The following is a 55,104-nucleotide window of genomic DNA, read 5'->3' as shown; positions in this document are numbered from 1 at the left end:
GCTATAATGCAGAAATTCTGTAATTTTTGTGGATAGGACATGTTATTAATTCGCGGACTGCATAATGCAAGTCGGGTTTTACAAGGTTGTGCATTGACGATTGGCAACTTTGATGGCGTGCATTTGGGGCATCAGGCGGTATTAAGCCATCTTCGCCAAGAAGCGGACGAATTAAATTTACCCATGGCGGTATTATTGTTCGAGCCGCAACCCCGTGAATATTTTATGGGCGATAATGCGCCTGCACGTTTGATGCGTTTACGTGATAAGCTTCACTATTTACAGCAGGCCCGGGTCGATGTCGTTATCGTGGCAAAATTTAACAGAGCTTTGGCAGAACAATCGGCAGAACAATTCATCGAACAAACATTAGTGAATCGGCTCCGGGTAAAATTTTTAAGCATTGGCGATGATTTTCAATTCGGTGCAAACCGTCAAGGCAATTTTGCTATGTTAAAACAAGCGGGGGAGCGTTTCGGTTTTACGGTGGAAGATAATCATAGTTTTTGTTTGGACGAACAACGCATTAGCAGTACAACCGTTCGAGAAGCTCTGGCAAGAGACGATTTATCTCTTGCGGAAAGTTTGTTGGGCAAACCTTATCGTATTTTCGGTCGGGTGATTCACGGCAATAAATTGGGCAGAACATTGGATTTCCCCACGGCAAATATTCGTTTGCATCGCCAAGTGAATCCTATTAAAGGCGTGTATGCGGTAAAAGTGCGGTTAAAATCGGGCGAAATTTTTAACGGCGTCGCCAATATGGGGAAACGCCCAACGATTAATGGCGCGATTCAATTATTAGAAGTGCACTTATTTGATTTTGCAAAGACAATTTATGGTGAACTGGTTGAGGTTGAGTTTTGCCATAAAATAAGAGAGGAAATGAAATTTCCCTCTTTTGATGATTTAAAGGCACAAATTAAACGGGATGTTGAAACCGCAAAAGCATTTTTTAGCAAGAATTTTAAAAAGTAAAAATTGGAAAATAAAATGACAGTCGATTACAAAAACACGCTTAATTTACCGGAAACAGGTTTTCCAATGCGTGGTGATTTAGCCAAGCGCGAGCCTGTAATGTTGCAAAATTGGTATGAGAAAAATCTTTACCAAAAAATTCGTGAAGCTTCAAAAGGTAAAAAATCCTTTATTTTGCACGATGGTCCTCCTTATGCAAACGGTAGTATTCATATCGGCCATGCGGTAAATAAAATTTTGAAAGATATTATTGTTAAATCTAAGACGGCACTGGGTTTTGATTCCCCTTATATCCCGGGTTGGGATTGTCACGGTTTACCGATTGAGCTGAAAGTGGAAGGTTTGGTAGGAAAACCAAACGAGAAAATTTCAGCGGCGGAATTTCGTCAAAAATGTCGTGAATATGCGGCAGAGCAGGTGGAAGGGCAGAAAAAAGATTTTATCCGTTTAGGTGTGCTGGGCGATTGGGATAATCCGTATCTTACGATGAATTTTGAGACGGAGGCCAATATTATTCGTACCCTTGGAAAAGTGATTGCAAACGGGCATTTATACAAAGGATCGAAACCGGTTCATTGGTGCTTAGATTGTGCCTCTTCTTTGGCGGAAGCGGAAGTAGAATACGAAGATAAAGTTTCACCGTCTATCTATGTTCGTTTTGCGGCAGAAAGTGCGGATGAAATTGAAGCCAAATTTAATGCTCGAGGTAACGGCAGAGGCAAACTTTCTGCGGTAATTTGGACAACCACGCCTTGGACAATTCCGTCTAACCGTGCTATTGCGGTGAATGCGGAACTGGAATATCAACTGGTTCAGTTCGGTGATGAGAGGGTAATTTTAGCTGCTGATTTAGTAGAAGATGTAGCAAAAGCGGTAGGCGTGGAACAAGTGGAAATTTTGGGTTCGGTCAAAGGAAAAGAGCTTGAATTGTCGCGTTTTCACCATCCGTTCTATGATTTTACCGTACCAATGATTTTAGGCGATCACGTAACGACCGACGGTGGTACCGGTTTAGTACATACTGCCCCGGATCACGGTTTAGACGACTTTATTGTAGGACAAAAATATGATTTGCCAATGGCATGCCTTGTGGCAAATGACGGCAAATTTATTTCAACTACAGAATTTTTTGCCGGCAAAGGTGTATTTGAGGCAAATCCGCTTGTGGTGGAAAAATTGCAAGAAACGGATAATTTGCTGAAAGTAGAAAAAATTAAGCATAGTTATCCGCACTGCTGGCGTCATAAAACCCCGATTATCTTCCGTGCCACACCACAATGGTTTATTGGTATGGAAACCCAAGGGCTGCGTGCCAACGCCTTAGGTGAAATTAAGGGCGTGCGTTGGATTCCGGATTGGGGGCAGGCACGAATCGAAAAAATGGTGGAAAATCGTCCTGACTGGTGTATTTCCCGCCAACGTACTTGGGGCGTGCCGATGACGATGTTTGTACACAAAGAAACGGAAGAATTACATCCGCGTACCTTAGAATTATTGGAAGAAGTGGCAAAACGTGTCGAGCAATCAGGCATTCAAGCATGGTGGGATCTGGACGAAAAAGAATTGCTTGGCGCAGATGCAGAACATTATCGTAAAGTACCGGATACTTTAGACGTGTGGTTCGATTCCGGATCAACCTATTCCTCTGTGGTGGCGAATCGTCCCGAATTTAGCGGTCAAGGGATTGATATGTACTTGGAAGGTTCCGACCAACACCGCGGCTGGTTTATGTCGTCATTAATGCTTTCCACTGCAACGGATAATCAAGCGCCTTATAAACAAGTATTGACCCACGGATTTACCGTGGATGGTCAAGGGCGCAAAATGTCTAAATCTATCGGCAATATCGTAACTCCGCAAGAAGTTATGGATAAATTTGGCGGTGATATTTTACGTTTATGGGTCGCATCAACGGATTATACCGGTGAAATGACGGTGTCAGATGAAATCCTAAAACGTGCGGCGGATAGCTATCGTCGTATTCGCAACACGGCACGTTTCTTATTAGCGAATTTAAACGGTTTTGACCCGAAACGGGATGCGGTAAAACCGGAACAAATGATTAGCCTTGACCGTTGGGCGGTGGCTTGTGCACTTGAGGCACAAAACGAAATTAAAGAGGCTTACGATAATTATCAATTCCATGCCGTGGTGCAACGATTGATGCGTTTCTGTTCTGTGGAAATGGGATCTTTCTATTTGGACATCATCAAGGATCGCCAATACACCACCAAAGCGGATAGTCTTGCCCGCCGTAGCTGTCAAACGGCGTTATGGCACATTGCTGAAGCATTGGTTCGTTGGATGGCGCCGATTCTTTCCTTTACCGCTGATGAAATTTGGGGGTACTTGCCACAAGGTGAAAACCCACGTTCGGAGTTTATTTTCACCGAAGAATTTTACACCGGTTTATTCGGTTTAGGCGAAAACGAAAAATTAGACGATACCTACTGGCAACAGCTGATTAAAGTTCGTTCCGAGGTGAATCGTGTCTTGGAAATCGCCCGTAACGACAAAGTAATCGGTGGCGGTTTGGAAGCGGAAGTTATCCTTTATGCCAATGACGAATATCGCGCATTGCTTGAAAAATTGGGCGACGAGTTGCGTTTTGTATTAATTACCTCCAAAGTGGAAGTGAAACCGTTAGCGGAAAAACCAGTGGATGTTGCCGAAGGAGAATTGGAAGGCATTGCCGTGAGTGTTTTCCGTTCCAACGGTGAAAAATGTCCGCGTTGTTGGCACTATTCCGATAAAATCGGTATCAACCCGCAACATCCGGCATTGTGCCCTCGTTGTGTGGAAAACGTGATGGGTAATGGTGAAATTCGCCGTTTTGCATAGGTGATTTTCATATTCAAAGTGCGGTTGATTTTGACCGCACTTTTCATTTATTTAGGGATTTCTTATGGCTAAAACAAAATCCGGTCTCTCTTTTCTTTGGCTAAGTGCGATGGCTTTTGCCCTTGATTTATTCACGAAGTATTTTGTGGTACAACAATTTGATTTATATGAAAGTGTGAATGTTTTACCGGTATTTAATCTCACTTATGTGCGTAACTATGGTGCGGCGTTCAGTTTTTTAGCGGATCACGATGGCTGGCAAAAATACTTTTTCATCGTATTGGCTATTGGTATTTCTTTGATGTTGATGTATTTTTTGAAGAAAAATACGGCAGAGCAAAAATTACAAAATAGTGCCTATGCGCTGATTATTGGTGGCGCATTGGCAAATATGGTGGATCGTACCTATCACGGTTTTGTGGTCGATTTCCTAGATTTTTATTGGGATATTTATCATTATCCGGTATTTAATATGGCAGATGTGGCGATTTGTATTGGTGCCGGCTTGCTTATGCTAGACGCATTTAAAAGCGAAAAGAAAAAAGTACAAGATAAACAAACAGAAAAGAGCGGTCAAAAATGAAAATAATTTTAGCCAATCCGCGCGGATTTTGTGCCGGTGTTGATCGAGCCATCAGTATTGTAGAACTCGCCCTTGAAATTCACGGGGCGCCGATTTATGTGCGTCACGAAGTTGTGCATAACCGTTTTGTGGTGAACGGGTTACGTGAACGCGGCGCCATTTTTGTGGAGGAATTGAGCGAAGTGCCGGATGGTGCCATTGTGATTTTTTCTGCTCATGGTGTTTCTCAAGCAGTACGCCAAGAAGCCAAAGATCGCCAATTAAAAGTCTTTGATGCCACTTGCCCGCTAGTGACCAAAGTACATATGCAAGTGGCTCGCGCAAGTAGAAAAGGGACAAAAGCGATTCTTATTGGGCATAAAGGTCATCCGGAAGTAGAAGGTACGATGGGGCAATACAGCAATGGTGAAGGTGGGATTTATCTGATTGAAAGTGCGGAAGATATTGCCCGTTTACCTGTGCAAGAAAACGATGAATTGACATTTATGACTCAAACCACCCTTTCTTTAGATGATACCGCTGAAACTATTCATGCATTAAAAGAAAAATATCCGTCAATCCAAGGACCACACAAAAATGATATTTGCTATGCCACAACAAACCGACAAGCAGCCGTACGTGAGTTGGCGAAATTATCGGATTTAGTTTTGGTGGTGGGTTCCAAAAACTCCTCAAATTCTAACCGCTTAGCAGAATTAGCCTCCCGTATGGGAGTTAAATCACAGCTGCTTGATGATCCTGCGGATATTCAAGCAGCGTGGTTTGATAAAGTACAAACTATCGGGATTACCGCGGGAGCTTCTGCTCCGGAGGAATTAGTGCAATCCATTATTGCCCGCTTAAAAGAATTGGGAGCGAATAAATTAGAAGAGCTCCAAGGGCTAGAAGAAAATATGTTCTTTGAAGTGCCGAAAGAATTGCGAATTAAAGAAGTGAATTAAAGCAAAGGGGTATCGTCGTGCTTTGAATAGCAGTGGGTTTGCACAAAGTGTCTATATTATATAGTAATTGTGCAAAACTCATGCCTCAATAATCCATACAATGGTTTTGTTTATTTTTGTTGTAACATCAAACTCTTTTGTAAAGTCAGTTTGATTCCTTTGTTTGCCTTTCCTGAACATCTCGGTTATATTACTGAAAATTCTTCCTTCGGGGACGATTATGAGTATTTATCAACTCAAACCGACCTTTCAAAACTTATTGCGCCCATTGGTGAAACGTCTTGAGCAATGGGGAATAACTGCCAATCAAGTAACTTTGTTTGCCTGTGGTTTCTCGCTCTTTTGGGGAATGATTCTGACCCTTTTCTCTTCTATTTCCAGCCTATTTTACCTGTTACCGATTTGGCTTTTTTTACGAATGGCATTGAATGCGATTGACGGTATGTTGGCTCGGGAGTTTAACCAAAAATCTGATTTAGGCGGCTATTTGAATGAAATAACCGATGTTGTTGCCGATGCCGCACTCTATTTACCTTTTGCCTTTGTCACACCATTTTCGGCAGAATCTGTGATGGGCTTTATTTTCTTGGCAATAATCACTGAGTTTTGTGGCGTTTTAGGGCAAGTTCATGGTAATGGGCGGCGTTATGACGGACCTTTGGGTAAAAGCGATCGCGCTTTTTTGATTGGTGCGCTAGGTTTGGCATACGCTTATTTTGGCGAACTGTCTATTTATTTGAGCAGCTTGTTTTGGCTTGCAAATCTTGCCTTAATTTTAACTGCTTATAACCGAGTAAAACGAGGATTGGCGACTACTTCGTAAAAATGCTTGGATAAAGACTGCCTTGAGCCTTAAATAATATTTAGATCGACGGGCAAATCTGCCCGCTCTACAAGGAAAAAACAATGGAAGAACAAGAAAAATTTTTCAAAACAGCAGACAATACCGAATTGTTTTATCGTTATCGTCCCGCCAAAGATGGCAGCCAAGATAAAGCGATTGTGTTATTTCACCGAGGGCACGAACACTCGGGACGAATAATGTTTGTGGCTGATGAGTTGGGTTTTGATGATTTCGCCTATTTTGCTTGGGATGCACGTGGACACGGCAATAGTCCCGGTGAGCGTGGCGATAGTCCGAGTTTTGCTACCTCCGTGTCAGATATTCAAGCATTTATGCAGCATATCGAACGTGAATATCGGATTGCCCCTGAAAACATTTGTGTGATTGCACAAAGTGTGGGAGCTGTTTTAGTTTCCGCTTGGCTGCACGATTATGCGCCTAAAATTCGTTGTGCCGTGTTGGCATCGCCTGCATTTAAGGTAAAACTTTATGTTCCGTTTGCCCGTACCGGCTTGGCATTGTGGTCAAAATTACGTGGTAATTTCTTTGTAAATAGCTATGTGAAAGCCCATTATTTGACCCACAACAAAGCCCGCCAAAACAGTTTTAATCAAGATCCGCTCATTACCCGTGCCATTTCCACCCGTATTTTGCTTGGTTTGTATGAGGCGGCGGACAGAGTAGTGGCTGATGCACAAGCCATCACCACGCCAATTCAGCTTTTTATCTCCGGTGCGGATTGGGTGGTACATCACAAACCGCAGCACGATTTCTACAATCATTTAGGCAGCCGTATTAAAGAACGTTATGTAATGGACGGGTTTTATCACGACACTTTAGGCGAAGAAAACAATCATTTGGTTTTCACCCCAATGCGCCGTTTTATCCGAGCCCGTTTTGATGAGCCTGTGCAAAGGGTGGATTGCACTCAAGCCCACATTACCGGACCAAGCCGTGTGGAGGCTGATGTACTCGCCACACCGTTATCGCCTTATTCGACCCGTGGTTTATTTTGGACAGCCTATCGAGCATTAATGAGACTTGGTGCACGTTGGAGCGAAGGCTTACGTATAGGAAAAGAAACGGGCTATGATTCAGGTAGCACATTAGATTACGTTTATCAAAATCAGCCGCAAGGTTCTAATGCTTTCGGACGCTTGGTCGATAAAAATTATTTGAATGCGATTGGTTGGCGCGGTATTCGCCAACGTAAAGTGAATATTGCCAAAGCTATTAGTCTTGCAATGCAAAAATTGCGGGAAGCCGGTAAGCCTGTTCACGTGTTGGATATTGCTTCGGGGCATGGGCGTTACGTATTGGATGCATTAACCGCACAAAATCAGCCCGATTCTGTGCGTTTGCGTGATTACAGCCCAATTAATGTAGAGGCGGGACGCAAGTTGATCGCTGAACGGGGCTTGCAAGATATTGCAACGTTTAATGAGGTGAATGCCTTTGATCCTACAAATTATCAAGATCTCAGTCCTCGTCCAACCTTGGGTATCGTTTCAGGTTTACATGAACTTTTTGCCGATAACGATTTGATTATGCATTCGCTCAACGGTTTTGGTGAAGCAATTGAACAAGGCGGTTATTTGATTTATACGGGACAACCATGGCATCCGCAATTGGAATTAATCGCCCGTTGTTTAACCAGTCATAAGGACGGTAGCCCAAATTGGGTGATGCGTCGCCGTAGTCAGCAAGAAATGGATCAACTTGTGGAGCAAGCGGGTTTTCAAAAAATTCATCAATGGATTGATGAAGACGGCATTTTCACCGTGAGCCTTGCGATTAAAACTAAATGATCAATTTCAAAACCCGCCTGGGTTATCTGCTCGGCGTAGGTACAATTTTCTACGCCAGCTATGGTTTCACTAATTTTCTGACTGCACAGCGAGAAAATGTGCCTGAAATTGTGTTCGATTGGGAACATCGGATTCCTTTTCTTACGTGGACAATTGTGCCGTATTGGTCACTTAATCTACTTTATGCTTTAGTATTTTTTCTCTGTCAAGATCCGGCTCAATTGCGTCGTTATGCGGCACGTTTGCTACTTGCTCAAGGCATTGCTGTTCTCGGCTTTTTGTTTTTTCCACTCCAAATCAGTTGGCAAAAACCTGAAACGACGGGGATTGCCGGCTTTTTGTTTGAATCTCTGGCCGGTTTTGATCAACCGTATAACCAAGCTCCTTCTTTGCATATTATTCTAACTATTGTTGTCGGTGCATTTTATTGGCAGGCGTTCCCGAAATGGCGGTTATTACTATGCTTTTGGTTTGGGCTCATTGCAGTCTCAATTCTCACCACCTACCAACATCATTTTTTAGATTTGCCCACAGGCGGATTAGTCGGTTTTGCGGTATTGTGGTTGCTCCCCGAATGGGGAATCGCCCCAATTTTTGCACCATCCTCCCAAAACCTGACCGCTTACCATCGTCGTTTAATGAGTTATTATGGCTTAGGAGCAGTGGCTTGCTTACTATTGGCATGTTTGGGTGGTGCGTGGTTATGGATGATATGGGGAGCAGTTGCACTTTGTTTGGTGGTGCTTGCTTATGGACGAGGAGTACAAATTTTCCAAAAGCAGGAAAACGGTAAACTTTCCGTTGCAACTTGTGCATTGGGACTGCCTTATCTCCTCGGTGCGAGGCTTAATATTGTCTATTGGTTGTGGGGAAAACCGAAAAGTGCGGTCATTTTTGAGAATATTTCCGTCGGTTCGATCATTGTTAGTCGTAAATTTGAAGCGGTGCTTGATTGTTGTGCCGAACTACCTTGCCTGAGTCCGCCGGATGCTTACGAACAAATGTTAATGCTCGATTTAATATCTCCAAGTGCAGAAGATCTTTGCAAAGCCGTAGAAAAATTAGATTGCTTGCAACAAACTCATTCTTCAGTATTGGTTTGTTGTGCTTTGGGTTACGGACGCAGTGCCGCCGTGGTGCTAACCTGGCTACTTGCCACTCATAAAATGAAGGATCTGGATCAAGCTATTATGCTTGTAAAACAAGTCCGCCCACAAATAGTCGTATCTGATGCACTTCGTCAAACAATTTTGCAAGCCGATAAACTGTATCAAGAGAAAACCAAATGACAAATGAACTAGCAGACACTACTGCCAAAACTACCGCTCATTTTCTTATTACCGCCCGCTATTTGGCGATACTGAATGTTGTTTTATTGGCTATAAGTTTTGTAACGGCACATTATATCGGGCTGAATGCGATATTAGCGACGGGCTTACTCTATCTGCATATTCGCCTTGAATTTGATCGGCGCATTTTTATGCATATGACAAACTTTACCGATTTTGACCGCACTTTATTGATGTTAGGGTTAATGAAACAAACTACCGAACGAGATATTTTTCAGAGAGCAAAAGGGGCGATTCGTCTGTGGTATGCAGCGTTATTTGCTACCTTGGCACAACTGGCGTTATGGCTGATTTAGGAGACATTATGCAATTTTTTTCCCGTTTATTAGCTCGTGTTATTGATGGTTGTTTATGTTATTTCGTTTCTTTTGTTACAGGCATACGCCCGCAATCGGAAAAGCAATTAACCTTCAGCCCGAAGCAAAAAGTTTATTATGCCAATCACAGCAGTCACGGCGATTTTATGTTGGTGTGGGTATCGCTCCCTCAAACCTGGAGAATGGAAACCCGCCCCGTTGCCGCCGCTGAGTATTGGCAAAAAAACCGTTTGCGCCGTTTTATTATTCAACAGGTTTTTAATGGTGTATTAATTGCCCGACAAAGCGAAAGCCCCGAAACAGCCATCACATTGATGAGCGAAGCTTTACGGCATCATTCATTGATTATTTTTCCAGAAGGCACGAGAAATACCGATGAAAATCAACCGCTTTTGCCGTTTAAATCCGGTATTTATTACCTCGCCCAACAAAATCCCGATATAGAATTTGTACCAATTTGGATTGATAACATCAGTCATGTGCTGCCTAAAGGAAAATGGCTGCCTATTCCGCTTTTGTGTGATGTCTATATTGGCGAGCCGTTAAAGTTAGCTGACAATGAAGCAAAACAGGCCTTTCTAGATCGTACAACGAACGCTTTGTTAGCCTTAAATCTAAATCAAACAGAGGAGAAACCGTGATGTTGGCGCAAACAACTTTTATTTTTGCCGTAGTGTTTGGTTTACTGATTGTAGCGAGTACCGTCGGACGGCTGCTTACGAGTAAATATGGCGAAGAAAACAGTACTGTTGCTAATTTAGTCGCCCGTATTAATGCGTGGTGGGTAATGACCGGAGTGCTATTTATCGCTTTTCTGTTTGGACGCATTGGCGCAACAATTCTCTTTTTTCTGATTTCCTTCATCGCGCTGCGTGAATTTATGACAGTGATTTATCGTAAACGTTGCGATTATTACAGTATGGTGGCATGTTTCTATTTATTGTTACCGATACAATACTACCTTGTGTTAGTGCAATGGTACGGTATGTTTTCCATCTTCATTCCCGTTTATGGTTTTTTGTTGTTACCGATTATAGGTAGTCTTAGTGGAAATACCGAGCAATTCCTCGCCCGCACAGCGAAAACCCAATGGATGACAATGATCTGTATTTTCTGTATTTCTCATGTTCCCGCTTTGCTCTTTTTGAATTTGGATAATTTCAACAATGAAAACAATATATTGCTAGTGATTTTTATGATTGCCACTGTGCAGTCCAGCGATGTACTGCAGTATATTTGGGGGAAATTGCTTGGCGGTCCCAAAATTATGCCGAGCCTTTCACCCTCTAAAACTATTTCAGGCACTGTCGGTGGTATTATCTCCGCCACTGTAGTTGCAATGTTGATGGCACCAATTACGCCATTTACTTATTGGCAGGCAGGGCTGATTGGTTTTATTGTCTGCATAATGGGCTTTTTAGGCGGTTTGGTGATGTCTGCGATTAAACGCGACCACGGTGTAAAAGACTGGGGAAAAATGATAAACGGACACGGTGGAATGCTTGATAGAATGGACTCTGTCTGTTTCTCAGCCCCTATTTTCTTTCATATTATTCGGTATTTTTGGAATGGTTAAAAACAAGCGGACAGCGAGGTTATACGAGTTTTCGGTATTATGTAGCAGTTGTACAAAATTGTATATGTTAATGTGAGCGTAGGGCTGCGTTGTGGTCTAATATCAATAATTTCAATCGCTTATCGACTAGGACCGTACTACGTACGTCCCTACATTTTGTATCAATTTTTTATTTGTGCGTAAGCTACATAATACACTGTAAAGTGCGGTCGAAATTGACCGCACTTTTTGTTAGAACGACCCTTTTAAACCAACATAGATATTACGACCGTCTTGGCCGTAGCCAAGAATGTTTTCATATTTTTTGTCAAATAGGTTGTTTAGATTGGCATATACCGTTAAGTTTGGAATGACTTGATAATTTGCGCCTAAATTTACCAAAGTATAAGACGGTAATTTGGTGCGTAATGGGTAAGAGCCAATGCGGTTGCCTATATAAGAAACGTTAGTGTCTGCTCCTAATTTTTCGGTAATTTGATATGCTATGCCAGCATTTGCAGTATGTTTTGGTCGGTATGCGACTTCAATACCGTTGCTATTTTTAGCACGCATATAAGTGTAGTTGCCGTAAGCGGTCAATTTTTCAGTGAACTTGCCTTTATATGCCACTTCAACGCCTTTAATTTGCGTTGTACCTTCAGCATTTACGGAACGAGAAACAGAATTTGGCCATATACCGGTGGTTTCAGTTGTGATAAGTCGATCCACATTGCGCCCAAAATACGTTATATCAAGGCTATGAGCTTTGTCATTAGTTTCCATCAATAAACCTAAATCGCCACCTCGGCTGCGTTCAGGCTTTAAGTTTGGGTTGCCGATAAAGCTACCATTCCAGCCGTAGTATTCGGTAATGGTTGGATTTTGGATAGCAGTGCCTAAGCTTGCGTGAACATGGAAGTTTGGTGATACGCGATAAGCTCCCGAAATACGGCCTGTCCATGCATTTTCATATTGTGAGCTGTCGTTATAACGACCACTGATTGTTAAGCTGTGATCATCTTCAGTGAATAAACGGTATTCTGTTGCGACACTTTTTTCGGTTAGTTTTTTATTTTGGAATATTGCATAAGTAGATTGTGCATCATAATGGCTGTTTTGATATTCACCCAATACGCTCACGCCTTGTTTGATATAACCTTCATTATCGAAATTGATGTCTAATTGGTAGTTCGCATTCAGTTTTTTGCTATCGTAGCTGCTGTTTGAGCCACCAAATTCTGTTGTATCGCTATCAGTTTTAATATGGCTAACACTTGCTTTTTGTTTGAATAATTCCTGCTCGCTACCGATATAACCGCTTAATTTAAAAATAGTTTCACGAGTACGAGTGTAATTATCAAAATTGGGGTTTGTTTCCATTAAATGACCGTTTGCATAAGCTGAGGTATCGTAATGACCTGATTGTGATGAGTGTGAGGATAAGAGCTCAATACCTTTATCCCCAACATCATAGCCGACACGTAAAGAGGCATTATCACGATGGAAACGATCTTTTTCAACTGCACCACCAGTTTTGAAAGTTGTACCATTTTCAGCAGTGTAATGGAAAATATCTGAGCTAATTGCAGAAATACCGCGTGTGCGATGGCTATCGCCATGAAGCGAGTAATAAAATCCGTTATTGTAGCCTGAAACAGTAACCGAGCCGTCACGTGTACGGTGCGAGCCGGTACCTAAGTCAAAATCAATATTAAATGGTTTTTCTTTATAGAGGCCACTTTTGGTTGTGATATAAATCACCCCACCCATTGCATCACTGCCCCACAAAGCCGATTGTTCTCCGCGCAACACTTCAATGCGGTCAATATTGCTTAAAGCCAAACCGCCAAAATCATAGCCGTATCCTGTAACCGGATTGATTTTCACACCATCAATTACTACAGCAGTATGATTCGCATCAGCCCCACGGATCAAGAAATTAGTAAGCGAGCCTCGTCCGCCATAGCTCATCATTGAAACGCCCGGCACCGTTTTCAGCACATCACTTACATAAGTTGCATTACGTGCGGAGAAATCTTGTTCGGTCAATACTGTAACTGATGACGCAGTTTGATCTTGATTTACCGGTGTTGCATAAGCGGAATAAACGTTAATGGAAGGCAGTTCTGTGTGGGAAGATTCCGCATATACAAAGGCGGAGAAACCGAGCAAAAGTGCGGTTGTAATAAGATTTTTTTTCATAGATATGTTCCTTTAGGGTGAGTAAGAGAGCATTTTGACATAACTCTATTGGCTTTCATAGTTGAGATTTTTCATAGGGAATGCAAATTCTATTCATAAAAATTGCGGGGATTTTTAACCGCACTTTTTGCTTTTATCCGCCCTGCTGTTTCAAGTATAATGCCTGTATTTTTATCACATTTAGATTCAAGATTATGAGCAATCAATTCAATGTAAAAACCTTCCAAGGCATGATTCTCGCCCTACAAGATTACTGGGCAAAACAGGGGTGCACTATTGTTCAGCCGTTTGATATGGAAGTGGGGGCGGGAACGTCTCACCCGATGACAGCATTACGTGCGCTAGGCCCGGAGCCAATGGCATTCGCCTATGTACAGCCGTCCCGTCGCCCGACTGACGGTCGTTACGGCGAAAATCCAAACCGTTTGCAGCATTATTACCAATTCCAAGTGGTGATTAAACCGTCTCCGGACAATATTCAAGAGCTTTATCTCGATAGCCTGAAAATGCTTGGTTTCGATCCTACCCAAAACGATATTCGTTTTGTCGAAGATAACTGGGAAAATCCGACCCTTGGGGCGTGGGGCTTAGGCTGGGAAGTGTGGTTGAACGGAATGGAAGTGACCCAATTCACCTATTTCCAACAAGTCGGCGGTTTGGAATGTAAACCTGTGACGGGTGAAATTACCTACGGCTTAGAACGTTTGGCAATGTACATCCAAGGCGTGGACAGCGTGTACGATCTGGTTTGGTCGGACGGTCCGCTCGGCAAAACCACCTACGGTGATGTGTTCCATCAAAACGAAGTGGAACAATCCACCTATAATTTTGAATATGCCAACACGGATTTCTTATTCTACTGTTTCGATCAATATGAAAAAGAAGCCCAACAATTATTAGCGTTAGAAAAACCACTGCCGTTGCCGGCGTACGAACGCATTTTAAAAGCGGCACATAGTTTCAACTTGCTTGATGCCCGCAAAGCGATTTCCGTTACCGAACGCCAACGCTATATTTTGCGTATCCGAGCCTTAACCAAAGGCGTTGCCGAAGCCTACTACGCCAGCCGTGAAGCCCTCGGTTTCCCCGGTTGTAAAAAATAACCTGAAAATAACCGCACTTTAGAGATTGATGAAATAGGAGATAGGATGAGCGATTTTCAATATCCAAAAGATATTTATACAGAAGCCGAGCCGGATGTGAATACGCTGGCTAATCTTGGTCCATTAACCGGACTTGCGGGCATTTGGGAAGGTAAGCGTGGCTTAGATATTAACCCTAAAGCGGAAGGCGCGGAAAAAGATCCTTATATTGAACGGGTAGAGTTACAACCGATTGACGCACAAACGAACGGGCCTCAACTTTTCTATGGTTTGCGTTATCACACCCGTATTGTTCAGCCAAATGAAGTGGAAACCTTTCACGATCAAGTGGGTTATTGGTTATGGGAACCGGCAACGGGCAATATTCTCTTTACCTTAAGCATTCCGCGTGGACAAACGCTTATTGCAACCGGCAATGCACCGGCGGATGCAAAAGAATTTACCGTGAAAGCGGTGCGGGGTTCACTCACAAACGGTATTATTTCCAATCCGTTTATCGAGCAAAATTTCACCACTGAAAGTTATACGATCAAGGTTAAAATCAATGATGACGGTACTTGGTCTTACGAGCAAGATACGGTTATGCTAATCCCAAATTATGATGAACCTTTTCACCATACGGATCGCAACCGTTTAACCAAAATTGCAGAGCCAACGCCAAATCCGACCGCACTTGCGGCGCAAAAAGAAAGTGAATAATGAAACCGATTCTTTACTATGCGGAACAATGCCCGGATACCGCTCCTTTTGTGGCAGAGCTGAAACGTTTGGACGTGGATTATGAAGGAGTAGAAGTATTATCTTCTATTCCTAATTTAAAACAATGGCTGCGCTTACGAGATCGTCACTCCGCTTTTGATAATGTAAAAGCCCAAGGCTATGCGGACTTTCCTGCTTTGTTATTGGAGAATGATCGCGTTATTTTAGATGTGAATTTACTTGTGGAGAGATTTAAAAAATGATGAAAAAAATTCTAAGTGCGGTTGTTTTTGCCTGTGTTTTAACGGCTTGCAGCCAAACATCTCAAACACAAACAGCACAAATTGTTGGAAAACGAGATATGTATGGTTGTTTAGTTTCTGCCGGAGAAAGTTTCTCCTATATAAAACAACAGTGTGTATCACCAGTTAACAATGAAGAGTATCATAATCGAATGCGGGCAATTAGAACTAAAAACAGGACAATCCATAAATAATGTCTAAACAGAAAATCAGTTTTTGGCAATTTCTATTTAAAATTGGCGATGATTATTTAATGTTTCTGCGTAACCTTACTCCTGCGGTATTATTTTTATCGTTGGCTTTGTTTATGTTCAATACTGTGGAACATGCTCAATTTGATTTAGATATTAGCTTGCTGATTTTCTTTGGATTATCATCCGCATTTATCGCTTTTAGTGTAATGCTGATTAACATTGTTGGTTTCAGCAGAAAAATGCTAAAAGGGCTAAACGAATTACATAATAAAGACGACAACCGGCAAGAAACCGGCTGGGTAATGTTTAAAAACCTTTGGCAAGAAACCAACATCAAACAGCTTATTTTTTTCTTGATTGTCAATATTGTTGCAATGTTTATGGTATTCATCTTTGGTATTCGCTATGCGTTGAGTTTTTATAGCTCGATTGGAGCTTTAGCGAGCTAATAAATTATTCAGCCTTGCGAAAAATATTTAAAGGAAAGCGCTAAATTGCGAACTAATCAAACTGATATAAAGCCCAAAATTATGGCAACAAATAAATAATAATTTTAACCCACGGAATTTTTAGATAAGGGAAAAGACAATGACAACCCAAAATTTCCTCGTAGAGATCGGCACAGAAGAGCTGCCGCCAAAAGCTCTGAAAACATTAGCTACTGCTTTTTCGGATAACGTACAGGCAGAATTAAATCAAGCAGGTCTAGCATTTGATAAAATCGAATGGTTTGCGGCATCACGCCGCTTGGCCGTGAAAGTGTTAGCGCTTGCGACGCAACAATCGAGCAAAGAAATTGAAAAACGTGGGCCTGCAATATCCGCAGCGTTTGATGTCGGAGGCAACACAACCAAAGCGGCAGAAGGCTGGGCGCGTGGTTGTGGTATCACTGTGGATCAAGCGGAACGCCTTGTGACGGATAAAGGTGAATGGCTAGTTTATCGTGCGAAAATCGAAGGTCAGCCGACCAAAAATTTGCTTGGCGACATAGTGGCGAACGCTTTAGCAAAATTACCTATTCCAAAACCAATGCGTTGGGCTGACAAAACTGTGCAATTTATTCGCCCTGTTCATACTGTCACCATGTTACTTGGCGATGAACTCATTGAAGGTGAAATTTTAGGTGTGGCAAGCGGCCGTACTATTCGTGGTCACCGTTTTTTAGGGGAACGTGAGTTTGAAATTCAACACGCCGATCAATACCCGCAATTACTGAAAGAGAAAGGCTCGGTCATTGCCGATTTCAATGAACGTAAAGCAGAGATTTTGGCAAAATCGCAAGAAAACGCTGCCGCACTTGGCGGTGTGGCTGATATTGAAGAAGATTTGCTTGATGAAGTTACGTCGTTAGTGGAATATCCGAATGTATTGACGGCGAAATTTGAAGAGCGTTTTCTTGCCGTGCCGGCGGAGGCCTTAGTTTATACCATGAAAGGCGACCAAAAATATTTCCCGATTTATGACAAAGAGGGTAAATTATTACCGCACTTTATCTTCGTTTCCAATATTAATCCCGATGATCCTACAGCGATTATTGAGGGTAATGAAAAAGTTGTACGTCCACGTTTAACGGATGCAGAATTCTTCTTCAAAACCGACTTAAAACAAAAATTGGTGGATCGCTTACCATGTTTGGAAACAGTGTTGTTCCAACAACAACTCGGCACATTGCGGGATAAAACCGCTCGCATTGAGCAGTTGGCAGGTGAAATTGCAAAACAAATCGGGGCGGACGAAGCCAAAGCGAAAAGGGCTGGCTTACTCTCCAAATGTGATTTAATGACCAATATGGTGTTTGAGTTTACCGACACACAGGGGGTAATGGGGATGCATTACGCCCGTTACGACGGCGAAGATGAAGAAGTGGCAGTGGCGTTAAACGAACAATATATGCCACGTTTCTCTGGCGATGCATTGCCAAAATCTTTGGTGGCAAGTGCGGTTGCTTTGGCGGATAAATTTGACACTCTCACTGGGATTTTCGGTATCGGACAAGCTCCAAAAGGCAGTGCCGACCCGTTTGCCTTACGCCGTGCGGCATTGGGTGTATTACGCATTATCGTAGAGAAGAATTTACCTCTTGATCTTGAGGATTTAGTGCAAAAATCATCTGCATTTTTCGGTGATAAACTTACCAATGAAAATGTGGTTGCCGATGTAGTGGATTTTATGCTTGGTCGTTTCCGTGCGTGGTACCAAGACGAAGGCATTGCCGTTGATGTGATTCAAGCGGTGCTGGCCCGTCGTCCGACCAAACCGGCTGATTTTGATGCCCGTGTGCGTGCCGTATCTCATTTCCGCACCCTCGACAGTGCAGAAGCACTTGCTTCCGCCAATAAGCGTGTGAGTAATATTCTAGCGAAAGTGGAAGGTGAAATCTCATCACAAATTGACCGCACTTTATTGCTCGAAGAGGAAGAGAAAGTGCTTGCAGAGCAAGTGCTTGCATTGCAATCAGAACTTTCGCCGCTCTTTGAACAGGGTAAATATCAGGCAGCGTTAGATCGTTTGGCCGGCTTGCGCGAGGCGGTTGATAACTTTTTTGATAAAGTAATGGTCAATGCGGACGATCCAAAATTACGCCAAAATCGTTTAGCTATTTTAAATAATTTACGTAATTTGTTCTTACAAGTGGCGGATATTTCGTTACTTCAATAAGTACAAGTGCAAGGATGGTTATTTTTCAAGCGACCATCCTTTTGCTTATAGACTTAGCGTAATTATTTCTCTATAATCACCCGCGTTTCCCCCCTTAGCTCAGTTGGTTAGAGCAGGCGACTCATAATCGCTTGGTCACTGGTTCAAGTCCGGTAGGGGGGACCAAACGGACTTTTCTCTTCTTATTTCCTCTTACGTTTTCATAAACTAAACCCTTATAAATACTAGTCTTAACGCCATTTTACTTTATTTCTTCATACGTTTTCTTACGAGTTTATACGTTTACAGCAATGTTTTTTAGTAGTACATTTAGTAGTACGTTTTAGAAAGGCTAAATTTGCGTACTACTAAAACGCTCAAAACTCAATCAATACAAGGCTTGAAAACACTTTAAATCGTACTACTAAACCGATTTTTCATACTACTAAAACTCAAATAGGCGCACTGCTAAAACCAAAAAATATGGCAAGAATAACGAAACCTTTGACAAATATCGAAATAGAGCGAGCAAAGGTAAGTAAAAAAGACTATAAGCTGCTTGATGGTGGCGGTCTTTATTTAAGTGTAAAATCTACTGGCTCAAAACTATGGCGGTTTAATTATTACAAGCCTCATACCTACCCACCTAAGCGAACAGAAATTAGCTTGGGTAGATACCCCGATATTTCTTTATCACAAGCACGCAAGGTCAGAGATGAATTTTTATCATTGCTTGCACAAAATATCGATCCGCAACAATACCGGCAACAGCAAAGCGCAGAAGAGCAAGAACGGCTAATAAATACCTTGCTTGCAGTGGCAGAGAAGTGGAAAGAAAAGAAAGCGGATGAAGTTCAACCTAAAACACTTGAGAAGAATTGGGGACGACTTGAAAAACACCTATTCCCAAAGCTAGGCAGTATGCCCATATCTACTATCACACCTAAGTTAGTGATTGAGACATTAACTCCACTCAAGGAGCGTGACATAAATGACACTCTTCAACGGGTGATCCGTTTACTTAATGAAATTCTAAATTTTGCCGTAAATGGTGGCTTGATTGAGTTTAATAAGTGCGTAAATGTGGCATCAAGTTTTAGTGCGCCCACCAGCGAGAACAATCCCACTATCCGCCCTGAATTATTGCCTGAATTTCTTTCTGATTTACGAGATAGCAACAGCTCAATGCAAGTAAAGCTATTAATCAAATGGCAACTATTAACCATGGTGCGCCCTAAAGAAGCGGTGAGTGCTGAATGGGCGGAAATTGATTTTAATCAAAAGCTATGGGCTATTCCTGCCGAGAAGATGAAAGGCGGTAAGCGTGGCCATATCGTCCCGTTATCTACCCAAGCTATGCAACTGTTAGACAAGATGAAAAAGCTCACTGCTGGCGAGCAATATATCTTTCAAAGTGAGATGAAAGCCAACCAAGCAATGAACCCACAAACCGCAAATAGGGCGATTAAATTGATCGCTGGTGGCAAATATGCCGGCAAACTTGCCGCCCACGGTTTACGCAGTATTGCCAGCACTTATCTAAATGAACAACTGATTAATTATGACGTGGTGGAGGCTTGTTTATCTCATATCATCGCCGACCAAACCCGAAAAGCCTATAACCGTTCTGATTACCTAGAACAGCGTATAGAAGTTATGCAGCTATGGGGCGATTATGTAGAACGTTGTTCTTTGTCGCTGGTGGATATTTAGAAAAAGTGCGGCTGGCATTTACCTCTTTTATTTACTGTATAAAAACACATTGAAACGCATAAAAACGTATGAAATAATAAGAACCAGTAAAAACTAACAAGCCGAACAGGTGCGACTAGGCGGGGCGTAATTAACCACGCTGAAAGATAGTAACCCTTATTGCTATTTGTCGCACTTCCTCAAATAAGGGCAACGTTAAGGGGCGTTTTATGACTTCAAATAGTGAAGAACAGCAAGATGAATTTGTAAGTATTTTTGATTTGCTTAAATTTGTTAATTCCCAAAATATCATCAATGCGACTTATCAAATTATTTCTATCCTTGAGGAAACTGGAAAGAATGTATGTGTTTATGAAAGACACAATGGAATTAAACCAAGATTAACCATTCAAAAAGAATCGCTAAGAGATTATCTATTCTCAATAAATAAAAACCAAGGCTACAAAATAGATGAAGAAATTCCGTTCTAGGAATAGGGAGATGGCATGTTGATCGAAGAATGGCAAGCAAAAAGACTATATGTAAATAAATCTGAATTGGAAAACGCATTGGGCATTAAACTTGACGGAGTAAAAACGCAAAAATTCACTTTTAAAAGGGAGCTAATGGTTGAATTACGGCCTTATTGTTCTATGGCTTATTTTGGCGAAGTGGAATCAGTCGCACTATTGCTAGGTTTAAATCCAACTAAGTTTAATCGCCATAAACATGATAGCTATTACCCAATTTATCGAGCTTTAAAATCTGCTATAGAAACGGGGGAATTAAAAAATAGTGATGTTCTTTACCCTGAAAGTATAGATGAAAGTCTATCAATAGGTCATGTAGAATTAGAAAAGTGGGCGAAACACTACGGCTATAAATGGGAATTACCGCCTTATAATCCGATGATTTCAAGTATTGATGAAAATCACCCTAAATCCGATCAAGGAAAAGACCGCAACGTAGAAGAATTACAAGCCAAAATCACCGAGCTTGAAAACCAATTACAGGCTCAGCAAAGTGCGGCCAATTCCCAAGAAGTTTTACCAGTAAGCAATCTTGATGAAAACTACAATCCAACCGAGCGGGAAACGCATTTGTTAATGATTGACGCAATGGCGAAATTACTCACAAATCAAAACTTTAATGTGAATAAATATATCAGAGGTAAAAATATCAACAAAAAACAAATTAGCGAGGATGTAACAGAGCATATCACGGAAGTTTTGAACACACCGGAAACCAAATCAAGATCACTGGAAACTATTAGAAAACGACTTGATGAGGCTTTAAAACTTAATGAACAGGCGGATTAATTCCGCCTTTTTTCTTGCCTGTAAAAACTTACCAAATTTTTTATAACTTACCAAAATTCAGCTAAGCCAATCACCACAAGGCTTTATCCCACTTACCAAAATAACTTACCAACAAATTTTGGTAACTTACCACCTTTACAAATCTTTCAATAGTTTAATGACAGCGTTCAAAAACAAACTTCAATACAGGAGAACGCAAGAATGGAAACATTAAACAAAGACCAATCTATCACCCCTTCAACAAAACAGCTTTTAGATCTTGAAGATGTACGAGCTATCACTGGCTTTTCTGCCACCACCATTTACAAACACGTTAAAGATGGCATTTTTCCACAGCCGAAAAAGTGCGGTCGTTCTACCCGTTGGCGATTAGCCGACATTCAAGCCTATATCAATTCATAAGGCGGCATTATGGAAACCATCAACACCACCAGCACTTATGAACAGCAGATGTTTATTTTGCGGAGCTTAGAGGAACGACCACATAGCACCCACGAATTAAGAGCCAAAGGGATTTATTACCCACCGGCACGAATCAAGGAGCTACGGGATAAAGGTTACTTGATTGATACCTTTTATCGAGATGAAACCGATTCAAGCGGATTAACTCACCGTGTGGGCGTTTATGTATTACACCAAAATGAAGTGAGCCAAAATCCTTAATTTAACGAGCATAGAGCGATTTTCACAATGAACAATGCAATGACACCAACCCAAGAGAGAAAACAACACAGTGCAACGCTGGCGGGCATTGAGGATATGATTAGCCGTATTGAGGCATTTTCAAGTTCAGCCGTTACCGGCAAGGCATCAACTCTTAACCCTGACGGCACAAAAACACCGATGAAACCTAATGAGGTTTTTGACTTGATTAATGAGATGGCCAACCTTGCCTTAATGGATATTCAAGTACTACACCAAGAATTTGAACGATTGACTACCAGCGATAAAAAACGAGGTGAATTAGTTTATTTGCCGTTGGTGGACGTTAAGGGAGATTTAAGGCAATGACCGAACAAGCAAACACCACTCAAGAAAACGACAGCCAAGAAAAGCCAACACTGCAGCAAGCAAGGGAATATTTAGAACGGATTATTTCCATTGCCGGCAAGATGGCAAAGGGAACACCGCTAAAAGACAACATCACAGACAAGGAAATATGGGCAACTATCCACCGGCACTTAGGCAATGTAGATCGCTTGATTGAAATAGCACAAGAGCAGTTAAGGGAGGTTTAGGGCAATGAGTTACGGGCGAGCCATACGGGAAGAGTTTGCGAAAACCTATGCACGAATAGGCAATGCTACCCACGCTTTAAAACAGGTTTTAGGGGAAGAACGAGCCGACAAAATGAAACCTCACACGTTACGAGCCAAAGTCAGCGAATTATTTAACGATTACCGCACACAGGCTTTGATTGAGTTTGAGAAAGCGGAAACGCTATCACGTCGGGAAAGATTGCCCCGTTACAGGAAACCCACAGTAAGAACGGATTTAATGACTGATGAGGCGCGAAAGGTTATTCAAAATGAGCGCTCCCAACACTATGACCCACTGGCTCAAATTAAAGCAATGCGCCAACAGTTACTAAGCCGAGTAAGTAAGAAAATGCGGCGTGCTTTAAGGGCGAAAAGGTAAATAAAGATCCACTCCGAAAACGCTAAGAAGCTTGACGGATTGTGACAGAAAGTGATCACAAAATGATACCAAACCGATCCGCAAATCAACGTATTTTTAAGGAAGATCCCCCAGCAAAAGTTAACATTTCAAGGATAAAAAAATGAAATGCGCCATAGCAAAACACAATGATTTACTGCTGAAACAAGCAATCAATCACTACCGGAAATCATCCAATACGTTCACGTTTTTAAGCCTATACAGCGACTTTGAGCTGAGGTGGTGGACGTAATAAAACACAAGATAAACGATTTAGAGAGCGAATTAGAGCCGTGGCGAAAGTTAGGGCGAGAGAATGAAGCCTTAGAAACCCAACTTTACGCCTTAAAACGACAACTTAAACGAATGGAACAACGACAAGGAGAAATGACAGATGAACACTAAAACCGAAATTACCGCACTTTTACCCATTGAAGAAACCACCTACAAAGGCATTACAACCTATCACGTTGATGCAAGAACCTTACACGGATTTTTAGAAAATAAAACCCGTTTTAATGATTGGTTTAAACGTTTGGTTGATGAATATGACTTTATCGAAAATGAAGATTTTTGCGTGATAAATTTATCACGCAAAAAATCAAAATCACCGAATTTATTTTACTCAAATTTGAGTAAAAAAGATGAACGAGGACGCAAGCCCATTGAGTACAAAATTTCACTTGATATGGCAAAAGAAATTTCCATGGTGGATAAAAGTTATCAAGGTAAACGGGCAAGACGTTATTTCATCGCCTGTGAAAAACGATTAAGTGAAATTGCACCGGATATTCATCAACAAGAATTAGCCCGTTGGAAACAAAGCCGAGAACTAGCGAAATCCCCGTTTAAATCAATGAATAATGCCCTTGAACGAATGAGAGCACGGCATGGCAAGCTGACCGCAAGAAATCACTATATCAACGAAATCAATATGCTAACAGGCATTGTGTTAAAGCAGAGCGTGAAACGATTCAAAGCCGAGCGAAATATTCAAGGCGATGTGCGAGAACACCTAAATGCAAGCCAGCTTGAACGATTGGAATATTTAGAACGGGCAAATGAAATGTTACTAGATAACGATATTCACGACTTTGAAGAACGCCGATTTAAATTACAGTCAATGCTATCTAATCGTTTTGAGAAATTGGCAGCATAGGAGAACCGAAAATGAACACTAACCAAGCCAAAACCGAAATCACCGCCCTACTTGCTCACCCTTTGAATTTATTTGAGGGCGTTGAGGGCATTAACGCCCGTGATGTTCACCGACTTTTGAAAGTGGGGCGTGATTATTCAAACTGGATTAAAGCCCGAATTAAACAAGCTGGCTTTGTTGAAAATCAAGATTTTGCTTTTGCAGATATAGATTTACCAAAATCAAACAGCTTAGAAAATAAACAGTTTACGCCAAAATTGGCGGAAACTATTGTGAGTTCGATTGATGAAAAATCAGGGGGTTATAAGCCAAAAGTAGGAAGACCGGAAGCACATATCATCATAACAATTGATATGGCAAAACACCTTTGCCTAATGGAGAAAAACGAAATCGGGCGAGCTATCCGCCAGCACTTTATCGAGGCAGAGAAACAGCTCAAACAGGTTGCGCCAAAGGTTTATAAAAACACCTTAGCCAAAACCCAAGCAAGGTTAGAAGCTATCGACCATAACCGAGAAATGACGGACGCAATCCAAGCCTATTATCAACGCCAAGGAAAAGCCCTAAAACCGCACCATTTCAGCATTAATCATGAACTGGTAGGATAGCCTTGTCTTAGGTGAGAACGTACGACAGTGGAAAGCTAAGCACGGAATTTTAGGCAAAGTGCGAGATAGTTTTAATATAAATCAGATGACTTTACTTAAACTCTTATTAAAAACCAATGCAAGCCTTATCAATTTAGATATGCCGTATCAAGAACGCAAGGCGCAGTTGCAGAAATTAAGCCAGCGTTATTTAAGCGAGCAGTTAGCTGCATAGGGGGGAATAATGACAAGAAAAAAGCCCCGAACCCGAATAACCAACCATTCAGAGCTTTTAATTCCGCACAGTGCGAACAAATCCAAGCCAAATTACAGCATTGTGCGATTTATTAGCAATTTATTAACAACAGTGAGCACAGGGGGAAATATGAGCGAGAACGGCGCAGACAAAGCAGGACAAACAATCTCAACCGGAATTAAATTCTTTTTGTGTTGTGGTGGCATTGCACTATTAGCGGTGGCTTTTACCTTTGGATATTACCTCATTAAATAGGAGCGGAAATGCACGAGGAAATCATCCAATTTTTAATGTTTATCAGCCTTTTGATTATCGCTTTCAGTTTTGCCGGATAAACACCAATGAAACGCAAGCACAAACCCATTTATAACGTTACCGGCACAACCCACACAGGCAATCAAGAGAATATCGCCAAGTTTGATAACAAGGCGAAAATTCTAAAAGGCTTGAGGCAACAAGGGCTAGATTTTGAGCGTTATCAATCGATCACCATTACCAAAACTACCCTAATTATTTATGAGACAAAATCCCTATCAGAAACATAGGGATAGATTGTTATCTATGGTAAAATACACAATAATTCTGAAAGATTTTAGAGGTTACATTTATGATCGTAAAAGGCAGTAAACAACACATTGTCAAAAGCGGTAAATATCAAGCCAAACTCACAGAAATCAAAAACATTAAGAGTGGCTATGGCGAACGCATGGCTTTCGTTTTTGAAATTGTAAATGGCATAATATATCAAGGAACAAAACTAATCCGCACTTGTACCCCAATATTAAAACCAAATAGCAATCTAAACGAAATTATTCAAAGCCTAAACCATAAACCGCTTACCCCAGAACAAATTTATAAGGGCATTGATATTACTCAATTTCAAGGGAATGAATATCAAATTAAGGTAAGCAAGCGTGCAAGCAAAAATGGCTTTTATTACAGCCATATCGAACAAATAATCTAATTCTTTTCGTAAAACATAACCAAAAAGCAGAGGCTAAAAGGTATGGTAAAAAAGATAAAATACTCAAGTCAGTATTTCCAAGCTGGCTTATCTCTTCTTAAACGAGTAGCAAGCAAAGGTGATTTTAGATTATTGGCAGCAATGATCATCTTAACCCGTTTTGCTAATGGCGTTCCCAAAACTGAAACAGAAAAACCTTTTAGCATTACCTATGCGGGCGCAAAAGCAATCAGTGAAAATCTAAATTGCCGATGGGAAACCGGTAAACACCTTCAATCCGAACTTCTGTTAAATGGTTACATTACCAAGCTCCGCCAAGCAAAGGGGAAAATATACAAAATCAACTATAAAACCTTAAATCTTCACTTGCCAGTTACTTTGGTTGATAGCCTTAATGGGGCAACTTCAATCATATATCGTTTAAATCATGCAGAAAACTATTCTGAGAGTGAAAAGATAGATTGCCTAATGTTTCTATTAACCTGTTATAAAAATCTTTCTATGAGTGTTTTAGGTGGGTTGTATGGCATGCTTCAAGAATGGCACACCGAAACTACAAACTACGATCATTTCAATAAAGTGATTAAACTTTCTGCTTTTAACGTTAAACCAATGCAAGCCTATAATTCATTCACAGCAGATTGCCTAAATACCCCCGAACTTGAACTGGATAATGATCAAATAGAGCGATTTTGGAAGACAGTAGAAAAAACAAGACAACTTGGACTTATCTATCAAGTCATTGTATTGCGTGCGGTTATGAATGAAGGGTCTAAGTTTCTGTTCACCATACGAATAAACGACTATCACGCCAACCAATCCGATTTTTCATATATCAATATAGCAATGGACAGCAACATCGCTTACTACGGCAACAAAGATTTTAATTATGATTATGAAGATGTGCTGTTTGAGCCTGAAATGAATTTAAACGATAGCACAATAGGCGAAAAAGTTATTAGGCTCACACTTCCCAATTTATCAGATGTTCATTATGAAGTTTTAACCATCTACCGCCCCCGTTTTCGATTTTCTCACCCTGACATAGCACTTTGGCAGAAACAGGAAGAAGAGAACATCACGAATTTTCTTGAAGAAGTAGAGAGTATTTTGGGCTAACTTTTACTTTTTTATCCGATTTTTCATCCTAAAAATAACCCTATAAAAAACAATGGGAAGACATATAAGTAGAATGTAAACATAACGTAAACATATAACTAGAATCTAATAATATAAGTAGAATGTAAAATATAAGTAGGGCTATCGTCGAAAAGAAAAAAATTCATAAGTGAAAAAAGCTCACAGGTGGAAAAGCTCACTCAGAGAAAGTGATTTCCACTATTGCTAAAAATGACAGTCCATCTGTTCAAAATGAACATGGCTTAAAATCAAAAAGAAAAAATCTTCACAAACCACTTTACAAAGTTCGGTCAATTTTGGCATTATTCCCACGCAATCTGAAAAAGAGATTGCCGAGCGTAGGAAACTCGAAAATTTAGCAATTGGCGAACAGTAACACGCCTTTGAACCGTGTTATTTTTGTTTGTAGCACCCACACACCTAAAATAAGCCAATAGGCTTGTTCTCAATGGTAGTGTAACGGGCAGCCGAAAGGCTGATCGCTTTCCAATTGTGGCGATATTTCCTACCCCGTTACGCTACCGCCCAAACCGTAGGAAAGTTTAGCGGTAGCCCTCAAATTTAACAATTGGAGCTATCAGCAATGATCTACAAATTCATGTTTACCGGCTCACGCTTGCGCGTGGCTGTTTATGCCAATTCTCTTAACGAAGCTTTAACTCGTTTACCAAAATCCCACCATCGCCCCGCTTTAGTCTCGAGAGTTAAGGGGGCTTGCTATGCCTAGTAAAACCTCAATCCCATACACCTTAGACGACAAAGCCCAAGCCCATTTAAAGAATGCGACTAATACCCTATGGCAGGCTTATAGCATTGTAGATTTATTAGTAAACAGTGCTGATTTAGACAATGACGATATGCCAGCATTAATTTCAGCCTTACGAGGTGCAGCCGAATTAATGAGCAACGGATTAAATGATTTAGGGGAGGTGTAAGATGAGTAAATTATTCTTGATTAAAAAAGCGGTTGAAGGTAGTATCTGTGGCACTACAACCAAAGACGGCAGCCGCAGCCGTTATTCAAGCGGTATTTTTTTACCTCAAATTCCTTTCAAGGGGTATGCGCCAATTCCGCACACCCTAATTTATCGAATTTGCGGTAAGGGCGACACGTGGAAATAAGGCTTTACGCACGAATAACACGGGCTGTTCTTTGGCAGTAGTTGAACCCTTATCGCTCCCACTCAAGGGCGATAATCCTTTACTAACTAAACCAAAGAGACAATTCAAAATGAAAACCTATCAAAAACTGACCGCACTTTTAGCGGTACTCCCTACCCCTGTTTTATCTTTAACACAAGGGGGCGCAAATGTTTAATCAATCTATTTTATCCGCTCTTCAAAGTCACACGAGTTTTAATCAACTCAACAAGCATAGCGAAATCGACCCAATGAGCAAGGAAGATTTAAAAGCCTTGCGCAATGAATCGAAAAATCTTTGCGAATCTATCGAATATGGCTTATTTCACCTAGGCGATATGATGGCAAATTTAGGTTATTTGGCAGATTCTGAACAAGATTTTAGCCATTGCGCCATGAATAACGACAACGTAAAACATATTGGCGGGCTAATTAAAGCAAACGCCTATTTGCTCAACGCTTTGAGAGAAACGGCAGGATTAGCCGAATATCACCTTAGCAATATGAAAGCTTCCATGCTGAAAGGGGGGAAAGACAATGAGTAATCTATCCTTTGAACAAATTTCAGCTATCAAAGAGGCAATCTGTAAAGCCCGTGGCGTATCAATTCTTTTGTCAGAAACAGTAAGAGGCAAGGTAGAGAGTGACGTAGCAGAAGTGATCACGGATTACCTAGAGAAAGCAATTCAGCAGCTAGAGGGGAAAAGCGATGAATAACGTAATCCTACACTATCAAGACGGGCGCACGTTTATTTGTGCGGAAGGTGTCACCCTTGCCCGGGCGGAAGAAATCAAATCCTACATTGAATCAAACAAAGATGATTTTAGCTATCGTGATGTTGTGGCGGTGGAGATTAAGCACACAGGGGGAAATGATGAAACCAACTAACCCAATGGCACAGCTTGAGCAATGGAAAGCAAACCATAAAGCCACCAACGACAAAAGCTCGGTTAAAAATTGCGAAAGTAAATCACATTTTGCAAAACTAGGAAAAACGCAATTAAACGAGCAAGGCGCGACTAAATCCAAAAGCAAAGGGGAATCTACTACTTAATCCTTTATCGTTTACCTATGCGCAAATTACACGGCAATTTAAGCTGATTTTAGAGAGTAACAAGCGATGTTTGGACGTTTACCATGATAGTTTTCATCACAAGCTAAAAATGCGTGCAGAAATGGCGGATTTAGTCGAACGGTTAAAAACGGGCGGAAAGTTATTTAATGCGCTGGCGAAATCTCAAGGGGTAACATTCACCCGAGACAATGCCGGCACGTTGAAAGACTTCAATCAAGCCAATGGCTATTTGATTTATAAATTCAATGAGGCGATTGAGCAAATCGACCGGCTCAATATCGAGCGCATAGAGAATGAAAAGTTGCAGGGGGTGAATAATGACTAAGGTAAATTATCAAGTTGTCGGATATAGCCAACATAAACCAATCATACTAGGCACGGTAAACACCCTAGCAGAAGCATTAAGCCTATCGGAAAAAGCGTTGAATGAAGTGATTTATCAAGCCGTATCGATTAAGAAACAAGGGGTAAGCAATGGCTAAAACAACAAAATCCAATCATTCACAAGAAAAGCTAGACTGGTCGGACTATTCCGAACGGGAGAAAGCGGCGTTGGCTTGTGGTGCGGAAGATAGGGCAACTGCTTTTCCCGCCTTGTTTTCACTGCTTGACGGTGTAAGAGAGGCAATTATTTCCGCCAATGCCGAGCTGAAAGGCTATGATGACTATCTGCGTGCGGTGGTGGCTGATTGTCATTATGTGGAGAAATGGCTAATTCAATCAATGCCGGAACGCAAAGGCGTTGATAATGTGGACGACATACTGGCGAACTTAACTGCGGAAGAAATCCAGCAGGATTTAATGAAGTTCACCATATTAGGCTTTTTGCGAGCCAATATCGCTTTAATATCCCAAGAGGCACAGATAGCCCTTGCTCAAATGGAAAAGCACACAGTAAGCGAAACAGGAGGGCAACAATGGCTAAACTAAAAAACGCCCCCTTTGTGAAAGCACAAGACCAAACTGGCGAAACAGAAATCACTATTTGCTTAGGCTTGCAAGCGTGGGAGATTGCCAAGCATATTGATGAATCGGGTAAAAGTGCGGTTGAAATCGACCTTGAAAATGCCTTAGGCGAAAACGCCCATAAATCGCCTTGTGTGGTGGTGGACGATAAAGCCTTAGAATCTATCCAATCATTGCGAATTGCCCCGAAAAACGCCCGTTATGTTCGTTTAATTCGGGCAAATGGTGGCAATGCGTTAGACACGGAAGTTTTAGAGGCGGTTTATTTGAATCTAGCCAAACATACGGCAGCCGAAAGTGTGATTTATTATGATGAAGCCTTGCAGATGATTGAAGATGTGAGCCGATATATTCAGCGCATACGCAAGGGCGAAACCTATCACGGGGAAATTCAGCTCATTTGCGAATCAACCCGAGACAATCATCAACCCTATATCGAAGAACGCAAGGAAAACGGCATAGCGGGCATTTATCGGATTATTCCGAAGTTAGACAAGGACACGGGCGAATTAAACGAAAAAAGCGAATGGCTGGCGGATTGTGTGGACGTGGTGGGCGTGGGCATTTCCGAGAGTGAGCATTTTTCTATGCTTTCCTTTCAAGCACAGGGCAAAACTGAACCGACATTAATTGCCCTACCATGGGCGGATATTGGCGAGCGTACCGGCTGGCAATTGCTCAAGCAAAAAGGCGTAAGAGTGACTAACAATCAACGGCTCAAGCCTCATTTAGCGGATTTTCTGCAAGACACTCGGAATAAGCCCATTTATCTGATTGTGAATGAAACCGGCTGGCAAGCGGATTTTAACGCGTATATCTTGCCAAACGGTGAAGTATTGGGAAAACCTAGTCAGCCTGTTTATTTCAACAGTAAGTCAGCCACCACCGCAGGTTATCAAGCCAAAGGCACGTTAAGCGACTGGCAGCAGGAAATCGGGCAATATCTCAAGGGCAATCATTCCATGATGCTGGGGGTGGCTTGCGCTTTGGCTGCGCCTTTGATTGGCTTAATTGGGGCGGAAAGTTTTGGTGTACATTTGTTCGGGAAATCCAGCGCAGGAAAAACTACCATAGCGAATATTGCCAGCTCAATCTATGGCGAACCGGATATGATTCGCTTATCGTGGAACGGCACCAGCCTAGGTTTAATTAACGAAGCCGCCGCGCGTAATGACGGCTTTATTCCCCTTGATGAAATCGGACAAGGGGCAAGTAAAAAGCACGTAGAACAGACCGCTTACGCCTTATTTAACGGCGTAGGGAAAATTCAAGGGGCAAAGGAAGGCGGAAACCGAGAATTAAACCGCTGGCGGATTTTAGCCTTTTCCACCGGTGAACAAGATTTAGAGTTGTATCTCAAGCAGGACAACATCAGAACCAATGCAGGGCAATTAGTGCGCTTGTTAAATATCCCTATTCAGCCCGCCAACACGTTTTATCATTTTGGCAATGGCAAAGCCCACGCCGACCATTTAAACGCCATGACACGCTGCTACTACGGCACAATGGGCAAAGCGTGGATTATGTGGCTATTAGAAAATAAAAGCGCGGTGGTGGCTGAATATCAACGTTATGCTGCGCAATGGCAATCAATGCTACCCAATGACGCTAGCCCACAAGTTAACCGGGTGGCGGGTAGATTTGCCATACTGGAAACCGCCTTACAACTGGCGGACCATTTAACTGGTTGGAAAACACAGGAAAATCAGACCGCACTTTTACACAGTTTTAACGAATGGGTGAACGAGTACGGGCTACATTCAAGGGAAGAAAAACAGATTATTGAACAGGTGAATGGGTGGCTTTTAAGATATGTATCACGCTTTATTGAAACCCCCTTCGACCCGAATCAAAAAGAGCCTAGTGATACAGCAGGTTATAGGCTATTAGCCAATGAACGAAATGATAAAGAGAAGTTTTTAATTTTTCCGCAGGTTTATCTTGAAGATGTGATTAAAGGCTTTAATGAGAAACAGGCAAATGAAATATTATTCAATGCCGGAATGTTAGAGCGTTCTAATGAAACTCCACCTAGATTTAGGGTGCGCATTCCGGCTAATGTAGATAAAAAACAGACGCGATGTTATGTCTTGATTCCAATCACGGAAACGGAAGAGGGAGAAAAAATCGAGTAAGAGCAAAGAAAAAAATAAGAGGGCAAAACGCCCTCTTTTTTGTTGTGTAAAAGATATGAATAAATCAAAGCGAATGAAATTGAGTGATGAAAAAATTTTGTATATATAGGGATTTTTTACCGGGACAAGCGGGACACAATAGAGACACACAATAACATACTCAATAAAAACAAATAGTTATAATTAAAAACTGTCCCGGTATTTAAAAAAAATGTCCCGATTTTAGACTATTTTGTCCCGATTTTTAGCAGTTTTGTCCCGCTTATTTTTTAATCAAATTTTTCTGTCCCGGTTTTATCCCGGTGTGTCCCGGTGCTTTGGGACAGATTTGAAAATTTAACCAATTGAAATATAAGGTATTTTGTTGTCTGTCCCGCTGGCCCGGTTGTCCCGGTGTTTTTCTGTTATATATACACTTTTTTATATGGTGAAAGTTCCTTTGTTGATTCATAGGTGAAACTTTAAATGCTTTTATTGTAAATATACCATTTACGAGTATAATGTATGAAAATTAGTCATGAGAATAAAAAATGAAACTTGCTTTTGTTGAATTGCCCTTTTTTGAAAAATATCGGGCCGAGTATTTATCAGATGATGAATATAAAGTTTTACAAAATGAACTATTAGACAATCCCGAAAGGGGGGATTTAATTCAGGGTTCAAATGGCTTGAGAAAAATCAGAGTGGCAAACAGTAAACGAAACAAAGGCAAAAGAGGCGGTGCAAGGGCTATTTACTATCACTACATCAACAATCAAACTATTTACTTTTTCACGATCTACGGAAAAGAAGTTAAAGACGACTTAAAACCCGAAGAATTAAAAGTTTTGGCACAACTAGCCAATAACATAAAAAAAAGAACAGGAGCAACCCAATGACAGAACGAAATTTATTTGAAGAGTTAAAACAAGGTTTTGAACAAATGGGGCAACACCTAGAGGGGAAAATCACGCTAAGAACGGAAACACTAGAAAAACCCTCTCCTATAACTATTACACCGGAAGAAGTGAAAGCAATCAGACAGCAGCTGAATTTATCCCAAACGGTATTTGCACGAAAATTAAGAACCAGTGTAAGAACATTCCAAGCGTGGGAACAGGGGCAAACTAAACCAAGCCAACAAGCCGCCTTACTTCTGCGAATGGTGGAACGTTCACCACAGATTTTTGAGGAATTAGCTAAGATATAGCATAACGATTTAAAAGGCTTAGTGCATTGCATTGAGCCTTTTTAATATGGGGAGAGGCAAGAAAAAGTTCAGCGAAAAAGCCTTAAATACCGCACGGGGAACGCCGTTTTATCGCTATTACAGTTTTTTATAGCCTTTTTTATTTATTGAATTTCGGGAGCAGTACGCACGCAAGGGAAAATTTAATCTCCTCAAATTTGGGGAGATGTTACCGTGGTTATATGGTAACGGTTGAATTATCCGTATAATGTGGACTATTGGGCATTCGTATAACACGAACACCTTAATCAAACAAAAAACCTCAAAATTTGAGTTTTGTTAGAAAGATGATGGTGACCCTAAACCCCAAAAAACTGCCGAAAACCGCGATGCCGCAACCCCGTGGAACCCCCACCCCGTCTGGGAGTACCTTTTAACGATCACCCTATAATCACTTGCTATCACTGGCTTTACCGCTATTCTATGAGAAAATAAGATCACCCTGTTGAATTGATTATCCCGTTCATATCAATTCAATTATCGTTCGACATCTATCGACATCCACCAACGGTAGAACTTTACCTCAATTTGAGGGATAGGCAGCCAATCCAAAAAAGGATCGGTTAGAGGTGAACGCAAAAATGCGTTGGCTAAACTTACCGAAAGAATAAATGTTTTACCAAAACGGAAATACTATCCAAGAGAAATTCTTGGAGTCCATAAAAAAGGGAAATTTGAGCGGCTGATACCCTCTCTTTACGATCCGAATAATTGTTCAAAGAATAGTCATTTTGATAGATGACTTTGTATTTTAGTAGTACGTTTAGTAGTACGAAATTAAATTTAGTTAATTGTGTATTAATTAAATCAATAAGTTAAGTTGTAAATTCAAGTCCGGTAGGTACCAAAGGGACTTTTCTCCTCTTATTTCCTCTTTCGTTTTCATAAACCAAACCCTTATAAACACTGACTTTAACGTAATTCTACTTTATTTTCTCATACTTTTTCTTACGAGTTTATACGTTTACCGCCACAGATTTTAGTTATGTGCTTAGTTATACGAAACAATGCGAAATAAATTGCGTATAACTAAAAATCGTTTGAATCTTGAATTTACTGGCTTGAATGAGGATTATTTTTACAGTTAGTTATACGAATTTTTATTTTATAGAGACTTAATTTATGGCGCGTATAACTAAACCACTCACCAACACAGAAGTAGAGCGAGCCAAACCTTAAAGATAAAGACTACACGCTATCAGACGGTCAAGGGCTTTATCTATTGATTAAATCAACCGGTGCGAAACTATGGCGGTTTAATTATTACAAATATCACACCCTCCCACTTAAGCGCACGGAAATTAGTTTAGGGAAACATCGCGAATATCGGCAATATGTAGCTGAATAAGAGTTTTTATTAAAAAATACAATCATCCCCTTAATGTCATTAAGGGGATTTTCTTAGATCACAATATCTGACTCAGCGAATTTGACCGAGAGAAAATCGATTAATAACCTTGCGGACGGTTGTAAACTGTTTCTTGAACTATATGCAACGTTGTACCATCCATATTGGGGATATGCCATCCTTCCGGCGAAATAATTCGTAATCTGTCTTGTTTTAAATCTTTTCTGACTAAAACTTCCGGTAATACGGCTATCCCAACGCCTTTGACAGTACTTTTATGAATAAGATAAATGTTCTCACTAATTAATTTAGGATAATAAGAAATATGTTGTTTTCCCTCTTTGTGATGTTCAAAGGACCAAGAATGATCTTGTCTTGCCCAAGTTAAAACAGGGTAGTGATGAATTTGTTTCAGAGTTTTGAAGGGTTCCCTGATAAGTTTTGGGCTTGCAACTAGGTAGTGTTGGGATAAACAGAGTGTTTTTGTGACAACTTCACTGTCTTCAAAAGGATAAGGGCGCACTCTTAAGGCAAAATCCAACCGTTCTTTAATTAAATCGACTTTTCTATTTGTACTTTCTACAAATAATTCAATATCGGAATAAGTTGCTATAAATTCAGCAAGCATATCATTCACATACAAGTCCAATAATTCTTTAGGGCAGCTTAGTCTAATTTGCCCTTTTGATTCGAATTGTTGGTCAATAAAACGTTGTTCTTTTTCTACCTGTCGAACCAAACTTAGGCAATATTGATAGTATTGATCGCCTAGATGTGTGACTTCAAATTGATGAGTATTTCGCTGAATGAGTGCAACGCCAAGTACTTTTTCTAACTTCGCAATGCGACGACTAATTGTCGTTTTAGGAATGCACAAGCGACGACTGGCTTCACTAAAACTTCCGGCATTGACCACTTGTACGAATAAATAGAGATCATTTAAGTCTAAATTATGTTTCATTTTATTGTTCCAAATATGCAACAGGGAAACTCATTTGTAGATCTACAAATGGAGCAATATTACCTCTATATTATGCGAGCCGTGATACGGCAACTTGAAACAATGTGAGAGTTGTTTTGAGAAATGAATGACGTATATCTTAGACTTAACTAGGATATACGTCAAACTTTTAACAATTTTTGGAGAAGTAAAAATGGTAAAACCTTATGTTCGTTTAGACAAAAATAATGCAGCTATGCTGTTGGTTGACCATCAAACTGGTCTTTTATCTTTAGTGCGTGATATTGATCCGGATAAATTCAAAAATAACGTATTGGCAACGGCAGATTTAGCGAAATACTTTAACCTTCCAACTATTTTAACCACCTCTTTTGAAACCGGTCCGAATGGTCCGTTAGTACCGGAATTAAAGGAAATGTTCCCTGATGCTCCTTATATTGCCCGTCCCGGTAATATCAATGCGTGGGATAATGAAGATTTCGTGAAAGAGGTTAAGGCAACGGGTAAAAAACAATTGATTATTGCCGGTGTGGTCACTGAAGTGTGTGTCGCCTTTCCTGCGCTTTCAGCCATTGAAGAAGGTTTTGATGTATTCGTGATTGCCGATGCTTCAGGAACATTTAACGAGATAACCCGTGATGCGGCATGGCGTCGTATGGAAGCGGCAGGTGTGCAAATGATGACTTGGTTCGGCGCCGCTTGTGAACTACACCGTGACTGGCGTAATGATATTGAAGGTTTAGGTGCGTTATTCTCTAATCATATTCCTGATTATCGTAACTTAATGACCAGTTTCAATACGCTTACACAAAAATAATTAACTTCTAAACAGGACGCAGTGATGCGTCCTTTTTCGTTTGAAAATATAAAAACGGTTTATTACTATGTTCGCCTTTTATTAATCATATTAATCCATCCAGAGAAGGACAATACGATGACTAAAGTTGCTTTTATTGTCGGCAGTTTAAGCCAACGATCCATTAACCGACATATAGCGAATGAGATTTTAAAAAATGCACCACAAGGTGTTGAAATTGAGGAAATCCGGATTGGTGATTTGCCTCTCTATACCCAAGATTTAGATAGTCAATCTATCCCTGCTTACGATCGCGTCCGCTTGCAAATTAAAGATGCTGCGGCAGTATTAATCGTTTCTCCTGAACATAATCGTAGTGTACCGGCGGCATTAAAAAATGTGATTGATATTGCCAGCCGTCCGTTTGGTCAAAATGTATGGGCTAATAAGAAAGTCGCGATAGTCACCGCATAGCCAGGGGCTTATGGCGGGATTAATTCAGGTGTCGATTTACGTAAAATTATGCAAGTGGTAGGTGCAGATGCATTAAATCAACCCGAAGTCTATTTAAGCCGTGCGGGTTTAGAAATTGATGAACGAACAGCCGGTTTCTTAGCAAAATTTGCTAGGGCATTTTTTCAATGGGTAGAATAAGGAATAAAAAAGTGAGTGTTGATAAAATTTTAGCCAAAACCAAAGATGTGGGCGGTATTCCTGTTGCCCGTTTACTACCGCAGCCACAACGAAAAACCGTAGGGGCTTGGTGCTTTTTAGATCACGCCGGTCCGGCAGAGTTTGAAGAGGATTCTCTCGGTTTGCAAGTGGGATTACATCCGCATACCAATCTTCAAACCTTTACTTGGATTTTGGAAGGTGAAGTTTGGCACCAAGATAGTCTTGGTAATCGACAATTGATTCGTCCAAAACAAGTGAACTTAATGACGGCAGGAACGGGGGCGAATTACGGTATCAGCCATACGGAACAAACACCGGAAGGTGTTCACGATTTACACGCCGTGCAACTTTGGATTGCTTTGCCAATGAATCAAGAAATCAAACCGAATTTTGAACATTATCCGCAATTACCGGAGTGGAGTGAAAACGGCATTGATTATGTTTTGACAACGGGCGGTTATTTAGGTCGCACTGCTCCAACAACACAATTTAGCCCATTAGTTGGGGTTGATATGCAATTTAAAAACGCACAGGTATTTGAGATTGATCGTGTACCAAGTTTTGAATACGGTATTTTAGTCTTAAAAGGCGAAATGAAAGTAAATGGAGTGAGTTATAAAGCCGATGAATTGGCGGTTTTATTTGATTGCCAACATGCAAATGTGGAGTTAAAACTGTGGGCGGAAGCAGGGTCGCATATTATGTTATTAGGCGGCGAGCCATTGCCACATTCGACGATGATATGGTGGAATTTTGTGGCGGACAGCAAAGAGGCATTGGAGCAAGCCGTTGCAGATTGGAATAATGGACACCCTCGTTTTGGCGATATTAATCTTGAAGGTAGTGTATTGAAACGTTTACCGGCACCTCAAGTTCCCAATAAATTACGTTAGATACATAAATAGCAAAACAGTAATCCTTGTTACGTTTAATTACGAACAAGGATTTCTTACGGCACGAAAATTTTCTTGTAAAAAATCACATAATGAATATTCACCAATGCTATTGGTTATATTTAAAAAATACTCGGTTTACTCCTACAAATCTTAATTGAAAGCAAGTAAAATGTGCCCGTTTTTTACTTTTTTAATTCTTTTTAGGAGTGACTATGGCTGCTGAAAGCGCAGGTGATTTAATTCGAGTAGTGGCATTACTGGGCGCAGCAGTAGTGGCTGTACCATTATTTAAACGCATAGGATTAGGCTCTGTATTGGGTTATCTTGCAGCAGGATTGACGATTGGTCGTTATGGTTTGCAGGTAATTGATGATCATCGAGCCATTATTCATCTTGCAGAATTTGGTGTCGTGATGTTCTTGTTTGTGATTGGGCTTGAAATGAAACCTTCACATTTATGGAGTTTACGTCGTCAGATTTTTGGGCTTGGTAGTATGCAGGTGATCATTTCTGCGATTTTAATGACGATCGTGGGGGCGCAATTTGGTGTGTCTTGGGAAGTCGCTTTTGTATCTTCAGCCGGTTTTGTATTGACATCTACGGCGATTGTGATGCAAGTATTAGGGGAACGCAAAGAACTTGCTACAAAGCGCGGTCAAAAAATTGTATCAATTTTATTATTTGAAGATTTGTTAATCGTACCGTTGCTTGCCGTTGTCACTTTTCTTTCTCCTTTTGAAAAAACCGAAGCCTCTATGCCTTGGTGGCAATCAGCGGGCATCGCCATGCTTGCCTTAGCGGTATTAGTGTTTATTGGTCGTTTCATTTTAAATCCGGTCTTCCGTATTTTAGCGAATGCTAAGGCTCGTGAAGTCATGACCGCCGCTGCGCTTTTCGTTGTATTAGGGGCTGCATTGTTAATGGAAAAAGCAGGATTATCCATGGCAATGGGGGCTTTTGTGGCCGGTGTCATGCTTTCTGAGTCCGCATTCCGTCATCAATTGGAGGCGGATATTGAGCCTTTCCGCGGTTTGTTGCTTGGACTTTTTTTCCTCGGTGTCGGTATGGCATTGGATTTGAAGGTCGTGGCTGAGAACTGGCAACTAATTTTTCTCGGTGTAATCGCTTTGATGCTAACCAAAGGTCTCTGTATTTATGTTGTTGCCCGTCTTGCAAAAAGTACGCATAAAACAGCATTGGAACGTACCCTTTTAATGGCTCAGGGGGGGGAATTTGCTTTTGTTCTTTTTGCAGCCGCTCTATCCAAAGGGGTAATTGATGAAACGGTCAATGCTAATATGACGGCAATCGTTGTACTTTCGATGGTAATGACACCAATCATTTTGGTCCTTTATGAGAAATACGGTGCAAAAGAGACGCAAGAAGAAATTCAACCTGATGAGATTGACGAACAGCATCCTATCCTCATTATCGGTATGGGACGTTTTGGGCAAATAGTGAATGATTTACTACGTTTAAGCGGTTATGCAACAACGGTAGTGGATCTCAATCCAAAGATGATTAAAGGTTTTAATGAGTACGGCATTAAATCTTATTTTGGTGATGCTTCCCGTCGTGAGTTTTTAATTGCGGCGGGATTGGAACAAGCAGAAATGCTAGTGGTTGCTATTGACAACAAAGAGCAGGCATCCGCTATCGTACATTTTGCCCATGAAGTGAATCCGAATATTAAAATTATTGCGCGTTCTTATGACCGTTTTCACACATTTGATTTATATAATTCCGGAGCCAATGAAGTCGTACGTGAAACGTTCGATTCTGCTGTGCGTACCGGACGTACCGCATTAGAAGGTTTAGGTATGGAACCCGAGGTGGCAAAAGAAATTGCGGAATATTATTTCCATGGTGATCGTCATGAAGTGAAATTAATGTCTCAAGTTTACGAGCCAAAATCAGAATTCTTTAAAAGCCCGGCATTACAAGATATTGCTAGGGAATGCGACCAAAAAATGGCGGCAGATATTCAAGAAATTTTGGTGAGAGCGAAAGAAAAAGAACAAGAAGAAAACAGTATTATGTAGCAAACGTAGAAGATAAAAATATTGACAAAAATGACCGCACTTTTAAGCGCCAAAGTGCGGTCATTTCTTTTCTTATTTTGTTATGCACTCAGTTTTGCTTTTAATTCTTGCAATGCGCGTGCGCGGTGAGAGATTTTTTTCTTTTCGACTGTTTCAAGTTCTGCAAAGGTGCAACCTTGTTCCGGGCTGAAAAATAAGCTGTCGTAGCCAAACCCGTTTTCCCCTTTTTCCTCAAAACCAATTACACCATAGCATTCCCCTTCTGCAATAATGGGGGACGGATCCGTAGGATGTTGTAATAATACGATACAGCTCACAAATTTTGCTTGGCGTTTTTCTTTCGAGACATTGGCAAGTTCCGCCAACAATTTTTGGCGATTTTTCGCATCATTACCCTCCTCGCCGGCATAACGGGCGGAATATAAACCCGGTGCGCCGTTAAGCGCATTAACGACTAACCCCGAATCGTCAGCAATAGCCGGCAAACCTGATTTTTCTGCGGCATAACGGGCTTTCAATAAAGCATTTTCCACAAAGGTCAAGCCTGTTTCTTCGGGGCTTTCAATGCCTAAATCCGTTTGAGCGATCACTTCAAACCCTAGTGTTGCCAACACATCAGCCATTTCTTTCACTTTGCCTTGGTTGCCGGTCGCAAGTACAATTTTTTGCATGATTATTTATCCTTTTGATTGAAATTTTGATGATAGCCGGACATTAATTCCGCCCAGTTTTGTTCTGTAAATTGGATTTTCATTCTTTCAGTTTCTTTTGCAAGAGAGCGATGTAAACGGGTTAGGTTTTCCGTTTTCCAAAAATTCCCTGATTTTTCACCGCACTTGTCAAAATCAAGTAGCCAACATTTTTGTTCTAGTTCGGTATGTTGAACAAGAATATTATGAGCATTGAGATCCGTGTGGCAAATTTGCAAATCGTGTAATTGGCGAATGAACCCGCCGATTTGTTGCCAAACTTCACTAGGTAGTGTTTGAGTTTGCAAAAGAACGGTTAAATCCTGTGCATTTTCGATTTTTTCAGTGAGAATATCCGCTTGATAGCAAATACCCACTTTGCCTTTTTTTATGCGTGCACCAATAGGCTTGGGTACTGGCAAACCGGCTTCATATAAGCGTTGTAATAAATAAAATTCTGTGAAACTGCGCGTTTTAACAAGGCTTGAAAAATGATAGCAATCTTTGTTGAATTTTCCCCACAAGCCGCCTCGGTAATAATGCCGAAGTGCGCAATTTACGCCAAACCAATCTTGGGTTGCCAAAAAATAAGTGGTTCCCCGCCCTTTTGCCGAGCCAAGAATACGGTTTTGTGTTTGCCAAAATTGAGGGGTGAAAAAATCCTGTTGATGTGTGAAAGTGCGGTCAAAATTGAAGATAAAAAATTGGTTATCTTGTTGGAACTCAAGCATTTTGATTGGGTTGAATGATAGAAAATGTCCCCATTCTACTTTAAAATATCACTAATTTAAACGAGAAAGGAGTGCCTATGACACTTTTTACCGAAGTTCCAACATCAATTTGTATTCTGCGCTTGTCAGCAGTGGGTGATGTGTGTCATGCCCTTGCCGTGGTGCAACATATTCAGGCGTATTACCCGCAGACAAAAATTACTTGGATTGTAGGAAAAACGGAATCGGCTTTGTTGGAAGGAATACCGAATGTTACACTCATTCCTTATGATAAGAAAACAGGTTGGAAGGGGATTTTTTCCTTATGGAGCTTGCTTAACAATGAGCGTTTTGATGCCTTGTTGAATATGCAAACGGCGTTTCGAGCTTCCATCCTTTCTTTAGGAATTAAGGCAAAATATAAAATCGGTTTTGGGCAAAAGCGTTCTCGTGAGGGGCAATGGCTTTTTGTTAATCGCCAAGTGAAGGATCCGATATCGCTTCACGTATTAGACGGTTTTATGGCATTCGCCGAATATATCGGTGTACCGCAAGGAAAGCCCGCTTGGTATTTGCCAATTTCAGCACAAGATCAGCAAGTCGCCGTACAATTTATTGATCCGACCCGTAAAAATTTATTAATTTCCCCTTGTTCCAGTAAAGTTGAAAAAGATTGGTTGGTAGAGCGTTATGCAGAAGTGGCAAATATAGCGCACCAACATAATGTGAACGTGATTTTTTGCAGTTCACCTGCAAAACGTGAGGTGGAAACGGTGGAAAAAATAACCGCACTTTGTGATTTTGTGCCTACTAACGCGGCAGGAAAAACGAGTTTAAAACAACTTACGGCATTGATTGCCAATGTTGATCTTGTGCTTTCGCCGGATTCCGGCCCGGCTCATATTGCCACAACGCAGGGAACGCCGGTTATCGGATTGTATGCTTACCATAATCCGCTGCGTACCGCCCCTTATTATAATCTGGAAAATGTGGTGTCTGTGTATGAAGAAAACGTGCAAAAAGAATTTGCCCAACCTTCTTCTGAATTGCCTTGGGCAACAAAGTTGAAAGGAAAAAATTTGATGGCAGAAATTCAAGTGAAAGATGTGATTGCCCAGATGGAAAAATTGAATTTGTGGTAATAAAAAGGCGTTCATCGAACGCCGATATGAATAATTTTAGAAAGATTATTCTCCTTTTTGTACATTAAAAGCTTCTAATGCACGCAATGAATAGGTATAAGCGGCACCGGCATTGAGAGCGATAGACATTGCCAATGCGGCGGAAACTTCGGCTTCGGTAGCGCCGGCTTTTACCGCTTCTTCCGCATGAACGCTAATGCAGCTTTCGCAACGTGTGGTGACTGCTACGGCAAGGGCAATTAATTCACGAGTTTTGGCATCAAGTACATTACCTTCAGCGGCTGCCGCACCTAATGCTTGATAGGCTTGCAACATTTTCGGATGTTTTTTGCCAAGCTCGCCAAATGATTTTTTAACGTGTGAAGTGTGTTCTTTCCAATCGGTAAACATTGTATTTTCTCCTAAAATAAATTGATGTCTCAATGAATTGATGGCGAAAATTATAAACAAATGACACAGATAAACTTGTCAAATTAGCTCAATTTCTATGGTTAAAATCTCAATATGGATTATTTAGATAAACTTATTCGCTTGGCGCAGGTGCGTGGCGAGATTAATATTCGCTGTCAATTTCAGGGAAATTGGCGGGTTTCATATGACGAACGGGCGGATAGCAAAGGCATTTTTCATTTAATTGAAGACGGCGAATGTTGGTTGACATTGGGCGAAATGCGATTTCATTTGAAACAGGGCGATATCTTTTTTTTGCCACAAAATCGACCGCACTTGATGCAACATTCGACAGAAAAAACGGACTTATTAGCATTGAATAAAATGTGGCAGGGGGCGTTTGAAGTTCATCAAATCGGGCAAGGCACCCCTAATTTAAAAATGTTTTGCGGCGCATTTTATTATCAAAAAAATGCACTATTGACGGCATCACTGCCCCCTTATTTACATTTGAATTTGAACGACACGCCGATTCATCCGCTGATACGGCTTTTCTTACAGGAAGCGGCACAACAGGAAAGCGGTAATCAATCCGTGATTGATGCTTTGGCAAATGTATTGTTCATTTATATTTTACGCCACGCCTTGAGTGTTGGATTGATTGAGCAAGGTATTTTATTTGCGTTGCAGGATAAGAGGCTCAATGCTGTATTGATGAAACTTTTGCAATCGCCCGAACAAGATTGGCATGTTGAACGGCTTGCTGAACTTGCCTCGATGTCACGGTCGAATTTTATTCGTGTATTTCAGCAACAAGTCGGTATGTCGCCGGGGAAATTTCTCACTAAAGTGCGGTTAGATTTGGCGGCGTTTTTATTAAAACAAACCCAACAATCTATTTTGTCGATTGCCCTAGATGTGGGATATCAATCGGAAGCGCATTTTAGCAAAGCATTTAAGCTGGCGTATACGCTTTCGCCGAGCCAATATCGTAAGCTATAAATTGAGGAATTTTTACGCTATAATGCTCAGGTTTTGAAGGCAATTTATGTTGCCTTTTGTTTTTTTAAGGAATTTAAGGAAATCTAATGTTCGATAAAATTTTTTCATGGTTTGAAAACCGTTTAAATCCTTATCCGGAAAGCAATCCGACTACACCGAAAAAAGGGCTGTTCCGTTTTATTTGGTCAAGCATTGACGGGATGAAAGGCTGGATTTTCTTGCTGGCGATTTTAACGGTCGGTACCGGTGTGATGGAGGCATTACTATTCCAATTTATGGGCTTACTTGTGGATTGGCTTGGCGCTTATACACCGGCGACCTTATGGCAAGAAAAAGGGCATTTGCTTATTAGCATGGCTGCCCTGCTTTTGTTAAGTATTGTGTGGTCTTTTATTGGAGTAAATGTCCGACTACAAACCTTGCAAGGGGTATTCCCGATGCGTTTGCGTTGGAATTTCCATCGTTTGATGTTAGGACAAAGTTTGAGTTTCTACCAAGATGAATTTGCCGGTCGTGTTTCTGCAAAAGTGATGCAAACTGCCCTTGCGGTGCGTGATACAGTGATGACTATCGCTGATATGCTGGTTTATGTAGCAGTGTATTTTATCACTTCAGGTTTGGTATTAGCAGCATTGGATATTTGGTTCTTATTACCCTTTGCTATTTGGATTTTCCTCTTTATCATGATCTTGAAGTTACTCATTCCCCGTTTGGCAAAAACGGCTGAGCGCCAAGCGGATGCCCGCTCCCTAATGACCGGGCGGGTGACAGATGCTTATTCCAATATTGCGACAGTAAAGTTATTTTCTCATGGTTCACGTGAGGCGTCATACGCAAAACGATCAATGGAAGAATTTATGGTGACGGTACATGCGCAAATGCGTCTTGCCAGTTCCCTAGATACCTTAACTTATGCAAGCAATATTTTCTTAACCTTAACCACTGCGGTATTAGGTGTCATTTTATGGCAACAGGGGCAGGTTGGCGTAGGGGCGATTGCGACAGCGACAGCAATGGCATTACGTGTGAACGGACTGTCTCGTTGGATTATGTGGGAATCGGCACGTTTATTTGAGAATATTGGTACCGTGAATGATGGGATGGCGACACTGACTAAACCACACACTATTGTGGACAAGCCGAATTGTCTGCCTTTACAGGTGAAGCAAGGAGAAATTAAATTTAGTGATATTACCTTTGCTTATGATCCGACAAAACCCCTATTAAATCATTTTAATCTCACCATCAAACCGGGGGAAAAAGTCGGGTTAATTGGGCGCTCCGGTGCGGGTAAATCGACTATTGTTAATCTCTTACTCCGTTTTTATGAGGCACAGCACGGTACGATTACCATTGACGGACAAAATATCTTGGATGTGCAACAAGAAAGTTTGCGTAGTCAAATTGGTTTGGTTACACAAGATACCTCGCTATTACACCGTTCTGTACGTGATAATATTATTTATGGTCGCCCAAATGCAACGGATGAAGAAATGAAATGGGCGGCAGAACGGGCTGAAGCGGCGGATTTCATTCCCTTTTTAACGGATGCTCAAGGAAGAAAAGGTTATGATGCACACGTGGGTGAGCGAGGAGTAAAACTTTCCGGAGGGCAACGCCAGCGTATTGCGATTGCGCGTGTGATGTTGAAAGATGCGCCGATTTTATTACTTGATGAAGCTACCAGTGCGTTGGATTCTGAAGTGGAAGTGGCGATTCAAGAAAGTCTTGATAAGATGATGGAAAATAAAACAGTTATTGCTATTGCCCATCGTTTATCGACGATTGCTGCAATGGATCGTTTAATCGTGTTAGATAAAGGTCAAATTGTGGAGCAGGGTGCACACAGCGAATTGCTTGAACAAAACGGCTTGTACGCAAAACTTTGGAAACATCAAAGCGGTGGTTTTTTAAATAGCCATGAACATTTAGACTAAAACAGAAAAATAAACAACCGCACTTTATCCAAGTGCGGTTGTTTTTTTCGATTTGGGCTTAATTAAGCCAGAAAATGTAAGCAAATGTTGCGATGACAAAGACTGAAACAATATTTAATACGACACCTGCACGTACCATTTCGCTTTGTTTGACTTGACCGCTCCCAAATACAATGGCATTTGGTGGGGTTGCCACCGGTAACATAAATGCACAGGATGCGCCTAAACCAATAATTAATGCAAGGCCAATTTCAGGAACGCCTAAGGACTGGGCGATAGAAATAAAGATTGGCACCAGTAATGCGGCACTGGCGGTATTGGAAGTAAATTCCGTTAAGAAAATTATAAATGCTGCGACCAATAGACCAATTAAATAATAATGCTGTCCCTGAACTAAGAAGACAATACCGTCAGCAAGTATTTTACTTGCACCGGAGTCTTTCAAAACAGCACTTAATGTTAAGCCGCCGCCAAAGAGCATTAACACGCCCCAGTCGGTATTTTCTTGGATTTGTTTCCAACTTGCCACGCCTGTTGCACAGATAATAATCGCCGCGAGCAAAGCTACAACACTGTCAAAGCTAGCAATGTTTTTTGTCAAACCTAACAAGCTTGATATGAACGGATTGATATTGCTGCTAAACACCCAGCATAGTGCGATAAACACAAAGATCGTTAGGGTTAAAATCCGTTTTGGATTCATCTCAATTTTTTCAAAAGATTGTTCGAAATGGTGGCCAAGTTTAGGTCTGAATACAATGAAAAGCGTACCAATCATTAAAGGCAATAAGATTAGCATAATCGGCAGGCCGTACCAGAGCCAATCTGAGAAAGTGAGGTGTAAGTTACTTGCAACAATCGCATTTGGCGGACTACCGACTAAAGTCCCCATTCCACCAATACTTGCACTATAAGCGATCCCTAATAAGACGAACACGTAAGTATTATGCTCTTTTTCATTATCCATATTGCTTAAAATACCCATTGCAAGCGGTAACATCATTGCAGCGGTTGCGGTGTTACTCATCCACATTGAAAGGAAAGCGGTGATCAAAAATAAGTAAATTACTGCAACAAAAAGGTTGCCTTTAGCAAATGCCATAATTTTATTGGCAATCATTCTATCCAATTTTTGCATATGCAATGCCGTGGCTAATGCAAACCCGCCAAAGAATAAGAAAATAGTGGGATCAGAAAAAGTAGCAAGAGCCTGTTTTGTAGTAACAAGACCTAATGCGATTCCCAATAAGGGAACAAGTAATGCGGTAATGGTCACATGCAAAGCTTCACTTAACCAAAGTACGGCGATAAATCCTAATAATGCAAGTCCTGCATTTTCTTTGGGTGAAAAAGGCAAAAATTTTAACAGAACAAAAAATAGTACAATATCTGCAACGAATATAATGCCGTTTTTATGTAGTTTTAGCGAAGATGTTGTGCTCATAAAATCCCCTTACATTTTTGTAAATCAAATGAAGTAAGTGATGTTAAAGAAATGTCATCAACTTGCAACGAGCAAAATTCAAAAGTGTGATCAAGTGCAAAAAATTTAAACAAAAAAAGTGCGGTTATTTTGACCGCACTTGAAATTTTATTTATTCTCCCTCTAAATCTTTTAGATCGAGAGGTTCTTGGGAAAGAATGATACCGGTAAGATCGGCGTAAATATAATCTTCAGGGAAAAAAGTTACGCCGCCAAAATTCACGGGAATATCGGTTTCACCAATGTTATTTTCATCGGCACCGACCGGAATCGGTGCAAGGGCATGAATACCGATATCAATATTTTCAAGCTGCTGAATTTGGCGAATCGCACCATAAACAATAATGCCCTCCCATCCGTTATCTGCGGCAAGTTGGGCTAGTTCGGCGTCCACTAAGCCTCGACGCACAGCACCGCCGCCGTCCACAACCAATACACGCCCTTCGCCGTTTTCTTCCAATACTTCAGCGATGAGTCCATTATTTTCAAAGCATTTCACTGTTGTGACTTTACCATAAAAATGATTTACGCCGCCAAAACTTGAAAAAATCGGTTCTACCACATCTACTTGATCTGCATAAAGATCGCACAGCTCTGAAGTATCAATAAACATAAATTTCCCCTGTTAAAATTTTGAGATCTTGCTTAGTATATGCCGATTTAGCCGATAAGCAAGCCCAAACTAAAAAGCAAGTTGATGAATAATGAAATCATTGACATCTGTGCAAGCATTGGACGTAATGTGCCGGGCTCTTGGCTGCGATAGACAAAAATTGCATGCTTTATAAGAATTGGAAAGGCTAATAAGAATAAATAATTTACCCAAGAAGTAGCGGTAGTTGTGGCAAAAATCAAGTAACATAATGCGGCAACGACTAATAAAACGCAGTGGTAAACACGCCCTTTATATGCTCCTAAACGCACTGCTAACGTATTTTTACCGGCTTTGGCGTCTTGCTCTATGTCGCGTAAGTTGTTTATGTTTAATACGGCACTTGCTAATAAACCTGATCCGATAGCCGGTAGAAGAATTTTGCTGTCAATACTATGTGTTTGTAAATAGTAGGTTCCGCCCACACCAAGCAAACCAAAAAACAGCAAAACGGAAATATCGCCCAATCCCATATAACCATAGGGTTTTGTTCCCACAGTGTAGGTGATGGCGGCAATAATGGCTAAAACGCCCAGCCCTGCAAAAGTGACTAAATCGGAGAGATTTTTGTAAGCGATACCGATCAACAAACTGCCGGCAATAAAGCTTGCCGCGACCATTAAAATTAATCCCCATTTCAATTCAATGGCTGAAATTCCCCCTTTTTGAATACCGCGTAATGGCCCAATGCGTTCTTTGGTGTCTGAACCTTTTTGATGATCGCCATAGTCATTGGCAAAATTTGAGAGAACCTGTAATAAAATCGTGGTGAGTAAATAAAGTGCCATCACCAAGTAATTAAATTTTTCCGGATCAGCCCGGTAGCCTAAAGCCGAACCGGTGAAGATTGAAGCTAATGCTAAGGGTAAGGTTTTCGGACGAGCCGTTTCCCACCACATTTTCAGTTTTTCATTTATCATTTTTTTTGACCGCACTTTTGATTACAATAAATCGCGTATTCTACATTAATCTCAAATATTTATGAATGATTTAACCCTATCGCCCATTGCGATTATTCACTCGCCCTATAAAGAAAAATTTTCCGTACCGCGCCAACCTGACTTAGTGCAGGATGGCGTGGGCATTGTGGAATTGCTCCCACCTTATAATTCACCGGAAGCGGTGCGTGGTCTGGAAGAATTTAGCCATCTTTGGTTGATTTTTCAGTTTGATCAAATTCCTCAAGGTAAATGGCAACCTACCGTACGGCCGCCACGTTTAGGCGGAAATCAACGGGTTGGCGTGTTTGCTTCGCGAGCGACCCATCGTCCAAATCCATTGGGCTTGTCAAAAGTGGTATTGCGAAAAGTAGAATGTATTCACAGTAAAGTCTTTTTACATTTAGGCTCGGTGGATTTGGTGGATGGCACACCTATTTTCGATATTAAACCTTACATTGCCTACGCTGATAGCGAACCTGATGCTCAATCAGGCTTTGCACAAGAAAAGCCCCCGCTAAAACTTCAGGTAGAATTTTCGGAACAAGCACAAAGTGCGGTCAAAAAACTCGAACAAAAACGACCGCACTTAATGCGTTTTATTCGTGAAGTTATCGAGCAGGATCCGCGACCGGCTTATCAACAAGGTAAACCGAGCGAGCGTGTTTATGGTATTAGTCTTTATGAGTTTAATGTGAAGTGGAAGATTAAAGCAGGGACAGTGAATGTCGTAGAAATATTGGATATTGAAAAAAATAAAGTAGGGTAATCTATTTTTGACGATTAGCGTCTCCCATCTTCACCTTATTCTATATATCGAGACTACCCCAATGAAGTCCGTACGCGGGATTTAATTCTCCGGCAGCGCATTGAGTACAGCTTTGACTAATGTCGCCAACGGAATAGCAAAAAATACGCCCCAAAATCCCCATAAACCGCCAAAAATAAGGACGGAAATAATGATAATTAAGGGGTGTAAATTCACTGCTTCAGAGAATAAATAAGGGACTAATAAATTTCCGTCCAATAACTGGCTCACTGCAAAGGCGATAATGATGTACCAGAAAGTCGGACTAATGCCGAATTGGAACAAAGCAACAAGTGCCACGGGAATAGTCACTAACACGGCTCCGATGTAAGGCACTAGGACGGAAAGCCCTACGGCAAAGGCCAGTAAGAGCGGATAATTTAAGCCGAAAATTAAGAAAATAACGTAAGTTACCAAGGTGACAATTAAAATTTCTAGTAGTTTTCCATGAATGTAATTGGCAATTTGTTGTTGCATTTCCGTCCATACTTTGAAGGCGAGGTGGCGATTGCGTGGTAGAAAACGACTCACACCTTGTAAAAGTTCGCCTTTATCCTTCAACATAAAAAACATCATTAATGGTACTAAGAACGCATAAATACCGAGTGAAACCAAGTTCATTATGGAGACAAGCGAAAGTTTGACGGCAGACTCGCCAAAACCGAGAATTTTTTCCCGTACGGAATTAAAAATAGCGTCTACCATGGAATAATCGATCAGTTCCGGATAATGCTCCGGCAAGCTAAGTAGCCATTCGTTCAGTTTATTGAACATTGCAGGTAAATCGCTTAATAAAGAGACGGTTTGATTCCATAACATCGGCACTAACACAAGGAAGAAAATGGTTGCTACGCCAATGAAACTGCCGAAGATAATAACCGTTGCCAACATACGCGGAAATTTCAAACGATTTGTCAAAAAGTGAATTGGCATTTCTAACAAATAGGCAAGTACAATCGCAATGAGAAATGGGGCAATTAAATTTCCGAAAAAATAAATCGCAATAAAACCAAAAAGTAAAATAGCCAATAGTCCCATTGCTTGCGGATCGCCTAAACGGCGTGTATACCAGCTTTTTAACATTTCTAACATTATCAACATCCAAAGTGAGCGTTTTTCGTCATTATAAGTTAAAATATCTTTCAATTATAGCCAGCTAAAGGAAATTCTATGTCTGTTATTATTTATCACAATCCTCGTTGTTCCAAAAGCCGGGAGACATTAGCGTTACTGGAGGGAAAAGGTATTCAGCCAAACATTGAACTTTATTTGCAAAAACAATATTCCGTTGCCGAATTGCAACAACTTGCAGATAAATTGGGCATCACGGATATTCGCCAAATGATGCGGGTGAAAGATGATCTTTATCAATCCTTAAATCTTGCAAATTCGGCATTGACGAATGCAGATTTATTGGAGGCGATAAGTCTGCATTCCGCCTTGCTTGAACGTCCTATTGTGGTGAATGGCGACAAAGCAAAAATCGGACGACCGCCGGAAAGTGTTCTTGAAATTTTGTAATTTTAAGGTTTACCCGTATAATACGACAGCCGTGAAAATTCCTTCGCGGCTTTTTTAAGGAAAAATTATGGCAAAGAAACAAAAAAGTGCGGTTGAAAATCAAGCCGTTTATCTACATACGAGAGGGGGCGTAAAAGATAATGCAATCATGGCATTATTACATGACAAATTATTTCGTCAGCGTATTGAGAAAAAACGTAAAGGAAAAGGTAGTTACCAACGAAAAGCAAAGCACGTAGGGAAACTTTTTGAAAAGCCCGATTATAAATTTTTTGATTTCAGAAACTTTATAATCGGGTTTTTCTTAAAGTAATCGGCGTGACGAGAGGTAAAATATGTCAAACAAAACAGAAACATTATTCAATACAACATGGAATGTACGCATTAGTGATCCGGGTGAAGAGGGGGCGCACAGCCATTTTTTTGAAACCGTTTATTTAACCCTTACCGCACACTTTGAAGAAAACGGGATTCGCTATGAATTTGTCCGCAGAGTAGAGGAGCAAGTCAAAATACAACGTTCATTTACAGAATTGAATGAATTGTTCAAATTTCTTGGCGATTATTTAGATGCAGTTTCTCTTGGTATGCTAGGAGTGAAAATTGGTAATTTAGGTGTGAAAACCGAATAATTAAAAAGCAAAAGTGCGGTTGAAATTAACCGCACTTTTTTCTATTTGGCTAGAAGAACGCTTAAAGCATTATAGATTGTTTTAGCCGTCTCATCCTCTATTGTGTTGCCATCTTCATCGCTAATGACAACGGCACTTTGTTTTCCTATAGCAGAAATTTGCATCATATAAGTGCCTTTTTCAAGTTTCGGTTCATTGCCCCCTAAACGTAACCAATCTTCTTTATCTAACGGCGAATATTTCAATTCTCGTTGTCCGCGACCGGCAGTTTCTGATTGGGTCGTAAATCCCAATTTTGGCAAGACAGAGCCTAATTTTTCCCATGCTTGACCAAAGGAGGCATTCATACCCAATGCGGTTCTTCCGTTTGTATCAGTAATTAACCCTGATTGGAATGCGCCTACGGAGGCATTATTGAGATCTTGCTGTTGCTGATTGTAGTTATGAGTTAATGTTGAAACAAAACGATTTAAGCGAGCGGAGGCGTAACGTTGTTTTTCTGCCACACTTGGTGTGAAAAGAATATTATTGCGACGCATCTGCGCTACCGAGACACCTAATGCACTGGCATCAGGTGCGGTAAATTGTTCGACTTGATAACGAATTTCCGTATCGGATTTGTCGTCTGCACGTTGCGTATTATGCCAATCTGTTAATAAAACACCACCATCGATAGTAGAATCAATCCCTTCTTCTTTTAATAAACGTTGAATTTGCTGTAAATTGTAGAGAGAGGCTTGCTCGTTGGGATAAACGATTAAAGCGCGTTCGCCATCAAATTGTGTTAGTGAGTTTTTTATGATCGCCAAGGGGACTGATGGCGGACGAATATCAACGGCTGTATCTCTTTTTACGGCAATATTGGGTAAATCATAGGTGGATGCCTGTTGTGGCAGATTAACCCCACCGCTTGCTAAAGGTGCGAAATTTGGAATAGGAGAGTTTGATTTTTGATAACTATCATTTGCGCTTTGTAATTTTTCAGGATCGGTCGAACAGGCGGATAATAAGGCTGCCATTGCTAATCCTAAGAAAATTTTTTTCATAATAAATCCTTAAAAATAAACGAAAAACTGACCGCACTTCGACAATTAGTTATTCAGAAAGTTTGGGGGCTGAAAGTCAGCCCCTTATGGTTAATTAAATCAAACCTGCTGTTTTTAATGCCGCTTCAACTTTTGGCTGTGCATTTTCACTGAGAATTGTTAATGGTAAACGAAGAGAAGGCGATTTAATTAATCCTAAACGATAAGCCGCCCATTTCACCGGAATTGGGTTGGATTCCACAAACAAATCACGATGTAATGCCATTAAACGCCGATTAATTTCTTCTGCTTTGGAAAGTTCGCCAGCACGTACTAAACGACACATTTCCGCCATATCTTTTGCAGCCAGGTTGTTGGTAACGGAAATGACACCTTCAGCCCCTAGCTTCATCGCTTCTAATCCCGTTGCATCATCCCCGCTTAATACGATGAAATTTTTTCCTGCTAATTTTTTGATTTCTGTTATACGATGGACTTCACCGGTCGCTTCTTTAATACCAATGATATTTTCAATTTGTGCTAAACGGGCAACAGTTTCCGGTTTCATATCACTTCCTGTGCGCCCCGGTACATTGTAAAGAATTTGAGGTAAATCAGTACATTCCGCAATAGCTTTAAAGTGTTGGAATATTCCCTCTTGTGTCGGCTTGTTATAATACGGCACAACGGAAAGACATCCTGCCACACCGCTATCACGCAATAGTTTTGTCATCACAATCGCTTCACTGGTTGCATTTGCGCCCGTTCCGGCAATGATTGGAATGCGTCCTTTTGCCAGTTCTACGGTTTTCTCAATCACTTTAACATTTTCTTCAATACTTAATGTAGCGGATTCACCGGTTGTACCTACTGAAACAATAGCATCAGTGCCTGAGTCGATATGAAACTCTACTAGTTTTTTCAGGGCTTCAAAATCAATTCCGCCGTGATTATCCATTGGGGTGACTAAAGCAACAATGCTGCCGAAAAATAAGGGATTTTGCGTAGACATAAAACCTCCGTTTCAGGTTATCGTGATTAATATTTGAAAAACGTCTGTTAGGATCGCTAAAATGACTAAAATTTGCAAATCATTTTTTTATTTTGAGGAATTTTGTATGAAAACATTACAAGCGGGTGATACCGCTCCGCAGTTTACATTAAATAATCAGGCTGAAATACCGGTTTCCCTTGCGGAATTTAAAGGTAAAAAAGTACTTGTTTATTTTTATCCGAAAGCACTAACACCCGGTTGCACAACGCAAGCTTGTGGATTACGGGATGTGAAAAATGAATTGGAAAAATTGGGTGTGGCCATTTTAGGTATTAGTCCTGATAGCCCTAAAAAATTAGCGCAGTTTGCAGAGAAAAAAGCGCTCAATTTCATTTTACTTTCAGATGAAAATCATCAAGTTTCCGAGCAATTTGGCGTATGGGGAGAAAAGAAATTTATGGGAAGAGTCTATGATAGTATCCATCGAATAAGCTTTCTCATTGATGAGCAAGGCAAAATTCAGCACGTATTTGATAAATTTAAAACCGGTGAACATCATCAGGTGGTTTTAGATTATCTTCAATCCCTCTAAATTTTTTATAAAGTTTACCGGTATTATGTGGCAAACTCACAAAATAAAAATGGATACAATAAAATATAGGGGCGCACTATGCACACCCTAATCGATAAATTTGATATCGGACAAAGGTAGTGTGTCCCTACAATCTTATTAATCGAAAAAATTAACCGCACTTTTTAAGGTTTGAATAAAAGGAACACCAATTGGAACAA

68 protein-coding genes, 1 tRNA gene and 2 pseudogenes are annotated in these 55,104 nt (G+C 40.9%); 60 read left to right on the top strand and 11 right to left on the bottom strand.

Translation table 11 applies throughout. The annotated features are described in order from the left end of the window. Nucleotides 1-39 precede the first annotated feature (39 nt). The 10 genes from ribF (at nt 40) to BKL51_RS06995 (ending at nt 11,237) form a co-directional block, all read left to right on the top strand. On the top strand, nt 40-978 hold the full coding sequence (gene ribF / locus BKL51_RS07040) for a bifunctional riboflavin kinase/FAD synthetase (protein WP_077466015.1): 939 nt from the start codon (nt 40-42) through the stop codon (nt 976-978). Nucleotides 979-993: 15 nt separating this feature from the next. Beyond that, a complete protein-coding gene (ileS, locus tag BKL51_RS07035; RefSeq protein ID WP_077466014.1) occupies nt 994-3,819 on the top strand; it encodes an isoleucine--tRNA ligase in 2,826 nt (941 codons plus the stop codon). 64 nt (nt 3,820-3,883) lie between these two features. Further along, nucleotides 3,884-4,402: a signal peptidase II gene (gene lspA, locus BKL51_RS07030; protein WP_077466013.1), complete on the top strand. Its 519-nt coding sequence runs from the start codon at nt 3,884-3,886 to the stop codon at nt 4,400-4,402. Then, nucleotides 4,399-5,343: a 4-hydroxy-3-methylbut-2-enyl diphosphate reductase gene (gene ispH / locus BKL51_RS07025; RefSeq protein WP_077466012.1), complete on the top strand. Its 945-nt coding sequence runs from the start codon at nt 4,399-4,401 to the stop codon at nt 5,341-5,343. The genes lspA and ispH overlap by 4 nt, the downstream gene beginning before the upstream one ends. Nucleotides 5,344-5,563: 220 nt before the next feature. Continuing rightward, entirely contained in the window at nt 5,564-6,166 is a 603-nt protein-coding gene (locus tag BKL51_RS07020; RefSeq protein ID WP_077466011.1) for a CDP-alcohol phosphatidyltransferase family protein, read from the top strand. Nucleotides 6,167-6,249: 83 nt separating this feature from the next. Beyond that, complete coding sequence (locus tag BKL51_RS07015; protein ID WP_077466010.1) at nt 6,250-7,995, top strand: bifunctional alpha/beta hydrolase/class I SAM-dependent methyltransferase; 1,746 nt, start codon at nt 6,250-6,252, stop codon at nt 7,993-7,995. Then, a complete protein-coding gene (locus BKL51_RS07010; protein WP_077466009.1) occupies nt 7,992-9,284 on the top strand; it encodes a phosphatase PAP2/dual specificity phosphatase family protein in 1,293 nt (430 codons plus the stop codon). Before BKL51_RS07015 ends, BKL51_RS07010 begins: the two co-directional genes overlap by 4 nt. Beyond that, entirely contained in the window at nt 9,281-9,640 is a 360-nt protein-coding gene (locus BKL51_RS07005; protein WP_077466008.1) for a hypothetical protein, read from the top strand. Before BKL51_RS07010 ends, BKL51_RS07005 begins: the two co-directional genes overlap by 4 nt. A gap of 8 nt (nt 9,641-9,648) precedes the next feature. After that, nucleotides 9,649-10,302 (top strand): 1-acyl-sn-glycerol-3-phosphate acyltransferase, encoded by a 654-nt coding sequence (locus BKL51_RS07000; protein ID WP_077466007.1) that lies wholly within the window; start codon nt 9,649-9,651, stop codon nt 10,300-10,302. Then, the gene (locus BKL51_RS06995) at nt 10,302-11,237 is read left to right on the top strand and encodes a phosphatidate cytidylyltransferase (protein ID WP_077466006.1); all 936 of its coding nucleotides are present in this window, start codon (nt 10,302-10,304) and stop codon (nt 11,235-11,237) included. The genes BKL51_RS07000 and BKL51_RS06995 overlap by 1 nt, the downstream gene beginning before the upstream one ends. A gap of 231 nt (nt 11,238-11,468) precedes the next feature. On the opposite strand, the gene BKL51_RS06990 is transcribed toward BKL51_RS06995, so the two are convergent. Beyond that, nucleotides 11,469-13,418, bottom strand: coding sequence for a TonB-dependent siderophore receptor (locus BKL51_RS06990; RefSeq protein ID WP_077466005.1), 1,950 nt, complete (start codon nt 13,416-13,418; stop codon nt 11,469-11,471). 194 nt (nt 13,419-13,612) lie between these two features. Here BKL51_RS06990 and glyQ point away from each other — a divergent pair, with 194 nt between their 5' ends. The 37 genes and pseudogenes from glyQ to BKL51_RS12090 form a co-directional block, all read left to right on the top strand. After that, nucleotides 13,613-14,521, top strand: coding sequence for a glycine--tRNA ligase subunit alpha (glyQ, locus tag BKL51_RS06985; protein ID WP_077466004.1), 909 nt, complete (start codon nt 13,613-13,615; stop codon nt 14,519-14,521). 45 nt (nt 14,522-14,566) lie between these two features. Continuing rightward, the gene (locus BKL51_RS06980) at nt 14,567-15,220 is read left to right on the top strand and encodes an FABP family protein (RefSeq protein ID WP_077466003.1); all 654 of its coding nucleotides are present in this window, start codon (nt 14,567-14,569) and stop codon (nt 15,218-15,220) included. Beyond that, entirely contained in the window at nt 15,220-15,483 is a 264-nt protein-coding gene (locus BKL51_RS06975; protein WP_077466002.1) for a hypothetical protein, read from the top strand. Before BKL51_RS06980 ends, BKL51_RS06975 begins: the two co-directional genes overlap by 1 nt. After that, entirely contained in the window at nt 15,480-15,716 is a 237-nt protein-coding gene (locus BKL51_RS06970; RefSeq protein ID WP_077466001.1) for a hypothetical protein, read from the top strand. The genes BKL51_RS06975 and BKL51_RS06970 overlap by 4 nt, the downstream gene beginning before the upstream one ends. Next, nucleotides 15,716-16,165 (top strand): hypothetical protein, encoded by a 450-nt coding sequence (locus tag BKL51_RS06965; RefSeq protein ID WP_077466000.1) that lies wholly within the window; start codon nt 15,716-15,718, stop codon nt 16,163-16,165. Before BKL51_RS06970 ends, BKL51_RS06965 begins: the two co-directional genes overlap by 1 nt. A 139-nt stretch (nt 16,166-16,304) precedes the next feature. Then, nucleotides 16,305-18,374, top strand: coding sequence for a glycine--tRNA ligase subunit beta (gene glyS / locus BKL51_RS06960; RefSeq protein ID WP_077465999.1), 2,070 nt, complete (start codon nt 16,305-16,307; stop codon nt 18,372-18,374). 88 nt (nt 18,375-18,462) lie between these two features. Next, nucleotides 18,463-18,539, top strand: a tRNA-Ile gene (locus BKL51_RS06955). A gap of 318 nt (nt 18,540-18,857) precedes the next feature. Beyond that, nucleotides 18,858-20,066 carry a tyrosine-type recombinase/integrase gene (locus BKL51_RS06950; protein ID WP_369801911.1) on the top strand — a complete coding sequence of 403 codons (1,209 nt, stop codon included), beginning with the start codon at nt 18,858-18,860 and terminating at the stop codon, nt 20,064-20,066. 209 nt (nt 20,067-20,275) lie between these two features. Then, nucleotides 20,276-20,536, top strand: a complete 261-nt coding sequence (locus tag BKL51_RS06945) for a hypothetical protein (RefSeq protein ID WP_077465997.1) — start codon at nt 20,276-20,278, stop codon at nt 20,534-20,536. Between the two features lie 15 nt (nt 20,537-20,551). Further along, a complete protein-coding gene (locus tag BKL51_RS06940) occupies nt 20,552-21,364 on the top strand; it encodes a hypothetical protein (protein WP_077465996.1) in 813 nt (270 codons plus the stop codon). A gap of 201 nt (nt 21,365-21,565) precedes the next feature. Then, the gene (locus BKL51_RS06935) at nt 21,566-21,766 is read left to right on the top strand and encodes an AlpA family transcriptional regulator (RefSeq protein ID WP_077465995.1); all 201 of its coding nucleotides are present in this window, start codon (nt 21,566-21,568) and stop codon (nt 21,764-21,766) included. Nucleotides 21,767-21,775: 9 nt separating this feature from the next. Beyond that, nucleotides 21,776-22,027 carry a helix-turn-helix domain-containing protein gene (locus tag BKL51_RS06930; protein ID WP_077465994.1) on the top strand — a complete coding sequence of 84 codons (252 nt, stop codon included), beginning with the start codon at nt 21,776-21,778 and terminating at the stop codon, nt 22,025-22,027. 39 nt (nt 22,028-22,066) lie between these two features. Next, a complete protein-coding gene (locus BKL51_RS06925) occupies nt 22,067-22,375 on the top strand; it encodes a hypothetical protein (protein ID WP_077465993.1) in 309 nt (102 codons plus the stop codon). Next, nucleotides 22,372-22,602 carry a hypothetical protein gene (locus BKL51_RS06920; protein ID WP_077465992.1) on the top strand — a complete coding sequence of 77 codons (231 nt, stop codon included), beginning with the start codon at nt 22,372-22,374 and terminating at the stop codon, nt 22,600-22,602. Before BKL51_RS06925 ends, BKL51_RS06920 begins: the two co-directional genes overlap by 4 nt. 4 nt (nt 22,603-22,606) lie before the next feature. Beyond that, nucleotides 22,607-23,002, top strand: coding sequence for a hypothetical protein (locus tag BKL51_RS06915; protein ID WP_077465991.1), 396 nt, complete (start codon nt 22,607-22,609; stop codon nt 23,000-23,002). Between the two features lie 261 nt (nt 23,003-23,263). Beyond that, on the top strand, nt 23,264-23,425 hold the full coding sequence (locus BKL51_RS12105; RefSeq protein ID WP_233127098.1) for a hypothetical protein: 162 nt from the start codon (nt 23,264-23,266) through the stop codon (nt 23,423-23,425). Next, nucleotides 23,415-24,179, top strand: coding sequence for an antA/AntB antirepressor family protein (locus BKL51_RS06905; RefSeq protein ID WP_077465990.1), 765 nt, complete (start codon nt 23,415-23,417; stop codon nt 24,177-24,179). Before BKL51_RS12105 ends, BKL51_RS06905 begins: the two co-directional genes overlap by 11 nt. A gap of 11 nt (nt 24,180-24,190) precedes the next feature. Continuing rightward, on the top strand, nt 24,191-24,787 hold the full coding sequence (locus BKL51_RS06900) for an antA/AntB antirepressor family protein (protein ID WP_233127097.1): 597 nt from the start codon (nt 24,191-24,193) through the stop codon (nt 24,785-24,787). Between the two features lie 85 nt (nt 24,788-24,872). Next, complete coding sequence (locus BKL51_RS12260; RefSeq protein ID WP_255372288.1) at nt 24,873-25,001, top strand: hypothetical protein; 129 nt, start codon at nt 24,873-24,875, stop codon at nt 24,999-25,001. A 9-nt stretch (nt 25,002-25,010) separates the two neighbouring features. Then, a complete protein-coding gene (locus tag BKL51_RS11970) occupies nt 25,011-25,277 on the top strand; it encodes a hypothetical protein (RefSeq protein WP_077465989.1) in 267 nt (88 codons plus the stop codon). A gap of 86 nt (nt 25,278-25,363) precedes the next feature. Next, nucleotides 25,364-25,567 (top strand): hypothetical protein, encoded by a 204-nt coding sequence (locus BKL51_RS06890; RefSeq protein WP_077465988.1) that lies wholly within the window; start codon nt 25,364-25,366, stop codon nt 25,565-25,567. 62 nt (nt 25,568-25,629) lie between these two features. Further along, a complete protein-coding gene (locus BKL51_RS06885) occupies nt 25,630-25,986 on the top strand; it encodes a hypothetical protein (protein ID WP_077465987.1) in 357 nt (118 codons plus the stop codon). A gap of 42 nt (nt 25,987-26,028) precedes the next feature. Further along, a complete protein-coding gene (locus BKL51_RS06880) occupies nt 26,029-27,105 on the top strand; it encodes a hypothetical protein (RefSeq protein ID WP_077465986.1) in 1,077 nt (358 codons plus the stop codon). A 604-nt stretch (nt 27,106-27,709) separates the two neighbouring features. Then, a complete protein-coding gene (locus BKL51_RS11870; RefSeq protein ID WP_158074920.1) occupies nt 27,710-27,853 on the top strand; it encodes a hypothetical protein in 144 nt (47 codons plus the stop codon). Continuing rightward, nucleotides 27,846-28,061 (top strand): hypothetical protein, encoded by a 216-nt coding sequence (locus BKL51_RS06875; protein ID WP_077465985.1) that lies wholly within the window; start codon nt 27,846-27,848, stop codon nt 28,059-28,061. The genes BKL51_RS11870 and BKL51_RS06875 overlap by 8 nt, the downstream gene beginning before the upstream one ends. Nucleotide 28,062: 1 nt before the next feature. Continuing rightward, nucleotides 28,063-28,248 carry a hypothetical protein gene (locus tag BKL51_RS12100; protein ID WP_233127096.1) on the top strand — a complete coding sequence of 62 codons (186 nt, stop codon included), beginning with the start codon at nt 28,063-28,065 and terminating at the stop codon, nt 28,246-28,248. A gap of 31 nt (nt 28,249-28,279) precedes the next feature. Then, nucleotides 28,280-28,444 (top strand): hypothetical protein, encoded by a 165-nt coding sequence (locus tag BKL51_RS12095; protein ID WP_233127095.1) that lies wholly within the window; start codon nt 28,280-28,282, stop codon nt 28,442-28,444. Beyond that, nucleotides 28,437-28,811 (top strand): hypothetical protein, encoded by a 375-nt coding sequence (locus tag BKL51_RS06865; protein ID WP_077465984.1) that lies wholly within the window; start codon nt 28,437-28,439, stop codon nt 28,809-28,811. Before BKL51_RS12095 ends, BKL51_RS06865 begins: the two co-directional genes overlap by 8 nt. Beyond that, the gene (locus tag BKL51_RS06860) at nt 28,804-28,983 is read left to right on the top strand and encodes a hypothetical protein (protein ID WP_077465983.1); all 180 of its coding nucleotides are present in this window, start codon (nt 28,804-28,806) and stop codon (nt 28,981-28,983) included. Before BKL51_RS06865 ends, BKL51_RS06860 begins: the two co-directional genes overlap by 8 nt. Beyond that, nucleotides 28,976-29,155, top strand: coding sequence for a hypothetical protein (locus BKL51_RS06855; RefSeq protein ID WP_077465982.1), 180 nt, complete (start codon nt 28,976-28,978; stop codon nt 29,153-29,155). The genes BKL51_RS06860 and BKL51_RS06855 overlap by 8 nt, the downstream gene beginning before the upstream one ends. Next, nucleotides 29,142-29,667 (top strand): annotated as a pseudogene (locus tag BKL51_RS06850) (hypothetical protein). Before BKL51_RS06855 ends, BKL51_RS06850 begins: the two are co-directional and overlap by 14 nt. Continuing rightward, the gene (locus tag BKL51_RS11865) at nt 29,660-29,824 is read left to right on the top strand and encodes a hypothetical protein (protein WP_158074919.1); all 165 of its coding nucleotides are present in this window, start codon (nt 29,660-29,662) and stop codon (nt 29,822-29,824) included. Before BKL51_RS06850 ends, BKL51_RS11865 begins: the two are co-directional and overlap by 8 nt. After that, on the top strand, nt 29,817-30,272 hold the full coding sequence (locus tag BKL51_RS06845; RefSeq protein ID WP_077465981.1) for a hypothetical protein: 456 nt from the start codon (nt 29,817-29,819) through the stop codon (nt 30,270-30,272). Before BKL51_RS11865 ends, BKL51_RS06845 begins: the two co-directional genes overlap by 8 nt. Further along, nucleotides 30,260-32,443, top strand: a complete 2,184-nt coding sequence (locus BKL51_RS06840) for a DUF927 domain-containing protein (RefSeq protein WP_077465980.1) — start codon at nt 30,260-30,262, stop codon at nt 32,441-32,443. The genes BKL51_RS06845 and BKL51_RS06840 overlap by 13 nt, the downstream gene beginning before the upstream one ends. Before the next feature lie 530 nt (nt 32,444-32,973). Continuing rightward, nucleotides 32,974-33,321 (top strand): type II toxin-antitoxin system RelE/ParE family toxin, encoded by a 348-nt coding sequence (locus tag BKL51_RS06835; protein ID WP_077465979.1) that lies wholly within the window; start codon nt 32,974-32,976, stop codon nt 33,319-33,321. Further along, complete coding sequence (locus tag BKL51_RS06830) at nt 33,318-33,632, top strand: DNA-binding transcriptional regulator (protein ID WP_077465978.1); 315 nt, start codon at nt 33,318-33,320, stop codon at nt 33,630-33,632. The genes BKL51_RS06835 and BKL51_RS06830 overlap by 4 nt, the downstream gene beginning before the upstream one ends. A 1,161-nt stretch (nt 33,633-34,793) precedes the next feature. After that, nucleotides 34,794-34,989 (top strand): annotated as a pseudogene (locus BKL51_RS12090) (integrase arm-type DNA-binding domain-containing protein); the annotation flags it as partial. Between the two features lie 130 nt (nt 34,990-35,119). On the opposite strand, the gene BKL51_RS06820 reads toward BKL51_RS12090, so the two are convergent. Beyond that, nucleotides 35,120-35,980, bottom strand: a complete 861-nt coding sequence (locus BKL51_RS06820; protein WP_077465977.1) for a LysR substrate-binding domain-containing protein — start codon at nt 35,978-35,980, stop codon at nt 35,120-35,122. A gap of 193 nt (nt 35,981-36,173) precedes the next feature. Here BKL51_RS06820 and ycaC point away from each other — a divergent pair, with 193 nt between their 5' ends. The 5 genes from ycaC (at nt 36,174) to BKL51_RS06800 (ending at nt 40,389) form a co-directional block, all read left to right on the top strand. After that, a complete protein-coding gene (gene ycaC / locus BKL51_RS06815; RefSeq protein WP_077465976.1) occupies nt 36,174-36,797 on the top strand; it encodes an isochorismate family cysteine hydrolase YcaC in 624 nt (207 codons plus the stop codon). 117 nt (nt 36,798-36,914) lie between these two features. Next, nucleotides 36,915-37,250, top strand: coding sequence for an NADPH-dependent FMN reductase (locus BKL51_RS06810; protein WP_233127094.1), 336 nt, complete (start codon nt 36,915-36,917; stop codon nt 37,248-37,250). Nucleotides 37,251-37,298: 48 nt separating this feature from the next. Continuing rightward, nucleotides 37,299-37,430, top strand: a complete 132-nt coding sequence (locus BKL51_RS12255) for a hypothetical protein (RefSeq protein WP_255372287.1) — start codon at nt 37,299-37,301, stop codon at nt 37,428-37,430. 11 nt (nt 37,431-37,441) lie between these two features. Further along, nucleotides 37,442-38,344, top strand: coding sequence for a pirin family protein (locus BKL51_RS06805; protein ID WP_077465975.1), 903 nt, complete (start codon nt 37,442-37,444; stop codon nt 38,342-38,344). A 215-nt stretch (nt 38,345-38,559) separates the two neighbouring features. Further along, a complete protein-coding gene (locus BKL51_RS06800) occupies nt 38,560-40,389 on the top strand; it encodes a monovalent cation:proton antiporter-2 (CPA2) family protein (RefSeq protein ID WP_077465974.1) in 1,830 nt (609 codons plus the stop codon). A gap of 80 nt (nt 40,390-40,469) precedes the next feature. Here BKL51_RS06800 and BKL51_RS06795 read toward each other — a convergent pair whose 3' ends face one another. After that, a complete protein-coding gene (locus tag BKL51_RS06795; protein ID WP_077465973.1) occupies nt 40,470-41,063 on the bottom strand; it encodes an XTP/dITP diphosphatase in 594 nt (197 codons plus the stop codon). Beyond that, nucleotides 41,063-41,809 (bottom strand): 3-deoxy-D-manno-octulosonic acid kinase, encoded by a 747-nt coding sequence (locus BKL51_RS06790; protein WP_077465972.1) that lies wholly within the window; start codon nt 41,807-41,809, stop codon nt 41,063-41,065. The genes BKL51_RS06795 and BKL51_RS06790 overlap by 1 nt, the downstream gene beginning before the upstream one ends. 77 nt (nt 41,810-41,886) lie before the next feature. Here BKL51_RS06790 and BKL51_RS06785 point away from each other — a divergent pair, with 77 nt between their 5' ends. After that, a complete protein-coding gene (locus tag BKL51_RS06785) occupies nt 41,887-42,930 on the top strand; it encodes a glycosyltransferase family 9 protein (RefSeq protein ID WP_077465971.1) in 1,044 nt (347 codons plus the stop codon). A gap of 45 nt (nt 42,931-42,975) precedes the next feature. Here the strand turns inward: BKL51_RS06785 and BKL51_RS06780 are convergent, their stop codons facing one another. Next, nucleotides 42,976-43,320, bottom strand: coding sequence for a carboxymuconolactone decarboxylase family protein (locus tag BKL51_RS06780; RefSeq protein ID WP_059368148.1), 345 nt, complete (start codon nt 43,318-43,320; stop codon nt 42,976-42,978). A 114-nt stretch (nt 43,321-43,434) separates the two neighbouring features. Between BKL51_RS06780 and BKL51_RS06775 the strand changes: the two genes are divergently transcribed. Continuing rightward, entirely contained in the window at nt 43,435-44,322 is an 888-nt protein-coding gene (locus tag BKL51_RS06775) for an AraC family transcriptional regulator (RefSeq protein ID WP_077465970.1), read from the top strand. An 86-nt stretch (nt 44,323-44,408) separates the two neighbouring features. Next, nucleotides 44,409-46,259, top strand: a complete 1,851-nt coding sequence (locus tag BKL51_RS06770; protein WP_077465969.1) for an ABC transporter ATP-binding protein — start codon at nt 44,409-44,411, stop codon at nt 46,257-46,259. 58 nt (nt 46,260-46,317) lie between these two features. On the opposite strand, the gene BKL51_RS06765 is transcribed toward BKL51_RS06770, so the two are convergent. From BKL51_RS06765 to BKL51_RS06755, 3 genes are all read right to left on the bottom strand, one after another. Further along, complete coding sequence (locus BKL51_RS06765; RefSeq protein WP_077465968.1) at nt 46,318-47,703, bottom strand: DASS family sodium-coupled anion symporter; 1,386 nt, start codon at nt 47,701-47,703, stop codon at nt 46,318-46,320. Between the two features lie 151 nt (nt 47,704-47,854). Beyond that, nucleotides 47,855-48,355, bottom strand: a complete 501-nt coding sequence (gene rraA / locus BKL51_RS06760; RefSeq protein ID WP_077465967.1) for a ribonuclease E activity regulator RraA — start codon at nt 48,353-48,355, stop codon at nt 47,855-47,857. Between the two features lie 47 nt (nt 48,356-48,402). After that, complete coding sequence (locus tag BKL51_RS06755; protein ID WP_077465966.1) at nt 48,403-49,314, bottom strand: 1,4-dihydroxy-2-naphthoate polyprenyltransferase; 912 nt, start codon at nt 49,312-49,314, stop codon at nt 48,403-48,405. A gap of 61 nt (nt 49,315-49,375) precedes the next feature. Here BKL51_RS06755 and tsaA point away from each other — a divergent pair, with 61 nt between their 5' ends. Continuing rightward, on the top strand, nt 49,376-50,101 hold the full coding sequence (tsaA, locus tag BKL51_RS06750) for a tRNA (N6-threonylcarbamoyladenosine(37)-N6)-methyltransferase TrmO (protein ID WP_077465965.1): 726 nt from the start codon (nt 49,376-49,378) through the stop codon (nt 50,099-50,101). An 81-nt stretch (nt 50,102-50,182) separates the two neighbouring features. Here the strand turns inward: tsaA and BKL51_RS06745 are convergent, their stop codons facing one another. Then, nucleotides 50,183-51,232: an AI-2E family transporter gene (locus BKL51_RS06745; protein ID WP_077465964.1), complete on the bottom strand. Its 1,050-nt coding sequence runs from the start codon at nt 51,230-51,232 to the stop codon at nt 50,183-50,185. A gap of 78 nt (nt 51,233-51,310) precedes the next feature. Between BKL51_RS06745 and arsC the strand changes: the two genes are divergently transcribed. The 3 genes from arsC (at nt 51,311) to BKL51_RS06730 (ending at nt 52,293) form a co-directional block, all read left to right on the top strand. Next, nucleotides 51,311-51,661, top strand: a complete 351-nt coding sequence (arsC, locus tag BKL51_RS06740; RefSeq protein WP_077465963.1) for an arsenate reductase (glutaredoxin) — start codon at nt 51,311-51,313, stop codon at nt 51,659-51,661. A gap of 67 nt (nt 51,662-51,728) precedes the next feature. After that, on the top strand, nt 51,729-51,974 hold the full coding sequence (locus tag BKL51_RS06735; protein WP_077465962.1) for an alternative ribosome-rescue factor A: 246 nt from the start codon (nt 51,729-51,731) through the stop codon (nt 51,972-51,974). Nucleotides 51,975-51,996: 22 nt separating this feature from the next. After that, entirely contained in the window at nt 51,997-52,293 is a 297-nt protein-coding gene (locus tag BKL51_RS06730) for a DUF5377 family protein (RefSeq protein WP_077465961.1), read from the top strand. A 41-nt stretch (nt 52,294-52,334) separates the two neighbouring features. Here the strand turns inward: BKL51_RS06730 and bamC are convergent, their stop codons facing one another. Beyond that, nucleotides 52,335-53,339 (bottom strand): outer membrane protein assembly factor BamC, encoded by a 1,005-nt coding sequence (gene bamC / locus BKL51_RS06725; RefSeq protein ID WP_077465960.1) that lies wholly within the window; start codon nt 53,337-53,339, stop codon nt 52,335-52,337. A 94-nt stretch (nt 53,340-53,433) separates the two neighbouring features. Next, entirely contained in the window at nt 53,434-54,330 is an 897-nt protein-coding gene (gene dapA, locus BKL51_RS06720; RefSeq protein WP_077465959.1) for a 4-hydroxy-tetrahydrodipicolinate synthase, read from the bottom strand. A 106-nt stretch (nt 54,331-54,436) separates the two neighbouring features. On the opposite strand from dapA, the gene bcp reads away from it, so the two are divergent. Further along, nucleotides 54,437-54,904, top strand: a complete 468-nt coding sequence (bcp, locus tag BKL51_RS06715; RefSeq protein WP_077466028.1) for a thioredoxin-dependent thiol peroxidase — start codon at nt 54,437-54,439, stop codon at nt 54,902-54,904. The last annotated feature ends 200 nt before the right edge of the window (nt 54,905-55,104 follow it).

Source organism: Rodentibacter sp. Ppn85 (assembly GCF_001999335.1).
GTDB lineage: Bacteria > Pseudomonadota > Gammaproteobacteria > Enterobacterales > Pasteurellaceae > Rodentibacter.
Note: the sequence above shows the minus strand (reverse complement) of the source record. Positions and strands in the feature narration are given on the sequence as shown.

Bases quoted from the DNA above. Each gene is read 5' to 3' on its own strand.
- BKL51_RS06775 (WP_077465970.1), top strand. From the start codon at position 43,435: ATGGATTATTTAGATAAACTTATTCGCTTGGCGCAGGTGCGTGGCGAG.
- BKL51_RS07020 (WP_077466011.1), top strand. From the start codon at position 5,564: ATGAGTATTTATCAACTCAAACCGACCTTTCAAAACTTATTGCGCCCA.
- glyQ (WP_077466004.1), top strand. From the start codon at position 13,613: ATGAGCAATCAATTCAATGTAAAAACCTTCCAAGGCATGATTCTCGCC.
- BKL51_RS06990 (WP_077466005.1), bottom strand. From the start codon at position 13,418: ATGAAAAAAAATCTTATTACAACCGCACTTTTGCTCGGTTTCTCCGCC.
- BKL51_RS06800 (WP_077465974.1), top strand. From the start codon at position 38,560: ATGGCTGCTGAAAGCGCAGGTGATTTAATTCGAGTAGTGGCATTACTG.
- BKL51_RS06905 (WP_077465990.1), top strand. From the start codon at position 23,415: ATGAACACTAAAACCGAAATTACCGCACTTTTACCCATTGAAGAAACC.
- BKL51_RS06940 (WP_077465996.1), top strand. From the start codon at position 20,552: ATGTTGATCGAAGAATGGCAAGCAAAAAGACTATATGTAAATAAATCT.
- rraA (WP_077465967.1), bottom strand. From the start codon at position 48,355: ATGTTTATTGATACTTCAGAGCTGTGCGATCTTTATGCAGATCAAGTA.
- BKL51_RS11865 (WP_158074919.1), top strand. From the start codon at position 29,660: ATGACTAAGGTAAATTATCAAGTTGTCGGATATAGCCAACATAAACCA.
- BKL51_RS11870 (WP_158074920.1), top strand. From the start codon at position 27,710: ATGATCTACAAATTCATGTTTACCGGCTCACGCTTGCGCGTGGCTGTT.
- tsaA (WP_077465965.1), top strand. From the start codon at position 49,376: ATGAATGATTTAACCCTATCGCCCATTGCGATTATTCACTCGCCCTAT.
- BKL51_RS06980 (WP_077466003.1), top strand. From the start codon at position 14,567: ATGAGCGATTTTCAATATCCAAAAGATATTTATACAGAAGCCGAGCCG.
- BKL51_RS07015 (WP_077466010.1), top strand. From the start codon at position 6,250: ATGGAAGAACAAGAAAAATTTTTCAAAACAGCAGACAATACCGAATTG.
- ileS (WP_077466014.1), top strand. From the start codon at position 994: ATGACAGTCGATTACAAAAACACGCTTAATTTACCGGAAACAGGTTTT.
- BKL51_RS06900 (WP_233127097.1), top strand. From the start codon at position 24,191: ATGAACACTAACCAAGCCAAAACCGAAATCACCGCCCTACTTGCTCAC.
- BKL51_RS06945 (WP_077465997.1), top strand. From the start codon at position 20,276: ATGACTTCAAATAGTGAAGAACAGCAAGATGAATTTGTAAGTATTTTT.
- lspA (WP_077466013.1), top strand. From the start codon at position 3,884: ATGGCTAAAACAAAATCCGGTCTCTCTTTTCTTTGGCTAAGTGCGATG.
- BKL51_RS07000 (WP_077466007.1), top strand. From the start codon at position 9,649: ATGCAATTTTTTTCCCGTTTATTAGCTCGTGTTATTGATGGTTGTTTA.
- BKL51_RS06935 (WP_077465995.1), top strand. From the start codon at position 21,566: ATGGAAACATTAAACAAAGACCAATCTATCACCCCTTCAACAAAACAG.
- BKL51_RS06880 (WP_077465986.1), top strand. From the start codon at position 26,029: ATGGTAAAAAAGATAAAATACTCAAGTCAGTATTTCCAAGCTGGCTTA.
- ribF (WP_077466015.1), top strand. From the start codon at position 40: ATGTTATTAATTCGCGGACTGCATAATGCAAGTCGGGTTTTACAAGGT.
- BKL51_RS06730 (WP_077465961.1), top strand. From the start codon at position 51,997: ATGTCAAACAAAACAGAAACATTATTCAATACAACATGGAATGTACGC.
- BKL51_RS06780 (WP_059368148.1), bottom strand. From the start codon at position 43,320: ATGTTTACCGATTGGAAAGAACACACTTCACACGTTAAAAAATCATTT.
- BKL51_RS06765 (WP_077465968.1), bottom strand. From the start codon at position 47,703: ATGAGCACAACATCTTCGCTAAAACTACATAAAAACGGCATTATATTC.
- BKL51_RS06915 (WP_077465991.1), top strand. From the start codon at position 22,607: ATGAGTTACGGGCGAGCCATACGGGAAGAGTTTGCGAAAACCTATGCA.
- BKL51_RS06770 (WP_077465969.1), top strand. From the start codon at position 44,409: ATGTTCGATAAAATTTTTTCATGGTTTGAAAACCGTTTAAATCCTTAT.
- arsC (WP_077465963.1), top strand. From the start codon at position 51,311: ATGTCTGTTATTATTTATCACAATCCTCGTTGTTCCAAAAGCCGGGAG.
- BKL51_RS06865 (WP_077465984.1), top strand. From the start codon at position 28,437: ATGTTTAATCAATCTATTTTATCCGCTCTTCAAAGTCACACGAGTTTT.
- BKL51_RS11970 (WP_077465989.1), top strand. From the start codon at position 25,011: ATGACAAGAAAAAAGCCCCGAACCCGAATAACCAACCATTCAGAGCTT.
- BKL51_RS06820 (WP_077465977.1), bottom strand. From the start codon at position 35,980: ATGAAACATAATTTAGACTTAAATGATCTCTATTTATTCGTACAAGTG.
- dapA (WP_077465959.1), bottom strand. From the start codon at position 54,330: ATGTCTACGCAAAATCCCTTATTTTTCGGCAGCATTGTTGCTTTAGTC.
- BKL51_RS06965 (WP_077466000.1), top strand. From the start codon at position 15,716: ATGTCTAAACAGAAAATCAGTTTTTGGCAATTTCTATTTAAAATTGGC.
- ycaC (WP_077465976.1), top strand. From the start codon at position 36,174: ATGGTAAAACCTTATGTTCGTTTAGACAAAAATAATGCAGCTATGCTG.
- BKL51_RS06975 (WP_077466002.1), top strand. From the start codon at position 15,220: ATGAAACCGATTCTTTACTATGCGGAACAATGCCCGGATACCGCTCCT.
- bamC (WP_077465960.1), bottom strand. From the start codon at position 53,339: ATGAAAAAAATTTTCTTAGGATTAGCAATGGCAGCCTTATTATCCGCC.
- BKL51_RS06835 (WP_077465979.1), top strand. From the start codon at position 32,974: ATGAAACTTGCTTTTGTTGAATTGCCCTTTTTTGAAAAATATCGGGCC.
- BKL51_RS06970 (WP_077466001.1), top strand. From the start codon at position 15,480: ATGATGAAAAAAATTCTAAGTGCGGTTGTTTTTGCCTGTGTTTTAACG.
- BKL51_RS06930 (WP_077465994.1), top strand. From the start codon at position 21,776: ATGGAAACCATCAACACCACCAGCACTTATGAACAGCAGATGTTTATT.
- BKL51_RS06785 (WP_077465971.1), top strand. From the start codon at position 41,887: ATGACACTTTTTACCGAAGTTCCAACATCAATTTGTATTCTGCGCTTG.
- BKL51_RS06845 (WP_077465981.1), top strand. From the start codon at position 29,817: ATGGCTAAAACAACAAAATCCAATCATTCACAAGAAAAGCTAGACTGG.
- BKL51_RS06790 (WP_077465972.1), bottom strand. From the start codon at position 41,809: ATGCTTGAGTTCCAACAAGATAACCAATTTTTTATCTTCAATTTTGAC.
- BKL51_RS06925 (WP_077465993.1), top strand. From the start codon at position 22,067: ATGACACCAACCCAAGAGAGAAAACAACACAGTGCAACGCTGGCGGGC.
- BKL51_RS06860 (WP_077465983.1), top strand. From the start codon at position 28,804: ATGAGTAATCTATCCTTTGAACAAATTTCAGCTATCAAAGAGGCAATC.
- BKL51_RS12255 (WP_255372287.1), top strand. From the start codon at position 37,299: ATGCAAGTGGTAGGTGCAGATGCATTAAATCAACCCGAAGTCTATTTA.
- BKL51_RS06745 (WP_077465964.1), bottom strand. From the start codon at position 51,232: ATGTTAGAAATGTTAAAAAGCTGGTATACACGCCGTTTAGGCGATCCG.
- BKL51_RS06890 (WP_077465988.1), top strand. From the start codon at position 25,364: ATGAAACGCAAGCACAAACCCATTTATAACGTTACCGGCACAACCCAC.
- BKL51_RS12100 (WP_233127096.1), top strand. From the start codon at position 28,063: ATGAGTAAATTATTCTTGATTAAAAAAGCGGTTGAAGGTAGTATCTGT.
- ispH (WP_077466012.1), top strand. From the start codon at position 4,399: ATGAAAATAATTTTAGCCAATCCGCGCGGATTTTGTGCCGGTGTTGAT.
- BKL51_RS06755 (WP_077465966.1), bottom strand. From the start codon at position 49,314: ATGATAAATGAAAAACTGAAAATGTGGTGGGAAACGGCTCGTCCGAAA.
- BKL51_RS06875 (WP_077465985.1), top strand. From the start codon at position 27,846: ATGCCTAGTAAAACCTCAATCCCATACACCTTAGACGACAAAGCCCAA.
- BKL51_RS06995 (WP_077466006.1), top strand. From the start codon at position 10,302: ATGTTGGCGCAAACAACTTTTATTTTTGCCGTAGTGTTTGGTTTACTG.
- BKL51_RS12260 (WP_255372288.1), top strand. From the start codon at position 24,873: ATGACTTTACTTAAACTCTTATTAAAAACCAATGCAAGCCTTATCAAT.
- BKL51_RS07010 (WP_077466009.1), top strand. From the start codon at position 7,992: ATGATCAATTTCAAAACCCGCCTGGGTTATCTGCTCGGCGTAGGTACA.
- BKL51_RS06735 (WP_077465962.1), top strand. From the start codon at position 51,729: ATGGCAAAGAAACAAAAAAGTGCGGTTGAAAATCAAGCCGTTTATCTA.
- BKL51_RS06830 (WP_077465978.1), top strand. From the start codon at position 33,318: ATGACAGAACGAAATTTATTTGAAGAGTTAAAACAAGGTTTTGAACAA.
- bcp (WP_077466028.1), top strand. From the start codon at position 54,437: ATGAAAACATTACAAGCGGGTGATACCGCTCCGCAGTTTACATTAAAT.
- glyS (WP_077465999.1), top strand. From the start codon at position 16,305: ATGACAACCCAAAATTTCCTCGTAGAGATCGGCACAGAAGAGCTGCCG.
- BKL51_RS07005 (WP_077466008.1), top strand. From the start codon at position 9,281: ATGACAAATGAACTAGCAGACACTACTGCCAAAACTACCGCTCATTTT.
- BKL51_RS06840 (WP_077465980.1), top strand. From the start codon at position 30,260: ATGGCTAAACTAAAAAACGCCCCCTTTGTGAAAGCACAAGACCAAACT.
- BKL51_RS06920 (WP_077465992.1), top strand. From the start codon at position 22,372: ATGACCGAACAAGCAAACACCACTCAAGAAAACGACAGCCAAGAAAAG.
- BKL51_RS06810 (WP_233127094.1), top strand. From the start codon at position 36,915: ATGACTAAAGTTGCTTTTATTGTCGGCAGTTTAAGCCAACGATCCATT.
- BKL51_RS06885 (WP_077465987.1), top strand. From the start codon at position 25,630: ATGATCGTAAAAGGCAGTAAACAACACATTGTCAAAAGCGGTAAATAT.
- BKL51_RS06855 (WP_077465982.1), top strand. From the start codon at position 28,976: ATGAATAACGTAATCCTACACTATCAAGACGGGCGCACGTTTATTTGT.